Annotated in this window: 52 protein-coding genes and 1 riboswitch; of the genes, 16 read left to right on the forward strand and 36 right to left on the reverse strand. The window is 54.0% G+C overall.

The annotated features are described in order from the left end of the window. Positions 1–587: 587 nt before the first annotated feature. The 5 genes from HRQ63_RS14725 to HRQ63_RS14745 form a co-directional block, all read right to left on the reverse strand. Positions 588–1,979 (reverse strand): NCS2 family permease, encoded by a 1,392-nt coding sequence (locus tag HRQ63_RS14725; protein ID WP_037292240.1) that lies wholly within the window; start codon positions 1,977–1,979, stop codon positions 588–590. Between the two features lie 157 nt (positions 1,980–2,136). Further along, positions 2,137–2,236, reverse strand: a riboswitch (purine riboswitch). 279 nt (positions 2,237–2,515) lie between these two features. After that, a complete protein-coding gene (locus tag HRQ63_RS14730) occupies positions 2,516–2,893 on the reverse strand; it encodes an MmcQ/YjbR family DNA-binding protein (protein WP_172245116.1) in 378 nt (125 codons plus the stop codon). A 14-nt stretch (positions 2,894–2,907) separates the two neighbouring features. Then, positions 2,908–3,957, reverse strand: a complete 1,050-nt coding sequence (locus HRQ63_RS14735) for a leucine-rich repeat domain-containing protein (protein ID WP_172245118.1) — start codon at positions 3,955–3,957, stop codon at positions 2,908–2,910. Next, positions 3,954–4,565 (reverse strand): DUF1349 domain-containing protein, encoded by a 612-nt coding sequence (locus tag HRQ63_RS14740; RefSeq protein ID WP_172245120.1) that lies wholly within the window; start codon positions 4,563–4,565, stop codon positions 3,954–3,956. Before HRQ63_RS14740 ends, HRQ63_RS14735 begins: the two co-directional genes overlap by 4 nt. A 147-nt stretch (positions 4,566–4,712) precedes the next feature. Next, positions 4,713–4,889: a hypothetical protein gene (locus HRQ63_RS14745; RefSeq protein WP_172245122.1), complete on the reverse strand. Its 177-nt coding sequence runs from the start codon at positions 4,887–4,889 to the stop codon at positions 4,713–4,715. Positions 4,890–5,136: 247 nt separating this feature from the next. Here HRQ63_RS14745 and HRQ63_RS14750 point away from each other — a divergent pair, with 247 nt between their 5' ends. From HRQ63_RS14750 to HRQ63_RS14770, 5 genes are read left to right on the forward strand one after another with little or no spacing between them, the layout of a single operon-like run. Then, positions 5,137–6,177, forward strand: coding sequence for a LacI family DNA-binding transcriptional regulator (locus HRQ63_RS14750; protein WP_172245124.1), 1,041 nt, complete (start codon positions 5,137–5,139; stop codon positions 6,175–6,177). Positions 6,178–6,225: 48 nt separating this feature from the next. Beyond that, entirely contained in the window at positions 6,226–7,320 is a 1,095-nt protein-coding gene (locus HRQ63_RS14755) for a sulfate ABC transporter substrate-binding protein (protein ID WP_229714247.1), read from the forward strand. Between the two features lie 55 nt (positions 7,321–7,375). Then, entirely contained in the window at positions 7,376–8,239 is an 864-nt protein-coding gene (cysT, locus tag HRQ63_RS14760) for a sulfate ABC transporter permease subunit CysT (protein WP_172245126.1), read from the forward strand. A gap of 3 nt (positions 8,240–8,242) precedes the next feature. Next, the gene (gene cysW, locus HRQ63_RS14765; protein WP_172245128.1) at positions 8,243–9,118 is read left to right on the forward strand and encodes a sulfate ABC transporter permease subunit CysW; all 876 of its coding nucleotides are present in this window, start codon (positions 8,243–8,245) and stop codon (positions 9,116–9,118) included. Then, positions 9,108–10,166: a sulfate/molybdate ABC transporter ATP-binding protein gene (locus HRQ63_RS14770; RefSeq protein WP_172245130.1), complete on the forward strand. Its 1,059-nt coding sequence runs from the start codon at positions 9,108–9,110 to the stop codon at positions 10,164–10,166. Before cysW ends, HRQ63_RS14770 begins: the two co-directional genes overlap by 11 nt. A 288-nt stretch (positions 10,167–10,454) precedes the next feature. Here the strand turns inward: HRQ63_RS14770 and HRQ63_RS14775 are convergent, their stop codons facing one another. The 3 genes from HRQ63_RS14775 to guaA form a co-directional block, all read right to left on the reverse strand. Further along, entirely contained in the window at positions 10,455–11,651 is a 1,197-nt protein-coding gene (locus tag HRQ63_RS14775) for a Bcr/CflA family multidrug efflux MFS transporter (protein ID WP_172245132.1), read from the reverse strand. 133 nt (positions 11,652–11,784) lie between these two features. Then, the gene (locus tag HRQ63_RS14780; RefSeq protein ID WP_229714248.1) at positions 11,785–12,246 is read right to left on the reverse strand and encodes an SMI1/KNR4 family protein; all 462 of its coding nucleotides are present in this window, start codon (positions 12,244–12,246) and stop codon (positions 11,785–11,787) included. A gap of 491 nt (positions 12,247–12,737) precedes the next feature. Beyond that, positions 12,738–14,276 (reverse strand): glutamine-hydrolyzing GMP synthase, encoded by a 1,539-nt coding sequence (gene guaA / locus HRQ63_RS14785; RefSeq protein ID WP_172245136.1) that lies wholly within the window; start codon positions 14,274–14,276, stop codon positions 12,738–12,740. A 194-nt stretch (positions 14,277–14,470) separates the two neighbouring features. Here guaA and HRQ63_RS14790 point away from each other — a divergent pair, with 194 nt between their 5' ends. Next, complete coding sequence (locus tag HRQ63_RS14790; RefSeq protein WP_172245138.1) at positions 14,471–15,280, forward strand: DedA family protein; 810 nt, start codon at positions 14,471–14,473, stop codon at positions 15,278–15,280. Positions 15,281–15,403: 123 nt separating this feature from the next. Here the strand turns inward: HRQ63_RS14790 and HRQ63_RS14795 are convergent, their stop codons facing one another. From HRQ63_RS14795 to HRQ63_RS14815, 5 genes are all read right to left on the reverse strand, one after another. After that, the gene (locus HRQ63_RS14795; RefSeq protein ID WP_172245140.1) at positions 15,404–15,640 is read right to left on the reverse strand and encodes a hypothetical protein; all 237 of its coding nucleotides are present in this window, start codon (positions 15,638–15,640) and stop codon (positions 15,404–15,406) included. A 375-nt stretch (positions 15,641–16,015) separates the two neighbouring features. Then, positions 16,016–16,474 carry a thioredoxin-dependent thiol peroxidase gene (bcp, locus tag HRQ63_RS14800; protein WP_172245142.1) on the reverse strand — a complete coding sequence of 153 codons (459 nt, stop codon included), beginning with the start codon at positions 16,472–16,474 and terminating at the stop codon, positions 16,016–16,018. Between the two features lie 569 nt (positions 16,475–17,043). After that, positions 17,044–17,829, reverse strand: a complete 786-nt coding sequence (locus tag HRQ63_RS14805) for an ABC transporter permease (protein ID WP_172245144.1) — start codon at positions 17,827–17,829, stop codon at positions 17,044–17,046. A gap of 4 nt (positions 17,830–17,833) precedes the next feature. Next, positions 17,834–18,628: an ABC transporter permease gene (locus HRQ63_RS14810; protein ID WP_037284853.1), complete on the reverse strand. Its 795-nt coding sequence runs from the start codon at positions 18,626–18,628 to the stop codon at positions 17,834–17,836. Next, positions 18,621–19,661, reverse strand: coding sequence for an ABC transporter ATP-binding protein (locus HRQ63_RS14815; protein ID WP_172245146.1), 1,041 nt, complete (start codon positions 19,659–19,661; stop codon positions 18,621–18,623). Before HRQ63_RS14815 ends, HRQ63_RS14810 begins: the two co-directional genes overlap by 8 nt. A gap of 285 nt (positions 19,662–19,946) precedes the next feature. Here HRQ63_RS14815 and HRQ63_RS14820 point away from each other — a divergent pair, with 285 nt between their 5' ends. Continuing rightward, positions 19,947–21,005: an LCP family protein gene (locus HRQ63_RS14820; protein WP_172245148.1), complete on the forward strand. Its 1,059-nt coding sequence runs from the start codon at positions 19,947–19,949 to the stop codon at positions 21,003–21,005. Between the two features lie 153 nt (positions 21,006–21,158). Continuing rightward, complete coding sequence (locus HRQ63_RS14825; protein WP_172245150.1) at positions 21,159–22,466, forward strand: glutamate-1-semialdehyde 2,1-aminomutase; 1,308 nt, start codon at positions 21,159–21,161, stop codon at positions 22,464–22,466. Positions 22,467–22,695: 229 nt separating this feature from the next. Here HRQ63_RS14825 and HRQ63_RS14830 read toward each other — a convergent pair whose 3' ends face one another. After that, entirely contained in the window at positions 22,696–23,241 is a 546-nt protein-coding gene (locus HRQ63_RS14830) for a hypothetical protein (RefSeq protein ID WP_172245152.1), read from the reverse strand. A gap of 209 nt (positions 23,242–23,450) precedes the next feature. Between HRQ63_RS14830 and HRQ63_RS14835 the strand changes: the two genes are divergently transcribed. Both HRQ63_RS14835 and HRQ63_RS14840 read left to right on the forward strand, forming a co-directional pair. Further along, positions 23,451–24,398: an ATP-binding protein gene (locus HRQ63_RS14835; protein ID WP_172245154.1), complete on the forward strand. Its 948-nt coding sequence runs from the start codon at positions 23,451–23,453 to the stop codon at positions 24,396–24,398. A gap of 34 nt (positions 24,399–24,432) precedes the next feature. Next, entirely contained in the window at positions 24,433–25,329 is an 897-nt protein-coding gene (locus tag HRQ63_RS14840) for a tetratricopeptide repeat protein (RefSeq protein ID WP_172245156.1), read from the forward strand. 46 nt (positions 25,330–25,375) lie between these two features. Here the strand turns inward: HRQ63_RS14840 and HRQ63_RS14845 are convergent, their stop codons facing one another. The 6 genes from HRQ63_RS14845 to HRQ63_RS14870 all read right to left on the reverse strand — a co-directional run bounded on the left by HRQ63_RS14845 (position 25,376) and on the right by HRQ63_RS14870 (position 32,383). Next, on the reverse strand, positions 25,376–27,760 hold the full coding sequence (locus HRQ63_RS14845; RefSeq protein ID WP_172245158.1) for a PAS domain-containing hybrid sensor histidine kinase/response regulator: 2,385 nt from the start codon (positions 27,758–27,760) through the stop codon (positions 25,376–25,378). 286 nt (positions 27,761–28,046) lie between these two features. Beyond that, positions 28,047–29,288, reverse strand: coding sequence for a stalk domain-containing protein (locus HRQ63_RS14850; RefSeq protein WP_172245160.1), 1,242 nt, complete (start codon positions 29,286–29,288; stop codon positions 28,047–28,049). Between the two features lie 143 nt (positions 29,289–29,431). After that, entirely contained in the window at positions 29,432–29,713 is a 282-nt protein-coding gene (locus HRQ63_RS14855) for a hypothetical protein (protein WP_229714207.1), read from the reverse strand. Between the two features lie 42 nt (positions 29,714–29,755). Then, a complete protein-coding gene (locus tag HRQ63_RS14860; protein WP_172245162.1) occupies positions 29,756–30,616 on the reverse strand; it encodes an inositol monophosphatase family protein in 861 nt (286 codons plus the stop codon). Between the two features lie 57 nt (positions 30,617–30,673). Then, positions 30,674–31,003, reverse strand: a complete 330-nt coding sequence (locus tag HRQ63_RS14865; protein WP_172245164.1) for a hypothetical protein — start codon at positions 31,001–31,003, stop codon at positions 30,674–30,676. 291 nt (positions 31,004–31,294) lie between these two features. Further along, positions 31,295–32,383 (reverse strand): D-alanine--D-alanine ligase, encoded by a 1,089-nt coding sequence (locus tag HRQ63_RS14870; protein WP_172245166.1) that lies wholly within the window; start codon positions 32,381–32,383, stop codon positions 31,295–31,297. A 252-nt stretch (positions 32,384–32,635) separates the two neighbouring features. On the opposite strand from HRQ63_RS14870, the gene acnA reads away from it, so the two are divergent. Next, positions 32,636–35,356 (forward strand): aconitate hydratase AcnA, encoded by a 2,721-nt coding sequence (gene acnA / locus HRQ63_RS14875; RefSeq protein WP_172245168.1) that lies wholly within the window; start codon positions 32,636–32,638, stop codon positions 35,354–35,356. Between the two features lie 363 nt (positions 35,357–35,719). After that, on the forward strand, positions 35,720–36,133 hold the full coding sequence (locus HRQ63_RS14880; protein WP_172246093.1) for a GNAT family N-acetyltransferase: 414 nt from the start codon (positions 35,720–35,722) through the stop codon (positions 36,131–36,133). Positions 36,134–36,137: 4 nt separating this feature from the next. Here the strand turns inward: HRQ63_RS14880 and HRQ63_RS14885 are convergent, their stop codons facing one another. From HRQ63_RS14885 to HRQ63_RS14905, 5 genes are all read right to left on the reverse strand, one after another. Then, entirely contained in the window at positions 36,138–36,650 is a 513-nt protein-coding gene (locus HRQ63_RS14885) for a GNAT family N-acetyltransferase (protein ID WP_172245170.1), read from the reverse strand. A gap of 392 nt (positions 36,651–37,042) precedes the next feature. Beyond that, entirely contained in the window at positions 37,043–37,783 is a 741-nt protein-coding gene (locus tag HRQ63_RS14890) for a metallophosphoesterase (RefSeq protein ID WP_172245172.1), read from the reverse strand. 170 nt (positions 37,784–37,953) lie between these two features. Next, positions 37,954–39,213: an ABC transporter ATP-binding protein gene (locus HRQ63_RS14895; protein ID WP_172245174.1), complete on the reverse strand. Its 1,260-nt coding sequence runs from the start codon at positions 39,211–39,213 to the stop codon at positions 37,954–37,956. Further along, positions 39,210–40,895: an ABC transporter permease gene (locus HRQ63_RS14900; RefSeq protein WP_172245176.1), complete on the reverse strand. Its 1,686-nt coding sequence runs from the start codon at positions 40,893–40,895 to the stop codon at positions 39,210–39,212. The genes HRQ63_RS14895 and HRQ63_RS14900 overlap by 4 nt, the downstream gene beginning before the upstream one ends. 9 nt (positions 40,896–40,904) lie before the next feature. Next, the gene (locus tag HRQ63_RS14905) at positions 40,905–42,014 is read right to left on the reverse strand and encodes an extracellular solute-binding protein (RefSeq protein ID WP_172245178.1); all 1,110 of its coding nucleotides are present in this window, start codon (positions 42,012–42,014) and stop codon (positions 40,905–40,907) included. 182 nt (positions 42,015–42,196) lie between these two features. Here HRQ63_RS14905 and HRQ63_RS14910 point away from each other — a divergent pair, with 182 nt between their 5' ends. Continuing rightward, entirely contained in the window at positions 42,197–43,087 is an 891-nt protein-coding gene (locus tag HRQ63_RS14910) for a LysR family transcriptional regulator (protein ID WP_172245180.1), read from the forward strand. 669 nt (positions 43,088–43,756) lie between these two features. On the opposite strand, the gene HRQ63_RS14915 is transcribed toward HRQ63_RS14910, so the two are convergent. Next, a complete protein-coding gene (locus tag HRQ63_RS14915; protein WP_172245182.1) occupies positions 43,757–44,503 on the reverse strand; it encodes an IclR family transcriptional regulator in 747 nt (248 codons plus the stop codon). Between the two features lie 624 nt (positions 44,504–45,127). Here HRQ63_RS14915 and HRQ63_RS14920 point away from each other — a divergent pair. Next, positions 45,128–46,180, forward strand: coding sequence for an alpha/beta hydrolase (locus HRQ63_RS14920; RefSeq protein WP_172245184.1), 1,053 nt, complete (start codon positions 45,128–45,130; stop codon positions 46,178–46,180). A 119-nt stretch (positions 46,181–46,299) separates the two neighbouring features. On the opposite strand, the gene HRQ63_RS14925 is transcribed toward HRQ63_RS14920, so the two are convergent. The 6 genes from HRQ63_RS14925 to HRQ63_RS14950 all read right to left on the reverse strand — a co-directional run bounded on the left by HRQ63_RS14925 (position 46,300) and on the right by HRQ63_RS14950 (position 52,065). Beyond that, positions 46,300–47,232, reverse strand: a complete 933-nt coding sequence (locus tag HRQ63_RS14925; RefSeq protein ID WP_229714208.1) for a lipoate--protein ligase family protein — start codon at positions 47,230–47,232, stop codon at positions 46,300–46,302. Between the two features lie 330 nt (positions 47,233–47,562). Beyond that, positions 47,563–48,090: a hypothetical protein gene (locus HRQ63_RS14930; RefSeq protein ID WP_172245186.1), complete on the reverse strand. Its 528-nt coding sequence runs from the start codon at positions 48,088–48,090 to the stop codon at positions 47,563–47,565. Between the two features lie 142 nt (positions 48,091–48,232). Beyond that, positions 48,233–48,826: a GTP cyclohydrolase I FolE gene (gene folE, locus HRQ63_RS14935; protein WP_172245188.1), complete on the reverse strand. Its 594-nt coding sequence runs from the start codon at positions 48,824–48,826 to the stop codon at positions 48,233–48,235. Positions 48,827–48,922: 96 nt separating this feature from the next. Continuing rightward, positions 48,923–49,207, reverse strand: coding sequence for a YneF family protein (locus HRQ63_RS14940; protein ID WP_037284892.1), 285 nt, complete (start codon positions 49,205–49,207; stop codon positions 48,923–48,925). Positions 49,208–49,311: 104 nt separating this feature from the next. Continuing rightward, positions 49,312–51,288, reverse strand: coding sequence for a tRNA epoxyqueuosine(34) reductase QueG (gene queG, locus HRQ63_RS14945; protein ID WP_172245190.1), 1,977 nt, complete (start codon positions 51,286–51,288; stop codon positions 49,312–49,314). A gap of 351 nt (positions 51,289–51,639) precedes the next feature. After that, complete coding sequence (locus tag HRQ63_RS14950) at positions 51,640–52,065, reverse strand: GNAT family N-acetyltransferase (RefSeq protein WP_172245192.1); 426 nt, start codon at positions 52,063–52,065, stop codon at positions 51,640–51,642. A gap of 581 nt (positions 52,066–52,646) precedes the next feature. Between HRQ63_RS14950 and HRQ63_RS14955 the strand changes: the two genes are divergently transcribed. Further along, positions 52,647–53,258, forward strand: a complete 612-nt coding sequence (locus tag HRQ63_RS14955) for a superoxide dismutase (RefSeq protein WP_216673961.1) — start codon at positions 52,647–52,649, stop codon at positions 53,256–53,258. A gap of 99 nt (positions 53,259–53,357) precedes the next feature. On the opposite strand, the gene mutY is transcribed toward HRQ63_RS14955, so the two are convergent. Beyond that, positions 53,358–54,548, reverse strand: coding sequence for an A/G-specific adenine glycosylase (gene mutY / locus HRQ63_RS14960; RefSeq protein ID WP_371873230.1), 1,191 nt, complete (start codon positions 54,546–54,548; stop codon positions 53,358–53,360). A gap of 86 nt (positions 54,549–54,634) precedes the next feature. Further along, positions 54,635–55,033 (reverse strand): holo-ACP synthase, encoded by a 399-nt coding sequence (gene acpS / locus HRQ63_RS14965; RefSeq protein ID WP_172245194.1) that lies wholly within the window; start codon positions 55,031–55,033, stop codon positions 54,635–54,637. A 193-nt stretch (positions 55,034–55,226) separates the two neighbouring features. On the opposite strand from acpS, the gene HRQ63_RS14970 reads away from it, so the two are divergent. Continuing rightward, the gene (locus HRQ63_RS14970) at positions 55,227–55,844 is read left to right on the forward strand and encodes a PH domain-containing protein (RefSeq protein WP_172245196.1); all 618 of its coding nucleotides are present in this window, start codon (positions 55,227–55,229) and stop codon (positions 55,842–55,844) included. Between the two features lie 302 nt (positions 55,845–56,146). On the opposite strand, the gene nadE is transcribed toward HRQ63_RS14970, so the two are convergent. Continuing rightward, a complete protein-coding gene (gene nadE, locus HRQ63_RS14975) occupies positions 56,147–56,962 on the reverse strand; it encodes an ammonia-dependent NAD(+) synthetase (protein WP_172245206.1) in 816 nt (271 codons plus the stop codon). Between the two features lie 181 nt (positions 56,963–57,143). Beyond that, positions 57,144–57,578, reverse strand: a complete 435-nt coding sequence (locus HRQ63_RS14980; protein ID WP_172245208.1) for a BrxA/BrxB family bacilliredoxin — start codon at positions 57,576–57,578, stop codon at positions 57,144–57,146. Positions 57,579–57,671 lie beyond the last annotated feature (93 nt).

Here is a 57,671-nt window from a genome sequence, read left to right on the forward strand (position 1 = left end):
GATGATCTTCATCATCGCGACTCACTTACTGTTCAGTTTTCAAGGAGCAAACTGTGTTTCTCGTTTCTGCCGCTCAGCGTTTTGCTCGCAGCAGCAACTCTTATATATTAGCATGTTCGTTTTCGTTTTGCAAGTCTTTTTTGAAATCTTTTTTTCAGCTTCGTTCGAAGCTTCTTTTCCGATCTCATCTGGACCCGCTCACTTCTTCGAACCGCATCGGCGCTCTCTCAAGGCCGTTCCTAGACTATAGCACGCGCTTTAAAGCAAAGCAAGCTTTTTATTTAAACCTTTTATATCGTTAATTAAGCTTGTTTATATGTACGAACTGAGTATTTCCCAGCCTCATTAGGCGGACTTTTGCTTCCGTATCTCTCAGCTACGCTAAGTCGGCGACTCACCTCTTAAACTTTGTATCCCATTCGCACGCGTATCTACTATATAAACGTGATGAATAAATAGAGTAAACATAAAAGTAGCTTGTCTCAAGTTTGAGACAAGCTACTAGATCCGATTGTTTTCCCCTTTGATGATTTCTCTCTATAATAATGCTCTCTTTTTATAAGTTGCTGCGTGATTCGAACGTACGATTATTCTCCGCCGAGGAATACATACCGTGCGAGTACCAGAACGGCCAGTACCCACATCAACCAGTGAATCTTCACTTTGCGGCTCGTGAACAAGCTGCTCACTCCGCCCAGTACCACGTAGGAAAGAATACCGATCGAGATCCCGTTAGCGATACCGTTCGTGAAAGGCATGAAGATGATCGTCAGGAAAGCAGGAATCGCGTGCATCATATCGTCCCATTCGATGCTGCGAACTTGCGAGATCATCAGAACGCCGACCATGATCAGCGCCGGAGCCGTTGCTGCCGAAGGCACAACCAATGCCAGCGGAGCGATGAACATCGCCAGTAAGAACAGTACGCCTGTCGTTACGGAAGTCAAACCCGTACGTCCGCCTTCCGCGATACCTGCCGTACTTTCTACATAAGAAGTGATTGTGCTCGTACCCAGAACCGCACCTGTGCTGACGCCGACCGCATCGACCAGCATCGCTTTGCCGATCTTCTTCTCGCCTTCTTCTTTGTTCTTCATCAGTCCGGCACGTTCGGCCGTACCGACCAGCGTACCGAATGTATCGAACAATTCAACAAAGGTGAAGACGAACACGATCTCGAACAGGCCAAGTTGCAAGGCTCCCATGATATCCAGCTGACCGACAGCCAGATCGCCGAGCGACGGCAGCCAACTTCCGGTAGTCAGGCCGCTCAGGTTCGTTACGCCCATCGGAATGCCGATCAGCGTGATCAACACGATACCGATCAGCAGCGCGCCGCGAACGCGCATCACCATCAGAATGCCGATAATGAAAATCCCGATCAGGGATAGCAGCGTATCTTTCTGATGCATGAAGTCGCCGAGGGCCAGTTGGAAATTGGAGCCTAGCACTGTTACCGGAGCTTGCAGCTGCGCGACATCCGTGATCCCCGTAACCGTTGCGGAAGCGGAAATGATGTTGCCGAGCTTCATCCCGATGATGGTAACGAATAAACCGATACCCACGGTGATTGCCGCCTTGATCGAGGACGGCACCGCCACAATTAACATTTGTCTGACCTTGGTTACCGTCAAGATAATGAAAATGATACCGGAGATGAAGACCGCGCCGAGTGCGGCCTGCCATGTAATCGCGCCGTTCGAACTCAAAACGACGGTCATAAAGTACGCGTTAAGCCCCATGCCCGGAGCCAGCGCGACCGGAATGTTGGCGAACAGACCCATCAGGATCGTTACGAGGCCCGCGCCGACTGCTGTTGCGAAGAATACGCCGGAAGCCGGAATGCCCGCGCCGTCCGGACCGAGGAACGAAATGTTCACGATCAGGATGTAAGCCATCGTGATGAACGTAGTCAGACCGGCAATGATTTCCGTTCTGAATGTCGTGCCGTGTTCTTTGAGTTTAAAGAACTTTTCCATGTTACCCATGTTGCCCGTTTGCCCCCTCTGAATATGAATGCGTCAGATCTTGTGGAACGACAAAAGAGACCGGATTCGATTAGATCGCCCCCGGTACTCCTTAGAACTGAGAAAACGCGAACGCGATGCGCCGGACGCTGAAACGTCATGGCCGCAAGGTCGCTTTTTCCCGTTTCGTAGAGAGATCATTTCGGTGATCACGTAGAGACTTCCGAGCCTATCCCCGGAATTATACGAACACTATTTCAATTGTCGATTACCTTATCCGCCTTTCGAGCACTTTAGCGTTGACAAAGCACTAGTCGGCTTCACAGGTTACATTCTAGGACAGCAACAAAATCTTGTCAACAAAAAAACGAATGATTGAAAGAGGGTTTTATTTAAACGTTCGTTAATTATCCAAAAATCCGCCAATAAAAAAACGTTTTATCCGAGAATCACCTGCTTGTCGTCTTTTTTCCTTAACGACATTCATGCAAAATCTCAGAAAAAACGTTAATGCCAAGCTCTATGTTCGAAGAAAGAATGTTCGGTTTTTAGTTCTCGTTTTCTAAAGGCGGAAGTTCGTCTCGAACTTTCTTAGGCAGCCCACGCCGTACCAACTCATACGAGTGACGAATCATGCCTGCGACAAAATCGGCTTCCAATCCTTCTTCCTCCAGCAATATGCTGTTCCAATGCGACTTATTCGAATAATAGCCCGAAACAATTTGCGCATATCGTTCACGATATTCTTCCGCCAACCGAGGATCGCACTTCAGCGTCAAAATCTCTCGCCCCTCGCTGTTTTGCCCCCGCATCCCGAAGTACTTCCCTCCGACCCGATACAGCAGGCTTCCCCATTCCTCTTTGAAAAAAGCTTCGGTTCCCGGCAGCGCCAAACTTGTTTCTCGAATCCATTCATCCGTAAGCATCGATCCATCCTCCTTCAAAATCCGGATTTGATCCACCAAGCCTGCCGCTCGAACAAACCTTCCCGTTCCAAAATAGCCTGTACCTCTTTATGCTTGCTTCCTTTCGCCATCGCAACCGACAATTTATCAGGGCGACGCGCGGCAATCAATTGCTCGAAGGCGCTCGGTTCCAATGTCTTCACTTCCCGGAAAGCCAACTGATTGAGCTTCGGAGCCGTCAATATCCAGTCCAAATCCTCCAGGCCCACATTGTTGCAGACTACCAGTTGGAGCGCTTGAAGATTTTTGAGATCTGGCAGCGTCTTTAAAAGAGGTTGATCGATGATTTCAAGCCGCTCAAGTTGTTTCAAATGCGTCAGCACATGAAGTTCGACAAGCTTTTTGGCCGATAAAATTCTGAGCTTTTTCAGACCCGGCAGTCCGTCCAGCCATTCCAGACTCTCTGCTTTGCCTTGGCCGATCGATAATGAAGCAAGCCCAGGCAATTCGCTCAGGAAACCCAGCTCTTCCAAAGGAATACCGTGCACGTACAACTCTTCAAGAGATTGCAGCTCCCGAATCGTCTCGATCCCTTTTTTATGACCGTGCAATTCAAGTCTTTTCAAACCATGGAACCGCCGCAGTACCGACAAATCGGGTTTCTTGGAACGGGTTTTTCCCAAACCTATTCGCGTTAAGCGGCTTGTGACCCCATGGAACGCATCAAACGAATCCAATTCGAATACGTCCAATACCAGCTCATGCAAATTTTCCAAACGGCCCAGATGCTCCAATCCTTCTACCTTTGACGAGCAATCCACAGACAGTTTCTCCACAAAAGGCAAGGCGGTTAACACGGATAGCTTAGCGTTTTGTCCATGAAATCCGTAAATTCGCAGCTTAACGTCCGGGCGTACTGCAAACAATTCTTCGTTAAGAAGCTTTAACAGCCGTGCGCCCGGCACCTCCGATTCGCTATACTGCACGATGCGCAGCGACGGCTCGGCCGCAAGATTGCGCAGGTCATCCGCCGTCCAATTTTTTTGCAATTGAACGCGTCCGCCCATCCCGATCTGCTCGATCAAGAATGTTCCTCTGCCTTCCGGCTGTGCGCGTTAATCTCAAAGCTGTGGAACGCCGTCTCGAAACCGCCTTCCGTACCCGGACTTGCCGCATATAGGCCGACTTTGAGCGCCTGACCTTCCGGGCAGCGCAAATGCGCGATCCGAAGCTGCTCCCATTCCTCGCCGACCGTCCGCGCATAGATAAGGAAATCATTCCCTTCGCGCACGACTTTGAATTGCAGGCGCTGCTTGAACAGGTCGGATGCGGCGTTGCGCGTCGACCAATCCGAATATCCGTCGCGCGTCACTACGGCTCCCAGATGCGACGGCGCGTTCGGAATGTACTCCACGGACGTTTTCAACCAGTTGTCCCGATCGACTTCGACGAACAGTCCGGCTTGATCGAACGTGTAGCGCGGGTCCATCTCCAGTTCGGTTACCGCTTCGAAATCTCCGGCGATCTCGTCGTACAGCACATGTCCGTTGTAGCGCTCGAAGCCGTAGTGGGTTTTCAGCCAAAAGTCGGTGTCCGGCAGGGTATGCAGCTTTAAGCTTTCCTCTGTCGGCTCCAGCTTTTGCGGCTGCGTCATGATTTGAAGCTTGTCGATCCGTTGCGGTATGTATTGCATGTCGTTTCCCCTTTCGATGTACGAGATACGAGAACAAACAGGTTCCTGCGAATATCTCGATTATATCCGATTTTCTCGATGCGCATCCAAATAAAACGGCCTTTCCCATATTGACGCGAGAAAAGCCGTTCGAATCATCATGCTCGCTTACTCAAAAGTCGGATTCGTCAAACGAACATTGGAAACCGTTCCGCAGCCCGCGCAGAAAGTCAACAGCACTTCCGAGCCTTTGAGCGCCATTTTGTTTTGATCGGCAGGTTTGACTTTCATGTATTGAATCGCTTCTTTAAACTCGGTACCGCCACAGTTTGAACAAGTTTGCATAGGTATCACTCCTTCAATGATTGAATTTAATATGTACCATTTTCCTTTTTTTTCATTTCTCCTATTTTACAGTCATTTATATGAATAAGCAAAAGGGCAGGAAGCACTCAGCAGCGGCAATTTCACTTTTCCGCAAACGTTATACTTATTTCCCGTTGAAGTTTCTCTGCAGGCCGGATTATAATAACGCATATTAAACCAATGAAATTAGTATGATTTATAACTCGCTGCCGAGAGGAGCGCGAATATGACTTTGAAGGAGATTGCCGAGCTGGCCGGAGTGTCGACGTCTACCGTTTCGCGGATCATCAATTCTCCCGACGACAGCTTCGCCCGCAAAACGGTGCGCGATCGGGTATGGAAGATCATTCACGAAACCGGTTACGTACCGAACCAATCCGCGCGCGAGCTGAAGCAGGGGAAAAAGGAAGAGGCGGTACATCGATGTACCACCATCTCCTGCATTCTGGGGCGCACCCGGGATCTGGAGGACAATCCGTTTTTTGCCCAGACCGCCAGAGCGATCGAACAGCAGGCGTTGGAAAAAGGCTGTACCGTATCCGCCTACTATTCCATTTTCGATCTGCAAAACGACCCGTTCGGCAGACGCACCGAAATTCCGCGAGCGGACGGCGCGATCGTACTGGGACGCCTGAACGACAAGACCCGCGCGCTCCTCGACAAGCATTACAAAAACATCGTGTACGTCGGACGCAACGTGATCGATGCCGAATGGGATCAGATCGTGTGCGACGGCTATGAAGCGGCGAGGACGGCCTTAAAGCATCTGATCGAATTGGGACATCGGCGCATCGCCTATATCGGGGAAACGCACAGCGAAATCCGCTACCGCGCGTTCGCCGATACGGTACGCGAATACGGACTGGACACTGACCCGTCGCTGATCGCTTCGGTAACGCAGGACGGTCCGGGCGGTTACGAAGGCGCGGAATATCTGCTGCGCGGAGCCAAGCCGCTGCCGACCGCGATCTTTTGCGCGACCGATGTCACGGCGATCGCGGCAATCAAACGCTTCGTCGAAGCCGGCATCAAAGTGCCCGAGCAGCTCTCGATTATCGGCATGGACGATATCGAGATCGCGCAGTACCTGACCCCCGTGCTTACGACAGTGAGCATTCCGAAGGTAGAGATGGGCAAGGTGGCGGTTCGCACGCTGCTCGATCGCATCCATAAAGAACACCGTTTGCCGATGAAAATCTTTTTGCCGCACAAATTGCTCGTTCGAGAAAGTACCGCAAAACCGGAAAAGAAAAAGCAAATCCGCTGATCCAAGTCCGGCAAATCACCTACACATATTGTTAAGGAGGAAACAATGATGGGTTTTACATGGGCTCAAATGAATGCTTGGCGAAAAAAGACGGTGCTCGGTTTGACCCTTCTGGTGGCGGCGGCGCCTCTCGCGGCTTGCGGTTCGAACGCGGCGAACAACGGAAACACGGCGGAAGCGCAAGGAGCATCCGGCGAAACGTCGGCTCCGGCTGCCGTGGAAATCACCAACGTCTCGTACGATCCGACGCGGGAATTGTACGATGCCTACAACAAACTATTCCAAGCACATTGGAAAGAAAAAAGCGGGCAGGACGTCGGCATCATCCAGTCGCACGGCGGCTCCGGCAAACAAGCCCGTTCGGTGCTGGAAGGCAACGAAGCCGACGTGGTGACGCTGGCGCTGGAACAAGACGTGGCGGAACTGGAAAAAGGCGGCCTGATCGAACCCGGCTGGGTCGGCGAATTCGACAAGCAAAGTTCGCCGTACACCTCGACCATCGTGTTTCTGGTACGCAAAGGCAATCCGAAAGGCATCAAAGACTGGGACGATATCGTGAAAAACGGCGTCGAGATCATCACTCCGAATCCGAAAACGTCCGGCGGCGCGCGTTGGAACTTCCTCGCGGCATGGGCTTACGCCCAAGCGCACGACGGGGCCGACGAAGCCAAATCGACCGAGTTCATCAAAAGCTTGTACAACAACGTAACGGTACTGGACACCGGAGCGCGCGGCGCGACGACGACGTTCGTGGAAAACAATCAGGGCGACGTGCTGCTGGCTTGGGAAAACGAAGCGTTCCTGTCAATCAAAGAGCATCCGGACGACTACGAGATCGTAACGCCGAGCATCAGTATCCTGGCGCAGCCTTCAGTCGCGGTGGTGGATGAAATCGCCAAAAAGCGCGGTACCGAAAAAGTTTCTACCGAGTACCTGCAATACCTCTACTCCGACGAAGCGCAAAAGCTGGCGGGCGAAAACTACTACCGTCCGTCCAACCCCGATATCCTGGCGCAGTTCTCGGACACGTTCAATCTGGATCTGAAGCTGGTCACGATTGACGACGATTTCGGCGGATGGGAAGCGGCAACGGAGAAGTTCTTCGCGGACGGCGCGATCTTCGATCAGATTTACCGAAAATGAGGACGGCTTCTTGCTTGAGTAAGGAAGCCGAATCGCGGGAAAAGGAGGTCGGCGCATGGGACAAGCCAAGTGGGTAAGCAGCAGGCATTCGCGTAAAAAAAACCGGGTCATCCCCGGTTTCGGCCTATCGATGGGCATCACCATTTCCATGCTCAGCTTGATCGTCCTGATCCCGCTGCTCTCCATCTTCGTCGTATTGTCCGGCGTCGGACCCGCGGATTTCTGGAAAGCGATCTCCGATCCGCAAGCAATCGCCGCGTACCGGGTCAGCCTGATCTGCGCCTTGGCGGCCGCGCTCGTCAACGCATTGTTCGGCACGATCCTGGCCTGGATCCTGGTACGCTATCGGTTTCCGGGCAGACGGATACTCGACGGACTGATCGAACTGCCTTTCGCGCTGCCGACCGCCGTTGCGGGAATTGCGCTGACGACGCTCTACTCGGACAACGGCTGGATCGGAAAGCTGCTGGCGGGCATCGGCATCAAAGTCGCGTACACGCCGATCGGGATTACGATCGCGTTGATTTTTATCGGCATTCCGTTCGTGGTGCGCGCGATTCAGCCGGTACTCGAAAAACTCGACGGCCAGTATGAAGAAGCGGCGACGATGCTCGGAGCAAGCGGCTGGCAAACGTTTCGCCGAGTGGTGTTTCCCGAGATCCGTCCCGCTCTCCTCACCGGCTTCGGCCTGGCATTCGCGCGGGGATTGGGCGAATACGGCAGCGTTATTTTTATCGCGGGCAATATCCCTTACGAGACGCAAATCGTGCCGCTGATCATTATGAGCAAACTCGAACAGTTCAATTACGGCGCGGCAACCTCGATCGCGCTGATCATGATCGTCTTCTCGTTCCTCACGCTTTTCGCGATCAACTTTATCCAATCCAGACTCAATCATGCGGCAAAGGGGGCGGAATGACCGATGAATCTTGCGAATCCGGCCGAAACCGCCAACCGTGTCCAAGAAAAACCGCGCGATCCGGGTAAAGCTGCCAAATATACTCTGATCGGTCTGGGCGTCGCTTTTATCCTGATCATGTTGGTGCTTCCGTTGATTACGGTCTGCGTGTACGCGCTCAAGCAAGGTTGGGACGTTTTTTCCCAGGCGATCACCGATCCGTACGCGATCAAAGCGCTTCGGCTCACCCTGCTCGCGACCGTCGTCGCCGTGGTATGCAATACGTTCTTCGGCTTGTTCGCTTCCTGGGCGATCAGCAAGTTCCATTTCCGCGGCAAACAGTTTCTCACGACGCTGATCGATATCCCGTTCGCCATCTCTCCGATCATCGCGGGTCTGGTATTCATTCTCGTGTTCGGCCGGATCGGTTGGGCGTACGACTTCCTGCAAACGTACGACATTAAAGTGGTGTTCGCGGTGCCGGGAATCATTCTCGCGACCATTTTTGTCACCTTCCCGTTCGTGGCGCGCGAGCTGATTCCGCTGATGCAGGCGCAGGGCAACGACGAAGAAGAAGCGGCGGCGCTGATGGGCGCGAAATGGTGGACCATCTACCGCAAAGTGACGCTGCCGCATATCAAGTGGGGACTGCTGTACGGAGTCATCTTGTGTACGGCGCGGGCGTTGGGCGAGTTCGGAGCGGTCTCCGTCGTCTCGGGACATCTGCGCGGCAAAACGAACACTCTTCCGCTGCATATCGAGATTCTGTTTAACGAGTTCCAACTGACCGCGGCATTCGCCGTATCGTCTATCTTGGTCGTGACCGCGATCATCATTCTGATTTTGCGCAATATCGTCGAATTCAAAGGCCGCAAGGAGGAAGGCGAACATGTACGTTGAACTGAAGGACGTAAACAAAAAGTTCAAAGGATTCCGGGCGCTGGACGACGTATCTTTTTCTATCGACAAAGGCAAGTTGGTCGGTCTGCTCGGCCCTTCCGGCAGCGGCAAAACGACAATTCTGCGCACGCTGGCGGGATTGGTGCATCCGGACTCCGGAGATATTTTTATCGACGGCAAAAGGGTCAACGACGTGCCGGCCAGCAAACGCGGGATCGGCTTCGTTTTTCAAAACTATGCGCTGTTCCGCTATATGACGGTATTCGACAACGTGGCATTCGGTTTGACGGTGGAAAAAAAGGACAAGAAATTCATCAAGCAGCGCGTCAACGAACTGATCGGCTTGGTCGGACTGGAAGGTTTGCAGGATCGTTATCCGCATCAACTATCCGGCGGGCAAAGACAGCGCGTAGCATTCGCCCGGGCGCTCGCGCCTAACCCGCATCTGCTGCTGCTCGACGAACCTTTCGCCGCGATCGACGCCAAAATTCGCAAAGAACTGCGGCTGTGGCTGCGCGAAACGATCAACTCGCTCGGCATCACCAGCATCTTCGTCACGCACGACCAGGACGAAGCGGTCGAAGTAGCCGACGAGATCGTGATCGTGAACGGCGGCCGCATCGAGCAAAAAGGCAATCCGGCCGATATCTACAAATCCCCCGCGACGCCTTTCGCTGCTAGATTTATCGGCGAATCGCTGGTGTTGGACCGCCACGAGACGCTGCACGGGTTCGAGACCTACAGCGGCTACGACCGAGCCGTGATCCGCCCCGAGCTGATCCAAATCGCCAAACACGGCAAACAACCGATCCTGCACGCCAGCGAAGACGGCATCGTGGAAGACGTCTTTTTCCGCGGCAGCCTGATCGAAGTCCACGTGAACGTCAAAGGCATGCGCCTGATCGGCCACCGTTCCCCGGAAGAAGACCCTCTGCTGCCAGGCGAAAAAGTGAGCGTGCTGATTTATCGGCTGTATCTCTATAATGAAGATAAAGTTCATTTGGCGGAGAACGTACGGTTAAAGGATGAGAATACGGTATTTATTTGATGAAAAAGAACAGCTGCTTCATTTAATTTGATGCGACTGTCCGGATACGTCAGGAAAGTCCTGTTCGTTGGAAAAGCGGACCGCTGCGGGAGAAATTCGTTCAAGGCGCTGTCTCACTCGGGAATCGAGATTATATTTTTATAGGAAGATTCCCGAGTTCAAAGGCGTCTTTCACTGAATTTCTCCCTCCGCTTGCGGCTGATCAACAAAAGAATTTTCTCGACAAAAAAGACAGTCGCCCTATGCAGCGACTGTCTTTTTTAGTTTAGGCTTAGACTGAGATTAAGTTTACTCAGCTTTTCTTACAAGCATAACATAAGCGAGAATCGCAAGGAGACTCGTGCCCATCAAAGTAAAACCAAGCGGAACAGCCGTATCTTCGCCCGCGATTCCGACGATAGGCGCGACCAATCCTCCCAGCGCGAACGGCACAAGGCCGAGCAGCGCAGCGGCGCTGCCTGCATTTTTGGACTGGCTCTCCATGGCAAGCGGGAAAGCCGCCGTGGAAGTGATGCTGATCGAACATACGAAAAAGAATAAAGGAATAACCAAAGCAAGCAGCGGTCCTTCGACAATCGTAACCCCTGCCACGACGATACTCGATACGAGAGCCATCCATAAGCCGATAACCATAAGCCTCTGCTCGGGAACCCGATGCGAGATCCGCCCGACGATTTGAGAACCGATCATTAAGCTGATTCCGTTGGAGGCAAACAACACGGAGAACATTGTCGGTGAAACGCCGTAAATATTTTGGTAAACGAAAGGTGTAGCCGCCACGTAGGCAAATACCCCTCCCGTCAGGATGCCCTGTGCCAACATGTAGCCCAAAAACTTCCGATCGCGCAGCATCGCGCCGTAATTGCGAAGCTGGGACTTGAAATTCGGCGATACGCGTCGTTCGGAAGGAAGACTCTCCTTCAAACGAAATTGCGTCATGAGGTACAGGAAAACGCCCAGAATCGACAAGGAAAGAAATACGCCCGGCCATGTCGTGAATTTAAGTACTCCGCTTCCGGCAATAGGAGCGACTAACGGTCCCAGGTTGCCTACAAGCAGCAGCAGAGAGAAAAATTTGGTCAGTTCATGACCGCTGTACAGATCGCGGGCAATCGCGCGCGAAATGACGATTCCTGCAGAGGCCGCAAATCCTTGTGCAAACCGGAGTACGATCAACGTGCCGATATTCGGAGAATACGCGCACGCCAACGAAACGATGACGTAGGCAATGATGCCGATCAGCAAAGGTCTGCGTCTGCCGTAAGCATCGCTCAAAGGACCGACGACAAGCTGTCCGATGCCGAGTCCCAACAAACAAGCCGTCAGACTGAATTGAACCAACGAAGCGTTCGTATCGAAGTCTTTGGCGATCTGCGGAAACGCGGGCAAATACATGTCGATCGTAAAGGGGCCCAACGTCGAAAACACGCCTAACAACAAAGCGAGACCGATAACACTCCACCGACTACCTGTACTCTTATCCATAATGACTTAACTCTCCAACCCCTCTTGATCCTATCTTTTTGTTCGGGTCGCGGATCACGTAGCAACCTGATTGCAGATTATACATGACCCCGGTTACTAAGTGAATACTATTTATTTTTAATTTTATACTTTATTATTTTCCATGTATTGCATGGTAGGCATCCATCGCGAACTTCGACAATTCCGCCAGCAAACTCGCAAAGTCCTCGGCAATCAGTTCCAACGGCGATTCGTCGTATCCGTCGTGATACAGCCGGTATACTGCGCCGTCCGTTTGCAGAACCAACAAGTCCCCATCACCGAACCCGCCGATCGGGAACAACTCCGCTGCTGGCTGAATTGCATCCTGACTCCGATACTCCGCAATGAGCTCCATCGCCGCAGGATAAGCCCATTCTTGCTCTTTGAGCCCGTGCAATTCCGGTTCGGCAAAACGAAATGCGCCGAACTTCGCTAACAACAAACGATATTCTTGGGGCAAAGAAATGCCGTGAAGTTGTTCGAATGCTTCTAGTTCTTTTTCCGGCTCCGGCTGCACACCGTCTTGTCCCCAAGCTTCGTAGGTTTCCGCCAATAACTCCTCGATCTCTTCCATCTTCAAAGGAATGTCTCCTCTTCTGCTGCCAATTTCCATTTTTCGGTGCCCTGCCTGCCATATGTACAAATGCCGCTCTGGCTGGTCGGAGCCGCTTTTCTCGCGCACCTCGGGTACGACTCCATTTGAAATGCGGATCACGACATCACGCCTGCCGACGCATGCTGAACCGCACCGCCATTAAGTAGATATCGGTCGCGGCGGGTCTTCTGTTGATCGGTTTTGCCGGGTATTTCGTGCATGAGTTTATTACGGATTTGATGGCGTACATCAAGGCTTAAGCCTACTAATATTCTCCCTTTTCCAACGAACGGCTCTGATTTTTTGCATGTTACCGCAACGTCGGATATACCGGTAATTACCAATGAGGCTGTGGCGTCTTCTTGTTGCGGACTTTTGTTTGGCACACTCATGGTTTGCTTTTTAAGAAACAAAAAAACGACCTCAAGGCGTCTAGCATTTGAGGTCGTTTCTTCTTATCTATTAAAAACCTATTCCCACTCGATCGTAGCCGGCGGTTTCGAAGTCACGTCGTACACGATGCGGTTGACGTTATCCACTTCGTTGACGATGCGGACCGAAATTTTCTCCAGGACGTCCCACGGGATGCGTGCCCAGTCGGCGGTCATGCCGTCGATGGACGTTACGGCGCGGATGCCGACGGTGTACGAATACGTACGCGCGTCGCCCATGACGCCGACGCTCTTCATGTTCGGGAGCGCCGTGAAGTACTGCCAGATTTCGCTTTCCAGACCGGCTTTCGCGATTTCTTCGCGCAGGATCAGGTCGGAGTCGCGGACGATGGTCAGCTTCTCTTCCGTGACTTCGCCGAGAACGCGGATCGCCAGACCCGGACCCGGGAAAGGCTGACGCCAAACGATCGCGTGCGGCAGGCCCAGCTCTTCGCCGACTTTGCGCACTTCGTCTTTGAACAACGTGTTCAAAGGCTCGATCAATTTGAACTTCATATCTTCCGGCAATCCGCCGACATTATGGTGAGACTTGATCGTCTGCGCCGTCGCCGTGCCGCTTTCCACGATGTCCGTGTACAGCGTGCCTTGTGCCAGGAACGCGAAATCGCCGAGTTTGGCCGATTCTTCGTCGAAGCAGTAGATGAACTCGTTACCGATGATTTTGCGTTTTTGCTCGGGATCGTCCACGCCTGCGAGCTTGCTCAGGAAGCGCTCTTGCGCGTCGATCTTGATGACATTAATATCGAACTTGCCCACGAAAGTCTCCATAACGCTCTCGGCTTCGCCTTTGCGCAGAAGTCCGTGGTCGATGAACATGCAAGTGAGCTGATCGCCGATCGCTTTGTGGATCAGCATCGCCACGACGGACGAATCGACGCCGCCGCTCAGCGCGCACAATACTTTTTTATCGCCGACTTGCTCGCGAATTTCCTGGATCGACTGCTCCACGAACGATTCCATCGTCCACTCGCCGCTGCATTTGCAGACTTCGTAGAGGAAGTTCTTGATCATTTCGTTGCCGTATACGGAGTGGCGTACTTCCGGGTGGAACTGCACCGCGTGCAGATTGCGAGTCGGATGGCTCATTGCCGCGATCGGCGCCGATTCCGTGCCCGCTTCCAGCACGAAGCCTTCCGGCAGCGTCACGACATGGTCGCCGTGGCTCATCCAAACGGTTTGCTTGCTGTCGAGGCCTTTGGTCAGGATGCTGTTGTGCAGGAAATCGACGTCGGCTTTGCCGTATTCGCGTTTGCCGGCGCGCTCTACCTTGCCGCCGAGCTGCTGTGCCATCAACTGCATGCCGTAGCAGATGCCGAAGATCGGCAGACCCAGATCATAGATCGCAGGATCGACGTGAGGAGCTCCTTCTTCATATACGCTAAGCGGTCCGCCCGAGAAGACGATACCCGCCGGATTCAATTCCCGAATACGCTCGACCGGAGTATTGTACGGCATTAGCTCGCTAAATACGCCCAAATCGCGAATTCTTCTGGCAATCAGTTGGTTATATTGTCCCCCGAAGTCGAGTACGACAATCAGTTCGTTCGGTTTATTCATGTCACGCCTCCCTTAATTACTGTCGCTAATTATACCGATGGACCTGACATACCGCAAGAAAAAAAGGCGAGGTAAGGGCTTACTTCCGCAAGTCGTTCGGCTTTGGCGGGCGAAGTTGGATTTTCCTATCCCAAATATCGTAAAATTGAGAAAAATGTTCGCCGCACTCATCGTTCAAAGGAGCTTGAAGCCCTATGGAAATATTCAAAATGGTTCAACAGTTGTTCGAGCAGTACGGCTATCTGGTCATGTTCCTCGGATTGTTTCTGGAATTCATCGCTCTGCCGTTTCCCGGAGAAACCACGATGGCCTACGCCGGCTATCTCTCCTACATGGGATCGCTGAGGTTCGATATTTTGCTGATCGTCGCTTTCCTCGGCACCACGATCGGAATGACCGCCACCTACTTTATCGGTAAAAAAGCGGGGCTGCCTTTCCTTCGACGCTTCGGCGGCTGGTTTTTCAAAGAAAGCAAACTGCTCAAAACGCAAACCTTCTTCGATAAATACGGCCCCGGCCTGATCTTCTTCGGCTATTTCATTCCGGGCGTGCGTCACTTCACCGGGTATTTGGCGGGGATCATGAATATCTCTTTTAAAAAATTTGCCGCTTACGCCTACACGGGTGCCTTGTTCTGGACGCTGCTCTTTCTCGGTCTAGGAAAAATCTTCGGGCCGCAGTGGTCGGTCGCATTCAAATTGGCTGAGCACTACGCGGTGTGGATCGTGTCCGTGATCGTGCTGCTCGTGCTTGTTTTCATCATTTTCCGCTATCGGGCAATGACCGCCTCAGTGCTGGCTTCTCTTCCGCGAGCGTTCAAAGGCCGTAAACAACAAAAAACGAATCAACCGTCAAAAACTCCGCAGCCGATCAAAGGATTGGTTTTGGCTCAAACTGCACAAATGCGTATCCGTTTAAAACACGGCCACATCGTACGCATGCAACCTGGACGTTTTCCCGCAAGGATTATATTGAAGTCGCGTTCCAGGGCGGTAAAACGATAATTCGCGAACTTCAGTACGCGTTGTCCGCATGCAAAAAAATTCCCGGGTCGTCACGACCCGGGAATTTTTTTGATTTCATTGTCATGTGATTTCCGCAAAAATAAGTTCAGTGAATCCGTGGCTTTAAACGCCGATTCCGGCAGTTTGACGTTCACGTTCCGACTTCTCGCCTGCCACAACTTCTTGATCAGGCGTTTCGATTCCTCGAATCTCCATATCTTCAAGCAAATCCATATACAAACGCTTGGCTTGTTCGCAGGCTGCCGTGATGTCGTTCTCCCGTACGTTTTTGTAGATTCCCCGAAGTTTCGCGTTGTAAGAATTGTGATCCACTTTCACCCATGCCGGAATGATTTGCATAACAAATTCCCCTCTCCCCAAAAAATCGATCCAGTCCCGGCCATTCGACCCCCGCCGACTCCCGGACTGCTTGCGGTACGTACCTCGAATCAAGAATGTTTCTCATATCATGATCGAGATACGACAGAATCTTGCCCATCAGATTGATTTGCGCACGGCGTTCCCGTTTCCGAGATCGAAACCGGGAATCCCCCGCCGTCCGACTTTATTTATGAATTCCCCCCTGTTCTAAGGTCAGACTTTGAAAATTTAATGGGATTTTCATTTCCTAACATAAATTTAAACGTTTTTCCGAATTTTCTCAAACGATTTTTCATCTTTCAAGCGCATATATACAGAAAATTGCAAAAAACGGTACTTTCGTAGGTGAAACAATTAACTTTCAAGCGCTTGCAGTACCTCGTCCACATGCCCGGCTACTTTCACTTTCCGCCACTCGCGGACAAGCGTTCCTTCTTCGTCTATCAAAAACGTCGAGCGCACGATGCCTTCGTACTCTTTTCCGAAGTTCTTTTTTACCTGCCATACGCCGAATTGTTCGCTGACCGCGTGCTCCGTATCCGACAGCAGCGGGAACGGCAATTCGTATTTGGCTCCGAACTTTTCATGCGATTTCACGTCGTCCGCGCTGATGCCGATCACGGCCGCATTTTTCGTCGTGAAGTAACTTTCCGAATCCCGGAAGTCGCAAGCCTGCTGCGTGCACCCTGGCGTCATGTCTTTCGGATAAAAGTAAATAACGAGCTTTTTGCCTTTGTAGTCGCTGAGGCTGATGGATTGTCCTCCTACTGCCGGGAGAGTGAAATCTTGGACTTTTTCGTTGAGTTGTACCATGCTGAATCGCTCCTTTTTGGTGGTGTGGAGGCGCTGCGGGGGAAGGGGCTTTCGGATCGCTGTCTCCATTCGATTTCTTGATTATATTTTTTATAGGTTGGAATCGAATGTCAAAGGCGAGCACTTCGTTTCCTTCAGTCCCCTTCCCCCTCCGCTTACCTCGGCGTACTAGGTTTTTTAGGGATAGAGAAGAGCCGGCATGGCTAGCCGACTCTTCCGCGCATTACGCGCTTTTAAATGATGTGTCTCTTACTTTATCACTTATTTTGTTGCAGCTTCGATTCTATATTCCCTATCTTATCATTTATCGCCTTCCACGCCGAGGTTCGGATCTATCGAACCGCCGGCGTCCGAGATTGTCGCTACCTTGAAGGCATGGTTCAAAGCGCAACGCGCGCCTTTGATCATTAACCGCGAGTCTATATCCTAAGACTCGCTTCTTTCTATCCCTAGCAAGAAAAACGATCGGGCAGCAGGGCGGAGCGGAGGGAGAAGGGAGAGCCTGAAGATCGCCTTTGAGGCTGGCCGAGACAGCGAGCGGAAGGCTCTCCCTTCTCCCGGAGCGTCTCCTACGACCCCGCACCCCGGTACTTTTTCACGCCCACGTTCCAACTGGTCAGACCGATGGTCAGGAAGATCGCCGCCATGACCGGAGTCAGCCATGCCATATGCGTCATCTCTTCCCTGCCCAAGAACAACGAAGCCGGATAAATCCCGACGAACGCGAACGGCAGGATCCATGTTAACAGGAATTGGATCGCCCGGTTGTAGATCGTCACCGGGTAGCGGCCGTAGTTCTGGATGTTGTACATCAGCGGAATGATGCCGGTCGGCGAGTCGGAGTAGAACGACAGCGACGTCAGCGCGATATAGATTCCGGTGTAGATCAAGGTCGCGCTGATCGCGAACAGGATCATGACGGGCAGATGCCACCAGACCAGATCCAGGCCGAGTTGGCCGCCGCTGATGATCATGATGACGATGCCGATCAACGAACCGATTAGACCCGGCGGGTCGATGTTTTCCAAAAAGATCTGGAACAGATTATATGCGGGACGGGTCAAGATACGGTCCATCTCGCCTTTGACGATATAGCGGTCGCTGAAATTCCACAGGTTGACGAAGCAGCTGAACAGTCCGAACGGAACCATGAAGAATCCGTACACGAACACCACTTCCGCTTCGCTCCAACCGCCGAGCGAGTTGGTATGTCCGAACACGACGAAGATGAAGATCAGGTTACTCGCCTGCATCAGCAGGTCGGAGACCACCTCGACCCAGAAGTCCGCGCGGTAAGTCAGCCTTGTTTTCATATAATTCTTCAGATATTCGAATACGAGTCCGATATAATACATTCGCTTAACCCCCTTGCACGAACAGCCGCTTGCGCGCCGCCCGCCACATGAAGAAGATCGGAATCAGCAGAGCGACGAACCAAACGACCTGAATACCGAACACTTCGAGAATTCCCGTGCCCTGCGTGCGTCCCGTGAATACGGAGCCGGGCAAATACGTGATCGCTTGGAACGGCAGCCACTGCATGATCGCGCTCAGCCAACCGGGGAACAAGCTGATCGGGATGACCAAGCCGGAAAACAGGTCCACGATGACCCGCTTCATGCGCATGATTCCTTCGTTGTTTTCCACGAAGAAAGCCATCAGCCCGGTCAAAATGTTCAGCTGCGAATTAATGAGGAAGCTGAAGAACAGCATCACCAGGAAGCCGACCCAGGCGATCGGATCGCTCGGCAGCCGCACCGGGAACAGCAGCAGCGCCAGCAGCATACCCGGAATCATGAACAGGGTGAAGCGGAACAAACCCTCGCCGAACCCCTGCATCATTTTAACGAACAAATAATTGTAGGGACGAATAAACTGGATCGCGATCGAGCCGTCCCGGATATCCGTCGCGATCTCGCGGTCCAGATTGTTGAAGTAAAAGGCGCGCGCCATCCACGACACCGCGATATAGGTAGTCATCTGGGACGCGGTGAAACCGCCGATCTCGCCCCGGTCTCCGTAGATCGCCTGCCAAGTAAAGTAGTAGACGCCGATGTTCAGCATATAGATCAGAATGCCCGAGTAGTAATTGACCCGGTAAGCCAGCATGGTCAGGAAACGGATGCGTATAAAATCGGTATAAGCACTAAGCATGGCTGACGGTCCCGCCTTGCGTTTCCTTCGTGGCCGATCCGGTCTGATAAATCTGGCGCACGATCTCGTCGGTCGTCGTCTCGGTGATTTTGATATCCGTGATCGCGATGTCCGGTTGGCCGACGATCTTCGCCAGCACATCCGACACATTCAGCTCTGCCGGAACCAATACCTCGGCGTGCAGATCGTTGTCGGCCGTCCAGCTTACATACAGCTCCGACGTCAGCGACTGCAATCTGCCCAGCGGACAAGCCGTGCCGAACTGGAACGTCACGCGCGTCCCCTGTCCCCAGCGCGTCTTGAGCGTATCGAGACCGCCGTCATAGATGATGCGACCTTCGTCCAGCATGATGACGCGGGAGCAGAGCGCTTCGATATCCTGCAAATCGTGCGTCGTAAGCAGAATGGTCGTGCCGTGCTGGCGGTTCATGTCTTTTAAAAACTCGCGGATTTCCGTCTTGACGATGATATCGAGCCCGATCGTCGGTTCGTCCAGGAATACGATCGACGGATTGTGCAGAAGCGCGGCGACCAGCTCGCAGCGCATGCGCTGTCCGAGACTGAGCTTGCGCACGGGACGGCTGAGCAGATCGCCCAGATCCAGACGCTGCACCAACTCGTCGAGCCGCTTTTTATAATCCTGCTCCGATACGCCGTACACTTTGCGCAGCAGGCCGAACGACTCGATCACGCCGATGTCCCACCAGAGCTGGCTCCGCTGACCGAACACGACCCCGATATTGCGGACGAACTTTTCGCGTTCTTCGTGCGGCACGTAACCTCCGACGTTCAGCTTGCCCGCGGTCGGAACGAGGATGCCGGTAAGCATTTTGATCGTGGTCGACTTGCCTGCGCCGTTCTCGCCGATGTAACCGCAAATTTCGCCTGCGGGGATCGAGAACGAGATATCATTGACCGCTGCAACCTCGTTATACTGACGGGAAAATAAATCCTGCAGCGCGCCTTTAAGGCCGCCTCGACTTTTCTGTACTTTGAAAATCTTGCTCAGATGTTCGACTTCGATGGCTTTCATATGTGTTCCTTTCTGTGGGTCCACTTCGGGTGGATTCCCATATTTTGCATCAAGGACGCTTCCGTGCGGTTCGCGCCGAAAACAAGGGGGTATTCTGCCTGTAGGACGCTGTTTCCCGATGGGGCAGCGCATTCCTTATGCATCGACGTCCTTAACCATACACCAAGAATGCGGATAAAAAACGGTCAATTGCTTGCGGCTCCGAAAAAAATTATAATGTAGGGATGCAACAATGGCAATCGGCGTTCGGACACTCTCATTTTTAAAACGGAAAGGAAGAATCGAATGACAAGGAATCAAAAACGCGCGATCATTTGGGCGTTCGCCCTTATTGTACTTTCGGCAGGAGGTTACGCCGCTTATTACTTCTCTAATTTATATAATCAAGTGGCGAGCCTGCAAAAGGTCGGCGACAGTTCTCCGTTCCGCAGTCTTCCGGTCACCGAGACGACGGTAGCCCAGGAACCGCCGAAATGGGAAGGCAGCGAACCCGTCAACATTCTTTTGATGGGCGTGGACGGCCGGGATTCCATGGGAGACGATATTCCGCGTTCGGATACCATGCTGGTCGCCTCGATCGACCCCGTACAAAAAACTATTAATATTTTCTCCATCATGCGCGATACTTACCTTGACGTTCCGGGCTTCGGCAAACAACGCATCAACGCCGCCATTACGCACGGACCGAACACGGCCATGGAAACCGTAGGCAACCTGCTGGGCATCCCGATCCAATACTACGTCTATACGGATTTCGAAGGATTCATCAAACTGGTCGATTCCGTGGGCGGAGTCGATTTCCACGTCGAAAAAGACATGAAATACCTGAGCGCGGCCGACGGGCCTCAATACGATATCGACCTCAAAGAAGGCATGCAGCACCTGGACGGAAGAACGGCGCTCCAATACGTTCGTTTCCGGCATGACCGGTTGTCGGATTTCAGCCGGACGGGCAGACAGCGCGAATTCCTTCAAGCGGTCGCGGAAAAGCTGAAATCGTCCACCTCGATCATGAATCTGCCGGACATTCTGGAGCAGGTCAACCCTTATATCGACACCAACTTGAGCGTCGGAGATATGTGGAAGCTCGCGACCGTAGCCTACGACAGCAAAATGGGCGGCAGCGAGCAGATCCCTCCGAACAGCCTGCTGCGCGAAGAAAAGATCGGCGGCGCGGCGGTACTGACCGTCAGAAACGACGACAAGCTCAAAGAATTCGTCCAAGAGACGCTCAACGCCGGGCCGGAAGAGGAAGAAAACGCGCCGATGCCCGATCGATCCGTGCCCGCTCCTTCGGGAACCAAAAACGAAGCGCTGGGCGAAGGCACCGGAGAACCGCAATAAAATCGTCGAAACTTAACCAAATCGTCCCTGTACGCGGGACGCAAAATTCGTTACCCTTAAAGGGCGCCTTTATTCGAAAGGCGCCCTTTGACTTGAGCCGGCCTGCGGCCGTAGCCATACATTCGATCCCCTATCCCGAAAGGAACGTGAACCATGAATCGTCCAAATTCCGAAAAACTTTACGCCGAAGCGCTTGAACATATCGTCGGCGGCGTCAACAGCCCTTCCCGCTCGTTCAAAGCGGTCGGCGGCGGCGCTCCCGTCTTCATGAAAAAGGGACAAGGCTCCCATTTCTGGGACGTCGACGGCAATGAATACATCGATTATCTGGCCGCTTACGGCCCGATCATTACGGGCCATGCGCATCCGCATATTACCGAAGCGATCGTTCGCGCCGCGCAAAACGGCACGCTGTACGGCACGCCGACCGAACTGGAAATCCAACTTGCCAAAATGCTGAAAGACGCGATTCCTTCGATGGACAAAGTTCGCTTCGTCAACTCCGGCACCGAAGCCGTCATGTCGACGATACGCGTCGCGCGTGCCTATACGGATCGTTCGAAGATCATCAAGTTCGCGGGCTGCTACCACGGTCACTCCGACCTGGTGCTGGTTGCCGCAGGCTCCGGTCCTTCCACGCTCGGCACGCCGGACAGCGCAGGCGTACCGGCCAGCATCGCGCAGGAAGTCATCACCGTACCGTTCAACGACCTCGAAGCTTTGGAGCAGGCGCTGAACCACTGGGAAGGCCAGATCGCGGCCGTCATGGTCGAACCGATCGTCGGCAACTTCGGAATGGTCATGCCGGAAAAAGGCTTCCTCGAAGGCTTATGCAAGCTGACCCACGACCACGGCGCGCTCGTGATCTACGACGAAGTCATCACGGCGTTCCGCTTCCATTACGGTTCGGCGCAGACTTTCGCCGAGCTGGATAACCACCACGCCATCACGCCGGATTTGACCGCACTGGGCAAAATTCTCGGCGGCGGCCTGCCGATCGGCGCTTACGGCGGCCGCAAGCATATCATGGAGCAAGTTGCTCCGCTAGGCCCTGCTTACCAAGCGGGCACGATGGCGGGCAACCCGATCTCCGTATCGGCAGGCATCGCCTGCCTGGAAGTGCTGCAAGGCGAAGGCGTATACGACGAAATGAACCGCCTGGCGATCCGTCTGACCGACGGGATCGGCGAAGCCGCGAAGCGGCACGGCGTACCGATGACGATCAACCGTATCCGCGGTTCGTTCTCGACGCATTTCTGCGATCATCCGGTGACGAACTACGATCAGGCGCAGGATACCGACGGCGAGGCGTTCGCGGCGTTCTTCCGCGGCATGCTGAACCGCGGCGTATGCCTGGCGCCTTCGAAATACGAGGCGTGGTTCTTGACGACCGCGCATACGGATACGGACATCGACCGGACGCTGGAAGCGGCGGACGCGGCACTGAAAGAGATGCGCTAGTAACTCTGTCCCCTCAATCCCCCAATTTCGGGCGCTAAGCGTCATGCCGATCCGTTACATGCCACTGCCTCCCGATTGACCCTGCTCGATATGCAGCGAGTTTTGTTCGTAATCGGCAATAGCCAAAAAAGCCTCGGACTTTTTATGAAGTTCGGGGCTTTCTTGCTTTTCGGCGCGTAAACAACTTTCCAACCGCGATAATGGCGGCAAAAGATTGTTTTACGATTGCTTATCCCAACCCGTTTTCCCGCAGCAGCTTCGCCAGATCGATGTCGCGATGCAAACCATGACCCCAGCTCACGCGCACCGCTGCTGCTTTTTCTCCGCTCAAAAGCTGCTCGTAACGTTTCCGTTCAATCGTCAGTTGAAGTCCGTATCGGCCGGTTTTCTTTCGCGGCACGTCGATCAGCACCGCTTCGCCGACGGCGGAAATCCCTTCTTGCACGCCGCCCGGCAGCACCTCGGCCTCGACGTTTTGCATCGATTTCAGCGGATTGCGGTTATCGATGTCCAGTTTCAGCGAAAGCGTCATAACGGTATCGCCCGCGCCTGCTTGTTCGGCGCGCTGCCCGGATTGCGGGGATGATTGCGAGGATTGAAGCACTTTCATGACCGTAAAATCACCCGATTCGTTTCGCAGCTGCTGCATGGCGCTTGCTCCGTCTGCCTGTACCCGAGGCGAAAACAGCGCGAACGACCCGAAGCCGAATACCGTTTCTTCAAACGCCAACACGAACCCCAGACTCAGCAGCCAAGCATTTTTCCGTTTTCCCATATGTCATCACGCTCTCCGATCTGTAAGGTGAAAATATCGCGTATCGCGGGTTCCCGAATCTTCCTGCCGCGAGGGGCAGAAAGTTCGTTTCTCCTTCTCGAACGTATAGACGCGCCGCCGAAACAAAAGTTATGAAGCTGCGCGTTTGTGGTGGAACTCCCTGCATATCGGTTATGATAAAAGAAAACGGCTTGCGCAAAGGAGAGCGTATGGACGACGACAAAGAGCTTCGACGGAAAAACCTGAAAGTCATTCAATTCGACAAAAACGCCGAGGACCTGATCGAAAGCGAAAAACCGACGGTCACGTTCGCGGACGTCGGCGGTATGGAAGAGATCAAAAAGAAAATCCGCATGAACTTTATTCTGCCGCTCAAACAACCCGAGCTTTTTGCGGCGTACGGCCGTCAAGCGGGCGGCTCGCTGCTGCTGTACGGCCCGCCGGGATGCGGCAAAACGTTTCTCGCGCGCGCAGTGGCCGGAGAGATCGACGCGACCTTTTTGCATCTGGAGCTTCAAGCGATTCTGTCGATGTATATCGGAGGCAGCGAAAACAATTTGCACAGCATTTTCGAAACAGCCCGGGCCGAAGCGCCTTGCGTGCTGTTTATCGACGAATTGGACGCGCTGGGCGGCAGCCGCCACGGCATGCGCCAGCACCACGATCGCATGCTGGTCAACCAACTGCTGATCGAGCTGGACGGACTGGCGAGTTTCAACGAGAACGTATTTATCATCGGAGCGACGAACACGCCGTGGTATCTGGATTCCGCGCTGCGCCGTCCGGGACGTTTTAACAATCTGTTATTCGTTACGCCGCCCGAGGAAGACGAGCGTCATACCATTCTGGACATGAAATTGGCCGACAAACCGATCAACGAAGTCAACGTGCGCAAGCTTGCCGAAAGCACGCCTCTGTTCTCCGGTGCCGATCTCGATCAAATCGTGCGCGACGCGACGGAAATGGCGCTCGAACGGGCGATGGAAACCGGCGAGATCCAACCGTTGGCGGATACCGATTTCCGGCGCGCGCTCAAAAACCGTCAAGCGTCCACGTTGGATTGGTTCGCGACCGCGCGCAATTACGCCACCTTCAGCGATACGAACGGCGAATACGCGCAGGTGCTCGATTACATCAAAAAGCATAAAATCCGCTGAATCCGCCGACAAAAAAACCGGGGAGGTCAAGGGTATGGACGAACCAAGCGGCGGCCCGGTTCCTCCCGGTCTTCGCGCCGAACGCTTTCAACGCTTGTTGGAGTGGGGACGAAACAAGGAAGCTTTGGCCGAGGCCGGCGAATGGCTGCGCGAAGAACCGGAGACGCCGCCGCCTTATCGGGCGCTGGCGCTTGCCTATATCAATCTGAACGACGGAGAAAAAGCATTGGAATGTACCGCTCAGGCGCTGCGAATCGACCCGAACGACGAAGACGCCTGGTTTTTGCGCGCGGTGATTTATTACGGCACAAAACAATGGACGCGGATGGAAGAAGCCGCCAATACGGGCCTGCGCCTGAATCCTTACCGGGCGCATATCCACTACCTGCTTGCCAACATGCACAACAAGAACGGCAAATTCGATCGTGCCCGGCAAAGTATCGAACAAGCTTTAAGCCTCGATCCGGAAAACGGTTTGTATTACGCTTTGTACAGCTATGTGTTGGCGAATTTGCGGCTGTTCGAAGCTTCGATCGAGAACGAGGAAACCGCCCTGCGCAAAGACGTCGAAAATTCGCAAACGTTTCTGTATCTCGGCTGGGCGGCGGATCGGCGCGGCGACGCGAAAAAAGCCAAAACGATGATGGAACAAGCGATTCGGCTTGATCCCGACGACGAGCAGACGCGGAACGAATACATGGAGGCGCTGCAAAAAAACTATTGGTTTTACCGTATTTTTACGCTGCCCGTGTTTTTGCGCCGGTTCAAACGTTGGCAGTTGATCACGTTTTGGGTTATTGCTTCGATCGTGCTGCGTCCGCTTGTCATCCTGCTCGTTTTTTTGTACATGTTCAGCTTCATGATCAGCAAAGCGTTCGTGCATGTCCAGGTGTACGGCTGGCGGCGCGCGCCGAAAAGGCGGAAGAAATAATCTTCCGCCTTTTTGTCATGCTGCCCGCCTAGCGTTCGGTACATCTTCAAATCGCCGTTTTCCGCCCGTTCAAAAAATTGCGCAAACGGCTTTCGGGGTCGAGAAGGATGCGGCGGATATCGGCTTCGGATATCGGTTTGGCGATATATTCCTGCATGCCGCTGCCGAGACATTCCTGTTCAAAGCCGGGTTTGACGAAAGCGGTGACGGCAACGAGATACGGAACATGCTCTTCGGGAAGCATCTGACGGATCAGCCGCGCGGCGGTCAATCCGTCCATCTCGGGCATTTGCACGTCCATGAATACGAGATCGTATCGATTTTTGGAAATCGACTCGTAAGCTTCGATCCCGTTTTCCGCCATATCTGCGGAATAACCGAGCTTCAACAGCAATTCTTGCAGCAAACGGCGGTTGACCGGATGATCCTCCGCGATCAGTATACGAATCGGACCCAATGGCGGAACCGAAGGCTGTTTGGAATCAAGCATAATCAGGTCCGCGTTCGAGCGGTTTTCATGTGCTTGCAGCGTTTTGGAGGAGTCCGTGCACGGCAGCGTGAAACGGAAGATTGAACCTTCGTTTTCGCGGCTGTCTACCCGAATGGTGCCGTCCATCAGTTCCACGAGTTTTTTGCAAATCGACAATCCCAGACCGGTTCCGCCGTATTTCCGATTCAATTCCGGATGAAGCTGCGAAAACGATAAAAATAACCGATCCAGCTTTTCCGACGCGATCCCGACGCCCGTATCTTCAACCTTGAACTCCAGCACCGGATTGCGGGAGGCCGACTCCGAAAAGAGATTTACGGAAACGGTGACTGACCCCTGCTCGGTAAACTTGATGGCATTGCCGATCAGATTCGTGAGTACCTGTCTCAATCGGACCGGATCGGTCACGATCTTCTCCGGCACGTCGGAAGCGATATGCCAGCTAAGGTCGATCCCGTGCTGCTCCGCATGCGACAAAAACAAATCCGTCGTGCTGCCGACCAGCGGCGCAAGCAAAACGCTTTCGGGTTCCAGTACGAGACTTCCGGCGTCGATTTTACTAAAGTCCAATACATCGTTCAAAATACGCATCAACGAACGCCCGCTATTGCTGACGATCTCGACGAATTCGCGCTGCTGCTCATCCAGATCGGTATCGAGCAGCAGATCGGTCATGCCGAGTACGCCGTTCATCGGCGTACGGATCTCGTGGCTCATCATGGCAAGAAATTCCGATTTCGCCGAAGCCGCTTGTTCCGCCAATTCTTTTTGACGCCATATTTCCCGCTCGTTCGTGATGTCGCGGAAAACGACGACGGTCCCTTGCACTTCGCCTTTATCGATAATCGGATTGACGGTATACTCTGCCAAAAGGCTTGATCCGTCTTTTCTCCATAAAACGCCTTCGTTGACCGATCGGGATACGCCGTCGCATACGGTGGCGCAGATCGGGCACTCGTCGACGGAATAGGGAATGCCTCCGTTGCTCGAATGGGACAGCAATCCGTGATTGTCGCTGCCGATAAATTCGTCTTGGTCGTAACCGAGCAGCCGTAAAGCCCGCGGATTGGCAAACATGGCGCGTCCGTCTTTTCCGATCCCGAAGATGCCTTCCGAAACGGCGTTCAAAATCAAAGTATACTCATAGCCAAGCTGTTCGATCCGGCGAACATACTGCTTGCGCTCGGTAATATCGCTGGCGATACCGTAAACCCCTACCACTCGGCCGTCCACGACGATCGGGATATTGATGATATTCAAATCCGCAGGCTGTCCGTCTTTGCGGATGATCGAAGCTTCGTAATTTTGCGGAATTCCTTGGCAGGCGGCTGCGAAATGCCGATTGGTTCGCTCCAAATTTTCGTCTTCGATCGCGCTGCGGTAAGAAATGCCGATCAAATCTTCTCTGCGGCAGCCCAACAGCGTAGCCATGCTATCGTTGCAAGACATGTAAACTCCTTCCAAACTCAGCGAATACACGCCCGAAGGATTATAGTCAAACAGCGATTTGTAGCGTTCTTCGCTTTCCTGAAGACGACGCTCGGCAAGTATGCGTTCAGTCTTATCGCGGCAAACGACGTAAATGCCGAGCTGCTGCGATTCGTGCACCAACGGAACAAATTCGAGATGCAGCTGAAGTTCGGATCCGTTTTTGTGGCGCATTCCGAATTCGATTCGGGTCACGCGTCCCTCGGACGCTTGGATAAATAAATTCCGGAGATCGCCGAACGCTCCATCCGGAACGCCGTTGGCGGCGCGAGCCATATCGGCCAGTTCGTCGGGCGTGTATCCGGTGATTTTTTGTACCGCCAAATTGGAGTCGACGATCGCACCGGCTTCATCCAGCACGACGATTCCATCAGGATGATTGGCAAGCAGAGAATGGTAGATGCCGACCTTCGATACCAAATCTCTGAGTTTTGTTCTCCGCTTTTGCTCCACGGCTAAATGTCCCCTTACTCGAAATGAATCGAAAGATGATGAACGCTGTCTTGTCGCACATTCATAACTACCTGTTCATTACCCCTTCGACAAAAGAAAAAAACGATTCGACAACGACAATAAGTTAAAGTCGATAAATTTGGACCGGCTTGTCGCCCTGCTTTTCGCTCGTTCTTTCGGAATCAAAAAAGAGAAACGGAAAAGTCCGTTTCTCGGGCTATGAAGAAAGTTACGGTTTCGGGAGAAGTCGTCAAGCCCCGAAATCGGCCGGCATCTCTTATGAAATTCAAGGATTCACGAAAACAGTGCGCAGGCGAGGCGTGTATTGCACGTCAAAACCGAGTCCGTCCGCCAAAACGGCCAGAGGCACATAGGTTTTCGACACTCCGTTCACCTTTTCGGTAAATGCCGGAATTTTGATCGCGGTACTTGTTCCGTTTACGGTAATCGACTTCTTATCGACCGGAATCGCGACGTTGCGACCGCCGAAATCGATGCTGGCCGTAGACGTTTTGTTATCCCACTTGAGGTTGGCTCCCAAAGCATCGGTAATATCACGCAGCACGACGAAGGTCGTTCCGTTTTTCAGAATCGGCTTGAAGCCGGTGTTCAGTTCTTTGCCGGATACAACGACGGCTACCGTACTGGAGGCCGGCGTTTTGCTCAGCGTGCGATACTCGCCCCAAATCTTTTCGGAAAAAACTTTGGCGAGAGCTTCATAACCGACTTGGTTGGGATGAATATCCTGGCGGGCGATATGCGTCAGCTGCATTTCGCGTCCGACGAACAGCGGAGCCACGTTAACAGCTTCGACATGGCCGCCTGCCGCGTTTTGCGCGGTCACTACGCCGTTCAAAGTCGTCGTGTACGCAGTTGCCGCTTGGTTGAGCGTCGCGTACAGCGTTTTGGCCGCGACTGCCGGAACAGGCTGGTATTGATCGGCGACCACGATGCGCGCATCCGGGTTGATCTCGCGCAGATCGGTCAACACTTCGCTAAGGTTGACCGCGTACGTTTGCAGCAGCGCTTCGACTTTCGGCGTCAGTTCGGCCGCCGTAGGAAGAGTACCGGTAATCAACGGCAGCAGATCGTTGCCGCCGATCGTGATCGCGATGACGTCGGCTTCCGCCACGTCTGCTCGAACGGCGGCCACGCCGGAAGCGAATACGCCAGCGTTCGGATCGCGCAGCCCGCTTTGAATAGCGTCGGCCGTCGTGTTCGTTCCGGCACGAACCGCTTCGATATAATGCTCGAGCCCGGACGAGTTCAAACCGGAAATCCCGTAGTTCGCCACTTCCGTGCGTCCGTGAAAACGTCCTTGTTCCGCTAAACGAGGAACGAATCCGTAATAGTCGGCGGGTGCTTTTTCCGGCTCGTAACCGGCTGTGAGCGAATCGCCGAATGTCACAATCTTATAACTCTCTTCCGCTGCAAAAGTGTCGCGAATGCCCGCCAGTCCGAATGCCGGTAGAACGAGTGCCGCGCATACGAGCACCTTCCAGCTTTTTTTCCATGTCGTCGTTGTCATTGTTGTCTCCTTCTGGTCCTCCCGGACCGCTTCGAATAGGGGCGACATCCGGTCTGCAAGCATGCAGCCGCATAATCAAAAAACTGCCGTCGCATCGGAAAGCACTCCCGAATGCGGCGGCCAGCTTTGTCTACCTTTGTTAGTTACTTCGATTCGTCCGGCTCGATTTCCTGCGAGTCCGGACGCGTTTTTTTCAAATAATCGTCATACCGACCGTCAATCTCTTCCGCCATTTGACGATAAAGACGAGTTTCCTCGACGATCGGATCGAGCGACGTCTGAATCCGGATCTCGTACCTCGGCGAAATCTGCTCGCGCTCTTTGCGCTCGCGGTCCTCGTCCTTCAGTTCGCCTTCCGTCAACAGCTCGCTCAGCTCTTCTTCCAACTCTTCCATTCCGGGTCTGCGGTCTTGCGTATCGCTCATGGCGATTCCTCCTCGGGAAGTCGATATTGAACAGTCGAATAATTAAACGCCCGTGGCGTCGGCTTCTTTCAGCACAGTCAACAATTCAGCGTGCAATACGCCGTTCGTCGCCACGATGTTGCGTACGCCGAGATGGTACGCGTCTCCCAACGTATCGCTGACGCGGCCGCCGGATTCGGCAACCAGCAAAGCGCCCGCCGCGATATCCCAAGCATTCAGGCCGGCTTCCCAATAACCGCTCAGTCGGCCGGCGGCCACATGCGCAAGATGCAGGGCTGCCGATCCTCCGGCGCGCAAGCTGCGTGCGCGAGGCGCAAGCGCTTCGATGCCGCGCAGGTTAATCGGAAGCTTCACGACCGGATCGGCCGGGAAACCTACCGCGATCAACCCTTCGGCCAAACGCTCTTCCTTCGATACCGTCATGCGAACGCCGTGCACGTAAGCGCCTTTGCCTTTTTCCGCCACGAACATCTCGTCGCGCGACGGATCGTAAATAACGCCCAGAATCACTTCGCCGTTGTGAGCCAGCGCGATCGAGACCGAGTAGAACGGGAAACCGTGCACGAAATTGGTCGTTCCGTCGATCGGATCGATGATCCACAGATATTCTTCATCGCGGGCTTCGGATAACGCGCGAATCGAAGCTTCTTCGCCCGGTTCGACGCTTTCTTCGCCCAAAATGCCATGGTCGGGAAAATGAGTCAGGATCAAACGGCGGATCATCTGCTCGGCGCCTTTGTCGATCTCGGTGACCAGGTCCTGTCCGGATGTTTTCGTGGACAATTGACCGTGCGTTCCCTGTCTGCTTCTAATCCATTCGCCTGCTTTGGCCGCCGCATTGACCGCAACGGCCGTATAGCTTTTTCCTGTTAGTACATAAGGGATCTTGTCGTTCGATTCCACTGGTTTACCGCCTTTCTTGAACTGCTCGTTGAATTGGGTCGTTTCGTTAAAAACGTCCTAGCTGCTCTTCGATTCCTGCTCGCCGAAATACATCTCGTGCGCCAACGCCGTCAGCACCCGGGATTCCTCGTCCGTCAGCTTGCGCACCAGGTCCAGTTCAACCTGCGTGATTTCTTTGTCCTGAAAATTGATTTCCGCGATCGAGGCCGTGACCAACACGATGGCGACGGCTTTATTGTCCGGCGTATACGCGATGGCTTTTTGTCCGGTCGGGAAAATGCGGAACCCGTCTTTGCGCATTTTGCCTTTTCCGTATTCGAGCACCTCGTACAGTTCCTGTTCGTTCTTGAACTTGCAGATTGAATTGAACTCGGCTTGAAAACCCATGACCGTAACCTCCTATTTATAGTTCTCTTCATCTTCAACCCCTTCGGGCAAGAAGATGAAGAACACGCGCGTTAAGCGATAGATTTTTCGGCAAACCTTCGGTTGGTTTGCCGATTTTAAAAGATTTGATGTCGTTGGTAACCAGGACATCGTTGAACTGGAAAAAGCTCGCTTGGCGCGGGTTCACGAATCTTCTTGGCCTTAGGCTTAGAAGATTCATTTCTCCTAAAGACTTCGCTTGGCGCGGGCTCACGAATCTTCTTGGCCTTAGGCTTAGAAGATTCATTTCTCCTATCTTCCGTATTGAAGTTGCGTTCTCGCCTCATGTCTCTCCAACGCCAGCTCAATCAACTTGTCGAGCAGTGCCTGATACGACGTTCCCGTCTCGCGCCACAGCAGCGGATACATGCTGAACGGCGTAAAGCCGGGCATCGTATTCACTTCGTTGATCAGAATTTTGTTATCCGAACGGCGCACGAAAAAGTCGGCGCGGCACAATCCGCTGCCTTCGACGGCTTTGAACGCCCGAATCGCCAGTTCGCGCAGCGAATCGGCCAGATCCGCATCGACCGGAGCCGGAATCATCATCTCGGACTTGCCGTCGATATACTTCGCGTTATAGTCGTAGTAATCGCCGGAAGATACGATCTCGCCCGGCACGGAAGCTTGCGGTTCGTCGTTGCCGAGCACGCCTACTTCGAGTTCGCGCCCGTCGATGAACGTCTCGATCAGCACCTTGCGGTCGTAACGAAGCGCCAGCTCGACCGCGTCGATCAGGGCTTCCTGGTCGGCGGCTTTGGAAATGCCTACGCTGGAACCGAGGTTCGCCGGCTTGACGAAGCACGGATAGCCGAGCTTGTTTTCCGCTTCCTGCAGCAGTTCATGACGATTTACGCGCCAATCGCGCTCGCCGAAAGCGATATACTCTCCCTGCTCCAAACCTGCGGCGGCAAACAACTTTTTCATGACATCTTTGTCCATGCCCGCGGAAGACGAAAGCACGCCCGCGCCCACATAAGGAAGTCCCGCCATTTCGAACAGTCCCTGAATCGTGCCGTCCTCGCCGAACGTGCCGTGCAGCAGCGGGAACATCACGTCAATGCTGCTCGCCTGTCCGCTCAGTGCGGCGAACATGGCGCCTGCCGCTTCCGCCGTACCGCCTGCCGCGGCTTCCAACTTCATGTCTTCCACCGAGTTCATCGGTCCGTCAAGAACGGATCCCATTCGCCACTCGCCGCGGAGGGTAATATAAAAAGGAACGATCTCGTATTTGCCGTAATCGAATGCATTCATTACCGCAAAACCGGTCTGCAACGAAATCTCGTGTTCGCCCGATTTGCCGCCATATACCAGTCCTACGGTTACTTTGTTTGCTGTCATGTCCGAACCCCCGTCAATTCATTAAAATCCCTTTCACCAGTATAGTGGATCGGCGGCCTGCCTGCAAAGAAAAGACGCATACCGCCAGGCTTCCAAATTCGATGCGGCGCGGCGATTTCGGGGTAAAAAGGACTTTACGCGCCGGATTGTAAACGTTATAATTAAAACAGATATTTTTGAAATTTGGTTTCACCCAATGAAACAAACGACATTTAAAGTTGCTTCATCCCATTTTCCGAGGAGGTACACCCCATGGCTTTGTCCGATCGATTCTCCACCGCCAGCACTCTCGAGTCCGGTGGCAAGACTTACCGTTATTACAGCCTGAAGGCACTCGAAGAACAAGGACACGGCAGCATTTCCAAGCTTCCGTTCTCCATTCGCGTTCTGCTCGAAGCCGCCGTGCGCCAATTCGACGGCCGCGCGATCACCGAGGAACACGTCAAGCAAATCGCGCGTTGGAACGAAGACCGCGACGCGAATAAAGAAATTCCGTTTATCCCGGCACGCATCGTTCTGCAAGACTTCACCGGCGTTCCGGTCGTCGTCGATCTGGCAGCGATGCGCGACACGGTTAAGCTTGCCGGCGGCGATCCGAAGCAGATCAACCCGCTCGTGCCTGTCGACCTCGTTATCGACCACTCGGTCATGGTCGACGCTTTCGGTACGGCAGACGCGCTGGATTACAACATCAACGTCGAATTCGAGCGCAACGAAGAACGTTACCGCTTCCTGCGTTGGGCGCAAACGGCATTCGATAACTTCCGCGCCGTACCGCCGTCAACGGGCATCGTGCACCAGGTCAACCTGGAGTACCTCGCTTCCGTAGCGGCAACGAAGGTGATCGACGGAGAGACTTACGTCTTCCCGGATTCCCTCGTCGGCACGGACTCTCATACCACCATGATCAACGGTCTGGGCGTTGTCGGTTGGGGCGTCGGCGGCATCGAGGCGGAAGCCGGCATGCTGGGTCAACCTCTGTACTTCGTTACCCCTGACGTCGTCGGTTTCAAGCTGACGGGCAGCCTGGCCGAAGGCGCGACCGCGACCGACCTGGCGCTGACGGTTACCGAAATCCTGCGCAAAAAAGGCGTTGTCGGCAAATTCGTCGAGTTCTACGGTCCCGGCCTGAGCAACATCAGCCTGGCGGACCGCGCGACCGTTGCCAACATGGCACCGGAATACGGCGCGACGGTCGGTTTCTTCCCGGTCGACTCCGAAACGCTTAACTACCTGCGCAGCACGGGACGCGAAGACGAACAGATCGAACTCGTGGAAAAATATTACCGCGCGCAAGGCATGTTCCGTACCGACGACATGGCCGATCCGGAGTTCAGCGAAGTGCTGGAACTCGATCTGGCTTCCGTGGTACCGAGCCTTGCGGGACCGAAGCGTCCGCAGGACCGCATCGAGCTGACCAACATGAAGAAAAACTTCGAAGACATCGTGCGTACTCCGGTCGACAAAGGCGGTTACGGCCTGAGCGACGAGAAAATCGCGCAAAAAGTCACGGTCAACCATAAAAACGGCAAAACCAGCGAAATGGGAGCCGGTGCTGTCGCGATCGCGGCGATTACAAGCTGCACCAACACGTCCAACCCGAGCGTTATGCTGGGTGCGGGCCTGCTGGCGAAAAAAGCGGTGGAACGCGGTCTGGTTCGTCCGGAATACGTCAAAACCAGCTTGACCCCGGGCTCCCTGATCGTAACCGACTACCTGTTCAAAGCCGGTTTGCTCGAGCCGCTGGAAAAACTGGGCTTCTACGTTGCCGGTTACGGCTGCGCGACATGCATCGGCAACTCCGGCCCGCTGCCGGACGAAGTGGCGAAAGTCGTCGCCGATAACGATCTGACCGTTGCGGGCGTGCTGTCCGGCAACCGGAACTTCGAAGGGCGCATACACGCCCAGGTCAAAATGAACTACTTGGCTTCGCCTCCGCTCGTCGTCGCTTACGCGCTGGCAGGTACGGTCAACATCGACATGGCGACGGAACCGCTCGGCTACGACCAACAGGGCGAACCGGTCTTCCTGAAAGACATTTGGCCGACTTCCCAGGAGATCCGCGACGCGATCGCCATGGCGATCACGCCGGAAATGTTCCGTCTGAAGTACGCCAACGTCTTCACGGCCAACGAGCGTTGGAACGAGATCGAAGTGCCGGAAGGCGAACTGTACGAATGGGACGCGAAATCGACGTATATCCAAAACCCTCCGTTCTTCCGCAAGCTGAACGAAGGCATGAACGATATCGCCGACATCAAGCAATCCCGCGTGCTGGCGCTGATGGGCGATTCGGTCACGACCGACCACATTTCTCCGGCGGGAAACATCGCGCCGAGCAGCCCTGCCGGTCTGTACTTGGCCGAAAACGGCGTCGAGCGCAAAGACTTCAACTCCTACGGCTCGCGCCGCGGTAACCACGAAGTCATGATGCGCGGCACGTTCGCCAACATCCGGATTCGCAACCAGGTCGCTCCGGGCACCGAAGGCGGCGTAACCAAGTACCTGCCGACCGACGAAGTGATGTCCATCTATGACGCTTCGATGAAGTATCAAGACGAAGGTCAGAACTTGATCGTCATCGCCGGCAAAGAATACGGAACGGGCAGCTCGCGCGACTGGGCGGCAAAAGGCACGATGCTGCTCGGCGTCAAAGCCGTCATCGCGGAAAGCTTCGAACGGATTCACCGCAGCAACCTCGTCGGCATGGGCGTTCTGCCTCTCCAATTCGAAGAAGGTTCGAGCTGGAAGTCGCTGGCTCTCGACGGTACGGAAACGTACGATATCCTCGGCCTGAGCAATGACGTGAAGCCTGGCGAAAAGCTGACCGTAGCCGCAACCCGCACGGATGGCACGAAGTTCGAATTCAACGCAATTGCTCGTCTGGACAGCATGGTCGATATCGACTACTACTACAACGGAGGCATCCTGCAAACGGTACTTCGTCAAATGATGAAGGTTTCCCAGGATTAATACTTGATCAACTCTTAATCAGAGGCTTATGTTCACCTGAAACGCATACGCCTTAAGTGCATTTCAGGCGGACGTAACCTTACCTTTAATGCGGATCAGGTACTCATTCGTCTCTCTAAAAAACCCGCTCTTTCCGCCAAACGGCGGCAAGAGCGGGTTTTTGCATATGCAGGCAAGCAGATAAACGCTCACTTTGAACAACGCGTTCTCCATCGATCATCGCTTGCTTTGTGACCGCGTTTCCTTTCAGGTTACAATAGACGCGAATGTCCACTTTTAGCCTGAGACTTCTTTAGGGAGGAATTTAAATTGTCGCTACAGCCGTTAACGATCAGACCGCTTGCGGTAGAGGAAAAGCCGCCGATGGACCTTCTGCTGCTCGCCGACCCGTCACGCCCCATCGTCGAAGACTATCTTCGTCGGGGCTTCTCTTTTGTTGCTGAAAAAGAATCTGCCGTCGTTGGCGTATACGTCCTGCTTCCTACCAGACCGGAAACGGTCGAGCTGGTCAATGTCGCAGTCGATGAATCCTTGCATGGACAGGGCATCGGGAAAAAGCTGGTTCAGCACGCAATCTCGACGGCTCGTGCAGCCCGTTACCGTACGATCGAGGTCGGAACCGGCAATTCCGGAATCGGCCAGCTTGCGCTTTATCAGAAATGCGGTTTTCGGATCATCGGCGTGGATTTGGATTTCTTCACCCGACACTACGACGAAGAAATTTTCGAGAACGGAATCCAATGCCGCGATATGATTCGGATGTCGATAGATCTGTAGGCGATCAGACGCTTTGGGGCACGAGTTCTTTTTCCATAACAAAGTCGTCCATCACGAATCCGCTACCGATGTCGGCGACTTGCTCGCGCACCTTGCGGAAGCCTTTTTTCTCGTAAACGGCAATGCTGGAACGGTTGTCGCGATTGACGGTCAACCAGATGCGGCTTAAGCCGGACTCTGCGCAGAGCTGTTCGAGAAAAGCGTCCGCTTTGCTTGCATAGCCTTTGCCGCGATGCTCTTGAGCGACGTAAAACTTGCTCAAAAACATTTTGCCGTCTTCCTGCTTGAATGCCAGATAGCCGACCGGAGTCGATCCGTTTTGCATCAGATAATAGGTATAGCCTTCGCTTTGAATCTGTTGTTCGATGGCCGGTACCGATTGGTATTTGTCGACCATATAGGTAATTTGCTCGCGCGTGATGAGCGTTATGTAGTACTCGTGCCAGATGTCCGAGGCGAGCGCTGCTACTTGCTCGATTTGCTGCATGTCGGAAACTTGAGAAAACATGATCGTCATGATAAGCCCCCTGCCTTTCGTAAATAGTACGTTGACCGATAATGATCTATGATAGCTGAAAAAGCAGCCGAAACGCAAAGGGCGGCGAGGAAAGCAAAAAGACTGCGAGAGAAATTCGTTCCGGTCGCGTGTTGAAATCGGGAAAACCGATTGAACTTTTATTTGTATTTTCCCGATTTCAAAGGCGATCTATAGCATAGGCTTCCGAAGTTCATTTCTTCGAAATGCTTTAGCTCCTTCACTGAATTTCTCTCTCCGTCTTCTCGCTTCTAGCTACGTTGGGCTTTCTTGATAAGTTGAAGACCTTGTTTTCCGCCTGGATGGAAAACAAGGTCTTTTGCGCTGCCGTTTCGGCGAAGAAGCTTCGGTAAAACGGCAACTTCGGCTTCAGTTTACAGCACTTGAGGAGGCTCGGCGGGGACTTGAGGAGTCGCGGAGGAAGTCGGTAGTTGAATTTTACGGCGGCGGATGTCTCGGTAAAGACGTTCGGGAGCCGTCGAGCAGGAATAGGTGATAGCGTTGGTTAGATCGATCAATGTCAGACGCAGGCCGTGTTTGGCGCCGGTGTCGATCGCGATTTTGCCTGGGCGGGTCCAGACGGAACCTGGCGCTGTGCCGAGTTTGAAGGTTGGCGTGTGACCGAATACGATCGTGCGTCCGGCGATTCGGTCGTTTCCATTAAAATCTTGTTCGCTGGAGGTCCAGAAAGGTTCGCGAATTTCAATCATGTCGCGCAGCGTCTGACGTTCCAGCGGAATGCCGGGACGAAATCCTGCGTGTACGAACAGGAACCCGCTGGTTTCGGCACATGGCGGCAGGTCGCGCAGCCAGTCGAGCTTGGATTCGATCCGAAGGCGAACCGACGGTTGTAATGCCAATAGTTTTAATTCATGATTGCCGGGCAGAGCAATAGCTCCCTCGTTGGTTAATTCGATGATGCGGTCAAGGATGTTCCAGGTGTCCGGGTCGGTATCGATGTAATCGCCGCCCAGAATCAATTGATCCCGATCCGGATCATATCCGGCCTCCCGAAGCAGGAGATCTAATCCTTCGCCGTGTCCGTGAATATCGGATACGGCCAGAAGCCGTTCGAACTTCCGGGCGGGAATCGCAGGTCGATTGGAAGGGTTCATGGTGGGTGCTCCTGTGGGCGAGAGGATTTCGATAGGCGCTGCGGGTTGTTTATCCTGCGTAAAGGCTTCTATCGAACCCCCTCGCCTGGTGGTTTGGGTTAGTTCAGCTTTGAACGGCTCGTATCGTCTAGACGGACGATACAAGCGTTCAACCGATTTTAAGATAACATTCAAGCACGGTACAACAATGCGGCTTGGGCCGGGAGGGTTAACGTGACCTCTTGGCCCGGGGTTACGGGTGAAGCATGGAGCAGGTAAGCACGGTCTCCGGCTCGGGTCTCGGCCAGGGAGCGCCAGCGTGCGCCTTCGAAGGTTCCATATACGATGCGGAACGTCAGGGTTCCGGCAGGTACAGACGAATGTGGAGACGCGGCTTCGGAAAAAGCGTTGGCGGCTGTCGGATTGCTCGAGGCGAAGCTATGGACATGACTAGAACTTGCCGCAAGTTCGGCTTCGGTTTTGAGTTCTTCCGGGCGGAAGCGGAGTTCGCCGCGTTCGCCGGGCTGCGGGGCTTCGCCTGAGCCGCAATAGATGCCGGGAACCAAGCCGGCATCGGTGCGCAGGGCAAGGCCGCCGGGAACGGATTCGAACGTGCCTTCCAAGCGATTGATCGCGCCCAGTAGCGAAGCGGCTTCGCGGCTGGCCGGGCGGCGGAAGCATGCTTTCGGGGAAGCGAATTGGTCGATGGCGCCTTCGCGCATGATGAGCAAGCGGTCGGCCATGGCGAAAGCTTCTTCGGGATCATGCGTGACATGGAAAACGCTGATCCCGAGTCGGCGGAACAGGACGGCCATTTCGGTACGCATCTCGATGCGCAGGCGCATATCCAGATTGGACAGCGGCTCGTCGAGCAGCATCAAGCGAGGCTCGGTGACGATGGCGCGCGCGATCGCCACGCGCTGCTGTTGGCCGCCGGATAATTGCGGCGGCAGTCGGTCTTGCAGACCGTTCAAACGCAGTAAGTCCAACGCCTCCTCAACCTTAGCTCGAATCGCTGCACGATCCATTTTTTTCTGTTTCAACCCGTAAGCAATATTGTCGAACACGCTCATATGCGGCCAAAGGGCGTAATCCTGGAAGACCATGTTCACGCCGCGTTTCTCCGGGGGAACCATGCCCGAAGCGGAAGCGATCCGTCGGCCCGACAACAGAATCTCGCCGCCGTCCGGTTTCGCCAATCCCGCTACCAGTTGGAGAAGCGTCGATTTGCCGCAGCCCGAAGGGCCGAGCACGCTGATGATCTCGCCTTCGCGCAGGTCGAGGGATACGCCTTTGAGCGCCTGGAATTTGCCGTAATGTTTTTTCACGTCGCGGATATCCAGCAGCAGCGGAGCAGCCGAAGATGGCTCGCCTCCGTTGAAAGGTTCCAAAGCTTCGTTAGATGCCGGGTGATGGGCTTCCGGGTTGATTTTTTCGTTCAATGCACTCATGCACTCGCCTCTTTTCTGCGGAGTAATCGTTCGAGAATCATCATGATGCCGACGACGATGCCGCCGCCCGCTACGGTCGCTGCCGAAGCATAACCGAAGCGCAGATCCTCGAACGCGTCGTCGATCGCGACCGGAAGCGTTTCGAAGTTCGGCGGAAACAGGATCGAATTCACGGCCAGATCGAACACGCAAGCGCCGAACGCCGCAAGTCCTGCCGAGATCAACGCGCCGCGCACCAACGGAGCCAGGATATAGCGGATACGGCTGATCAGCGAACCTCCCTGCAGTTGGGCGGCGTCGAGCAGGCTTTCCGGCACTTTCGCCATCGCGCCGGTCATGACGCGGGTGATCACCGGAATCGCGCCCGCGATCGCCGCGAGCACGAGAATGCCCGGCTTGCCGTACAACCGGATACCCAAGTTTTCCAGCCACGGTTGGTTCCAGACGAAGATGTAGCCGATGCCGAGCACGACGCCCGGTACGGCGAACGAGATCAAAGATGCCGTTTCGATGCCGCGCTTAAACCGGAACCTCGAATACGACAGGACGAAGCTTGCGCCCAAGCCCACGATCAGGCCGATAACGGCAGCAGATCCTGCGATCAGCAGCGAACGTCCGAGACCCGGTAACAGCGAGCTGCCTTCCGACAGTAACGACGCATAGTTTTCCAAGGTCAGGTTGGAGGCGGTCAAGCCGTTCGTTTGGATTTTGAGCAGCGAAGTGACGATGCTCGAACCGATAGGAATCCCGATCACGACGAGTAAGAATAATGCGTTTCCGATCGCCAGCGCCCACGTCATGCGACGTCCGGCCGGTTTCGGCACGGAAGGTACGGCGCGTCCGCTCAAGATGTCGTAACGCGAGCGGCGCAGCACCCAGAATTGCAGCAGCATGGCTACCGCAATCAAAGCAACCAGATATAAGGACAGTACGCCCGCCATATCGAAGCGGATCGGCGACGTATAAATAGCAGAGTAAATGGAGTACGGCAAGGTCGGGAAACGATACACGGCCGCTACGGCGGACGGAAGACCGAAGTCGCCGATCGTATCCATGAATACGAGCGCCATACCCGAAAGAATTGCAGGAAGCAGCAGAGGAGCCTGAACGGTTCGCCATACTTTAAAAGGACTCGCTCCGCACAGCCGTGCTGCATCGGATAACATTTCGACTTTCCATTCCATGGCCGCTTTAACGCTTAAGTAGGCCAGCGGGAACTTGCTAAGAGTCATGATGACGATCAGGCCGGCCGGTTGGAAAACCGCTGCCGTGACCCAATGCCATCCGAATACCGAAGCTGCCAATCCGTTGCCCGTCGAGAACATGATCCAGCCTTGCGCCAGAATGAACGACGGCATGATAAACAACACCCAGACCGCGGCATCCAGCCATCTCGCTCCGGGAAACTTCCACTGCATGCGCGCCATCGCCAGCACCGTTCCGAGAAGCGTGCCGAGCACGGCGGTGCCCAGACCGAGAAGCAATGAATTTTCCAACGATTTACGCCATAACGGACGTTCAAATAATTCCAACAGCAGGCCGATCTCTCCGAAGTTGAGCGAGCCGAAGAAAATCCCGGGCAGCAGCACCTGAACGATGACTGCCGCCAGCGGGAAAAGAACCAGCACGGCCAGAACGATCGTCACGATCCAGCCGAGCCTGTTTGCGTTTAATCGAATCATCGCGGCCGCTTATTGAATCGCCTGATCGGCGAACCATTGTTTGATTTCCGCTTCATGCTCGCTGGCCCAAGCGGCATCGGCGATATTGAGTTTGGCGTCCTGTTCGCGGTCTTCCTTCGTTTCCACGCCTTCCGCGGACGGTTCGAAGTAGCTTTCGTCCCCTTCATTGATCAGCTGCTGCTGCACTTCGGGATCGAGCAGGAAGTTGACGAATTCTTTGGCTACGGCCGCGTGTTTCGTATCTTTCTGAATCGCCGCCACGCGTACCGAACCCGGCGCGCCTTCTTCCGGCCAGATGATCTCGATCGGCTCTCCGGCGTTTACGAGCGAATAAGCATTCGTTTCTTGCAGCATCGCTACGTCCACTTCTCCGGCAGTCAGCGCCTGGGCGACCTGCGGATTTTTCGGATACACGCGCATTCCGTTTTTCATCATCGTGCCGAAATAGTCCTGTCCGCCTTCCATGCCTTTGTTTTCGAAGAACCACGACACGAACGGGTAAGCCGGAGCCGCGATCGCGGGGTCTGCCGTTCCGATCAGGTCTTTGTACGTATCTTTCGTCAGATCTTCCCACGATTTCGGAGCGTCCGCTTCGGAAAGCTCGTTCGTGTTATACACCAGTACGCCCGCCGCGTGCGCGCCTGTCGGATAATACGATTTGTCGTCCGGCACTTGCGCTTCGAAGGACTCTTTGAGGTTGCCTGCGTTTTCCGGAGTCCAGTCCTGCAGCAGTTGTCCCTTTTGATCCAATCCGTATACGGAAGGCATGGAGTCGATCCAGAGAACGTCCCATTGCGGGTTGCCTTTTTCCGCTTCGACTCTCGACATGATCTCGGCACCGTTACCGACCACGACGTTCAGCTTGTAACCTGTCTTCTTCTCGAACATGTCGCCGATCACCGCATCGAAATCGTTCAGGTAGACCGTAATTTCCTCACCGGCTGCCGGTTTTGCATCTGCAGTTGCTTTAGTTTCCGTAGAAGTTGTCGCTGCCGGCGTCGCCGCAGCGTCGGTCGAAGCTTGAGCCGTCGGTTGACTTGCTCCGCTGCCGCATGCCGTCGTAAAAGTGAGAAGCAGCAGTCCGAGCGTTGCAGCCGATTTCGTTTTCCAAAGTTTCATGAATGAGTAAGCCTCCCTGTATCCGTCTGGATTTCTTTCTTGCTTTCACTTTATCAGTGCAATGTAAGAACGTCGTAAAGGGAAACGAGAAGTTTTATTAAATCTATCTATACATATTGTTTTTAATCAAGATAAATTCTATACTTCGAGCGTAATAGCAGCTTGAGGGAGGAAAAAGAAGCATGAACGTGCAGCAGTTGAAAGTGTTTCTGGAGATTTGCAGGGTCGGCACATTGAGCGCGGCGGCGGAACGTCTTGAGCTCAAACAGCCCACCGTCAGCTTCCATCTGCGAAAATTGGAGGAAGAACTCGGCGTCGAACTGTTCCGTAAACAAGCGCGCACCCTTCAGCCAACGCAAGCCGCGGAAGAGCTATTGCCTTATGCCAGACGCATCGTGACGCTTATGGATGAGGCGCAGCGCCAGATGAAATCCCGTTCGGGACGCGAACGCGCCCGCCTGCGCCTCGGAGCCAGCTATACGCCGGCCACCTACTTCATGCCGCCGTATCTCGCCGAATTTCGTCAGCTCAATCCGAACATCGAGCTGCAGCTTACCGTCAAACAAGCCGGCGATACGTTGGCGATGCTGCGCGGCTACGAGATCGACGCCGCCGTCGTATCGCTGCCGGACGGAGAAGAAAAAGGCCTGATCGTCGTTCCTCTGATCGAGGACGAGCTTCAATTAGTCATGAACCCCGCCCACCCGCTCAGCGCCGAAGCCGTGCTGTCCGTAAACAACCTGACCGACCAGACCTTCCTGCTGCACGAACCCGGCTCCACCTCCCGTCGCCTGACCGAACAGTGGGCGCAAGAAATCGGCCTGACCTTCTTCTCCGCGATGGAGCTTGGAGCGATCGAGACGATCAAAGAGACGCTGCGCTGCAACGACAGCGTAGCCGTCCTCCCTCTCCGCAGCGTGCTGAGAGAAACGGCGAACGGCGAACTGATCCGCCGCCCGCTTCCAGGCTACGTGAATCGTAGGCGAATTTGTTTGGCTTACCGCGACGAACCGATCTACTCGGCCCCGGTGCGGGAGTTTATTGGATATGTAAAAGGGTTGGCGGAGGAATAGAAGCCCTAACCAGTGTTGAAAAGTGCGAACCCGAAGCTCCCATGGAATCCCCGGTAGGTTCGCACTTTTGACCCTTGAAAGCCTTGCGGGGCAAGGGGGAAAAGTGAATGCAGTCGCTCTCCGTGCGGAGGGCGTGGATTGAAACTGTTTCCTCCCCGACAAGCTCAAAGTCACTTTCGAAGTAAAACGTGAATCGATACGTCAAACACGCCAATCTCTAACGGATCGTCATTCCTTTAGAACCCCATTTTCACCTCCCTAAAGTTTTAACGGATTCTACTGACGCTTAGACGGAAAAAAGACATTTTTAATACGTAAAAACTCGATTTTCAGCGGCTAAGCGTCACGTAGATCCGTTAGAATTTTGAAACTCCAAATTCAAGTCTCTAAGCGTCGCTACGATCCGTTACACCCCTCAACCGTGACTCTACGCGTTTAAAAAACGTCCAGCTCTGAAATCACCTGAACACTCGCACTTCTCGATCCGCTTCATACAAAAAAAGCAGGTTGATTTCCTCTCACACAAGGAAATCAACCTGCTTTTCTCAATCTCTTCAACCTACTTAACCAAGAAGCCTTATTTGCTTCCCTTAAAGTCCGCCCTTGTAAAGGCCCCAGGCCTTTACGCCGAACAGGACTTTGCCCTCAGGAAGCACCCCCGCGCTTCCCTCACCCTCGAATCATCATGCCCATCTCCCGCGCCCGCTCCATCAACAATGGCGCATAACTCTCCAGCTTCTCCACCGGAAGCCGGGCGAGCGGTCCCGACACCGACAAAGCCGCTGCCAGATTGCCTTTCAAATCAAAGATCGGAGCCGCGACCGACGTCGCCCCCTGCTCCCGCTCTTCCACGCTCATCGCATAGCCTCGCGCCCGAATCACGCGCAGCTGGTCGCGGAACGCCGTGCGGCTGACCGAATCCGGCCAGATCGGATCGCTTAAGATATGCTCCTGCTCCCGCTCGCCGGAAAAAGCAACAAGCGCCTTGCTCGAAGCGCCCACATACAGCGGCAGCCGCGCCCCGACCGGAGCCACGCGGCGAATCGCCTGATTGCTCTGCACGGCCTGAATCCGCAAGCGTTCCCGACCGTCCAATACATACAGACTGACCGTCTCGTCCAGCTCGTCTCGCAGCTTTTCCATGGACGGCAGCAGCAGCAGCGCCGGATCGTCCGTATTCGACAAATGCGCGGACAGCTCCCAAATTTTGATGCCTAACCGATATTTCTCGGTGGATGCGTCACGGCTGACGAACCCCTTTTCTTCAAGCGTGGTCATCAGTCGATGCACCGTGCTTTTATGCAGCTCCACTTCACCCGCAATCTCCGTCAGACTCAGACTTTCTTTACGGGTAAAACATAACAATATATCGAGCGCACGATCAACGGCGCGAACTTTCAGTTTGCCGTCTTCCATACAGGTATACCTTCTCTCCGGATTCTCATCGAAATTTTGAGTTTCACCGATTGCCTTCACGTTTGATATAAAAGATATGGCGCAGCCTATGAATTACGACTCCACCTTGCTTAGTATGTCTACACAACGGCTTTTCTTTTCCTTACTAATATAGCATATTTACGTTTCATTATATGAAACAAAAATATTTTTTATGAAACTCTAGTACTTGAAAGATTCTTACCAATAAAAAAACATGGCGCGAAAGTCTACGGTGACTGGAAGCGAGAAGACGGAGAGAGAAATTCAGTGTAGGAGCGCCAGCGATCGCCTTTGAAATCGGGAAAATTCAAATAAAAATTTAATCCTTTTTCCCGATTTCAACACGCGACCGGAACGAATTTCTCTCGCAGTCTTCTCGCTTCCCCCAGCGAAGTAACTTTCCCGCCATACACGAAAACCAACCTTCATCCGATAAAAGGATTAGGTTTGACTTAAGCCGCATCGGAGCATACCATAAAAACAAAGCATATCCCTTTTTTCAACAAGATTCGAGTTATCCGATCTCTTGCAGCACATGCTCTACTCGCGCTATCCGCGGACGTTTCACATTCAGACCCAAATTCCAGACAAGGAGAGACCGCGATGAATCCCGCTTCCGGAACCGTTGCTCCGTCGCCGCAGCACAATGCTTCGCAAACGGAGGAACACGTCAAGGAGATTTCGCCGGGCCGTCGTCGGTTGCGTAACATAGCAGTGGCTTTGTTCTTATCGATTCTTTTCTTTCTGATTTTCTGTTTTGTCGCGCTGCATGCTTATATTGCTTGGGTATTATCCAACCCCACCGTGGCTCCGCTCTATTCCAACCCGAAGCAGGCCGTCGGTATGGAATACCAGGATGTCACCTTCCCCGCAGTCGACGGAAGTCGCATCATGCAAGGCTGGTATATTCCGGCTGACGATGCGGATTCGAAGAAAACGATCGTGCTCAGCCACGGCTATGGAGCCAATCGCGAAGAGACCTGGATTCCGATGTACGACATCGCGCATTATGCGCACCGACTCAACTTCAACGTGATCATGTTCGACTACGGCTTTGCTTCGCAAGGAAGCAAGGAAGTGGCGACCGGCGGCAAAAAAGAAACGCAGCAGCTGCTGGGAGCCGTTCAATACGCCAAGCAAAAAGGCGCCGAGCAAGTCGTCGTATGGGGCTTTTCGATGGGGGGCGGCACTGCGCTTCAAGCGGCATTGATCAGCGACGATATCGATGCCATGATCCTGGACAGTGCTTTCCTGCTCCAACCGGATACGCTGTACCACAATATTCGTCAAAACATCGCGCTGCCGCGCCATCCGTCGCTTGAAATTTTGCAGATGATCTTCCCGGTGCTGAACGGAACGAGTCTCAACCAGATTCCGTACAAAGAAGTCGAGCAAAAGGATTATCCGATCCCGATCTTCTTTATCCACGGCACCGAAGACTCGAAAGCTCCGTACGAGATTGCCGAACAGCTTGCCGCGAACCAGACGAACCCGAACTCCAGATCCTGGATCGTGCAAGATTCGCATCACGAGCTGATCTTCCGCGAGCATCCGCGAGAGTATCTGCGCCGCGTTTCCAATTTCCTCGGGGATATCCGCCTGGCGGCCCAAGAGGAGATCGAGAACGGCGAAGTCGGAGAAGTCGGCAGCCCGTAATCAACATGCGTCTTCAAATTCCCTGTTCATGAAAAAAAGCCGTTTCCCCAGCCGATCGATCACAAGGCTTGCGGAGGCGGCTTTTTCCATGCGTCCGATCTATTTATCCGAGAATCCGATCAATCCCGGTCATACCTTGCTTTAAGCTCCGCAGACAAGCGATCCAACTCGTCAAGCGGCAGCTCCGGCCCTGCGCTCAACACCGAAGCCCCCGCCTGGTCGATCATCCATTCCACTAACGATGCCATGTAAGCTTCAGCCGAAGGCACGCCCGCCAGCTCGTCCAGACTACCCATGGAGCCTTCGCGGACATCCGGGTAAGCTTGTCCGGGACTCAAAATTCCGGAAGCTTCGTCATAAAATTCACGGGCCAATCGGCGCCGCTCTTCGCCGCCGCCTTCCGCAATCACGAAAGCCGTCAAAATATAAGCCTTCGTCTGCCGCCGCTGCGCGATTCCGCAAAATTTGCGTCCGTTGACGCTGACATCGTAATCGCCCGGACAAAAAGCTCCCGCGATCTCCCCCGCCTTCGCCTCGCTTGTCCATGGCGATGCGGCTCCCGCAATCAGCGACACCATCCGTTCGAAGTCTCCATGCAGTTCAAGCTTACGATCGGGGTTCGGCAAAATGATCGACACATTCACCACGCCTTCGTCCAGCGGAACCGCCGCACCGCCGGATACCCGTACAGCGACCGAACAGCCTTCACGCCGGAGCTTGTCCATTGCCTGCGGGGCTCTCGGCAGCCGACGGTCCCGCATCCCGATCGTCAACGCGTACGGGTGCCTCCAGATATGCATGATCGGCGCTTCGCCTTCGCCTACGCGGCGGCACATCATCTCTTCCCAAGCCAGCGGGAACATGACGTCTTCCGGCATGCTTTCCAGCGGCGGCGTCCAGATTCGAATGCCGGCAGGCCATGCTGATCCCCGTCCGTTTTCGCTCTGCGCCTCCTTGTCGATCGTCTCGAATGATTCAGCCGTATCTGACGCATGTCCACCTTTTTTTCCGTCCATGTCCCCTGTACCCTCGATCAATCGATCCTTTTCCATGCCGCCAGCCCCCTTATCCGATTTTTCGATTCCCGTCCTAGGGCGTGTACGCAAACTTAACGACGTGCATCTTTAGCCGCCTTTTCGCCCTCTGCTTCGTCAGTGTTCCTTGACGTGCCCCAGCACGCCTTCGGAACCCTTCCTTGCAAAGAACGAAAATTCGCCTAAATCTGCCTCCTTCGAAGTTTGCGTACACGTCCTAAATAACGCGCAAACTTCCTTCTTTTTTTATTTTCGCACACTTCAGGCACTCCCGTCGCTATCGATTCAAATAAAAAAGCAAGCCGCAAAATTCCCGGCCTGCTTTTGACATATTCCTTGCAAGATGTTTTATTCAACGGTCCGAAGACTTTTCGCCATATCGATCAGCAGCGGCAGGGCTTTGGCCTTGTCGAGGTAGGTGAACGATACGACATACGTCTCTCCGTCCTGCTCGACTTGGAAAAAGTCCGCGATGCGCCCGTCATTGATCGATCCCCGATATTCCTTATAAGCCATCAGCTCTTCCGTACGATCCCGCATCAACGAAGCATCGATCATCGAATTTTTCGTAACGGTCATGAAGATCTGTTGACTTTCAAAGCCCCACGCTGTATCGTTGCTCATTTTGAACGCTGTCGCGCCTTCCGGTATGTACGCGCCGACAAGGAGTTCCGGATGACGTTCGAACGTTCCCGCTACCTGCTGTCCGTCCCAAGTCAACTCTACCTTTTCATCGGGATCATAAGCCTTGAGGTCGAACAGTTGCTCCGTGCCTTCCAGCGGCTCCGATTCCTGATGTCCCACCCAAGCGGGTTTGCCGCACGCAGTCAGCACCAGCAACATGAGCAAAGCCAGACCTATCGCTGTTTTTTTCATCTTGATCACTCCTTTTATTTACCCGTGAAAAAAGAACCTGCCGAGCCGATGCGCGTTTTTTCGATCATCGTCTTTTTCCAAAGACAATAACGCGAAACCGCGCCCGGCAACGGACAGGTTCATCTTGCTTCACCAATCAACTTCAGTTCTTAATCAGTCCGAGACACTCGGCGCGCTGCGCGGCATCGTTGCGAAGAACGCCGCGAACAGCCGTCGTCACCGTCTTGCTGCCCGGTTTCTTGACGCCGCGGGCGCACATGCACAGGTGCTCGCCTTCCACGACCACCATAACGCCTTTCGGCTGAAGAACTTCGACCAAAATATCGGCGATCTGCGTGGTAATCCGTTCCTGCACTTGCAGGCGACGCGTAACGGCCTCAGCCAGACGGGCAAATTTGCTCAAGCCCGCGATGCGGCCGTTCGGGATATAGCCCACATGAATTTTGCCGAAAAACGGCGCCATATGATGCTCGCACTGGCTATAGTAGACAATATCCTTGACGATAACCAATTCTTCATGATGCTCGTCGAACGTCACGCCCAGCGCTTCGCGCGGGTCCACGTCGTATCCGGCAAAAATCTCCTCGTACATCCGCGTTACGCGCGCCGGAGTATCCAAAAGCCCTTCCCGCTGCGGATCTTCGCCGATCAGCTCCAGGATTTGGGCGACATGATACTCGATCTGTTCACGGTTGTCGCCAACCTTCTTGTTTGTATAATCGTTAACGCCGGCCATGCCTCGCTCCTCCTTACCTGATGCACGGACCGGACCCGCAAAAAAAGCCCGGTCGATGCAAGGCCCGGAACATCCATATCGTCCCGGACTGCGCTCTTATTTTCTCCGCTTGTTGTTTGGAGGAAACGCGTTGCCTTTCGGCGCTTTGCCGCCAGGCATTCCGCCCGGCATATTGCCACCGTTTTTCTTCATCATCTGCTGCGCCTGCTGCATTTGCTTGCCATTCAGATTGTAACCCATCTGTTTAGCCATTTTTTGCAGCATTTGCGGATCGTTCTGCATGGTCGTCAACTGACGGCGCAGATAATACACACCGATAAAGAATCCGCCGACCAAACCGACGATCAGTGTGACGATCGGTATCACGTAATTCCACCACATCGTTGATGTCACCCCACGTTTTTGGCTATATAAGTGCGCAAGGACGCACGAGTTAAGTGTAGCACGAGGCGGCAGTTGCCGCAATTTATAATTCCGGCTTGTAACTAGGATTCGGAGCGGCCTTTCCCGCTGTCGGCGTGCAGCCCGCGGTGCTCGATAGCGAGCAATTTCTTTTTCGCGTCCAGTCCTCCGGCATAACCGACCAGCTTGCCGTTGGCGCCTACGACGCGGTGACAAGGCAGAACAAGCGGAAGGGGATTGCGGTTATTCGCACCGCCTACGGCTCGTACGGCAGTCGGACGCCCAACCGCTTCCGCTATCCGTTTATACGAAACAGTCTCTCCGTATCCGATCTGCTCTAGCGCGCGCCAGACCTCTATCTGGAACGGAGTTCCCTGCAGGTCAAGCTCCAGATCGAACGTCTGGCGACGCCCCGTCAAATACTCGAACAGCTGCTTTTTATACGGCTTGATCGCATCCGGCTTGCGAACAAGCTCGATCACGCCGAACCACCGCTTAGCCCAAAGTTCCAACGATGCAGCATGGGATTCGAACGTACCGAAGTCGATGCGGCATAACCCTTTTCGGCTGGTTGTCAGCACCAATGGGCCGATCGGAGACTGCATTTCGTCGTAGAAAAGCGTCTCGGTCGAGGAGCGTGGGACAGAAACCGCGGCAGGCTCGACGGGAATAACCGAAACATCCGTACGGTTCGCAAAATCACCTTCTGCTTCATGCCCGCTTCGAGATTCGCTGCTCTCGCTCGGCTTCACGGTTTCAACTACCGAAGCCGCTGAGCCAGATGCTTGAGATGCCGCAGCGTCTTGCGCTTCGCTGCCCAACCGCGCATCCGGCTCGCCTGCCTGTCCGCGTCTCGAAGGGTCGCCTTTTGCCGGACGCGGCTTGCGACCTTCCCGCGCTTCGCTCAGCGCAAGGCCGATCCGCTCCAGCACTTCCTCATCCTGCTCCAGCGGCTGCGCGGCCAAAAGTGCCTCCTCGGCCGCCGATCCGCCGATTCGCCCGATCGACCATGCGGCCGTGCCGCGCATGACCGGACGCGGATCGCTGACCAGTACCTCGGCCAGCTTCGGCAGCGCCGTCTCGTCCTTGAAGTTCCCCAGCGCGATCACCGCGTTGCGCTGGATCGGTCCCCGTCCGCGCCAAGCCGCCGCCGTATCCCCGAACTGCTCTTTGAACTGCCGATTGCTCAGATCGAGTATCGGCAGCAGCAGAGGCTTCGCCTTTTCCGGGTCCGGCTGAAGCTGGGCATGATGCGGCCAGTGCTTGCCTTTATTTTTCGGGCATACGATCTGGCAGGTATCGCAGCCGTACAGCCGATTGCCGATCTTCATCATGAATTCCTCGCTGAGCAGTCCCTTCGTTTGCGTCAGGAACGATACGCAGCGCTGAGCATTCAACTCTCCCGGACCGACCAACGCTCCCGTCGGACAAGCGTCGATGCAGCGCGTGCAGTCTCCGCAATCGTCCTGAACTTCCTCGTCGGCGGAGAACGGAATATTCGTAATCAGCTCGCCCAGATAAATCCATGATCCGTATTTCGGAGAAATAATCATGCAGTTTTTCCCCTGAAAACCGATTCCGGCCCGGTGCGCGACAGCCCGATCCGACAAAACGCCCGTATCGACCATGTTTACGACGCTTGCCCACGGAACCTTTTCTTTGATGAAAGCCACCAACCGCTCCATCGCTTCCCGCAATACAAAGTGATAATCGCGCCCCCACGCCGAACGCGCCATCATGCCCCGCGTGCGCCCCGGTTCGGACTTCGGCGCGTTTTCCAGCTTCGACGGATACGCGACCGCAATCGCGATCAACGACTGCGGGTCCTCGTGACTCAGCGCCGGATAGGTTCTTTTGTCCAGATCCGGCTCCTCGAAGCCCGATTCGAATCCTTTCGCCCGATGCTGCTCCAATCTGACTCGTAACGACAAAAAAGGATCGGCCGAAGCGAATCCGATGTCGTCGATCCCGAATGACGGCGCAGCCTCGATAATTTCACGCTTCAGCATTTCCCACGAGGCCGTTTGCACCCCGACGCCGCTCTTTTCCCGTTCGTTCATCCCGATGCCTCCTTTCTTTCCTATCTCATCTATATCCGCAAAAAAAGGCGCTAGATCCGGATCGCAAGCTTGTTCCGGAAGCGCTTTTCGATTTCGTTCGTATCCGACTGTGAGACTTCTTCCATTTTACCGCGAATCCGCCTGAAAATCGAGTCGCCAAAAAATAAAAGCATCCCCGTGCTCTCCAGCGTCCGTACCGACGATCTCGTCGTACAGACGCCCGAGGGAACGGGCATGCCTATGCAAGTTCAAGCGGTTCCTTTCCGGGGACCCGCATATTTGTATACGTTTCGGCTGATCAGCCGCATCCGAATGCTCCCCGCTGCCGGATGAATTTTTGTGCTTTGCCTGTTAGTGTACGGCCAAAATACTCAGCTTCTGGAACGCGTTCAGGATGCGGTTCGCTCCATATCCCATCGCTTCGTACAAAGGCAGCGCCGGCGAATTGTGCTCGTCGCCCGATACGAAAATACTGTTGACTTTGCGCTGTTGGAAGCGTCCTTCGAGCTTGGCAACCAATGCTTTGCCGATTCCCTGCCGACGATAATCCGGATGCACGGCAATACGGTAGTAGCAACCCATATCGCGCTCGATCGTACCGATCATCACGCCGACGAGTTCATCTCCGTCTTCCGCTACCAGAATCAGTTCCGAATCCCAGGACAGCTGCCGGGAAAAAGGACCAATCGTCTTTTCATAACACTCTTCGGATAAAGCGACCTGCAGAAGTTCCGTGACACGACTGGAATCACTCAATTGAAAAGAACGAACGTTCATGCTTAAATCCCCTTCTTCTTTGGAAATGGCAGCTCATGCAAAAAAGCGGCTGTCGACGTCCCATAACTTAAAACGGCAATCGAATGCGCCTGCCGTCAGACGACCCAGCTATGAAAATCATCGGTATAAGCTTTTCGCAAACGCTTACTTGAATCAGGTATTTACAGAAAGTAAGACGCGAGTTTACAAAAAAGGCATAAAAAATACGAGGTTTCTAGTGGATTTACTTTCCTCACACGATTATTAAACCATAAGTGACACGAAAAAACATTATTTTTATTTGAAGAATATCGCATTTCGAGTTTTTTCGCGATTATGCAAAGGCTTTCCGCGCATTTTCGGCACTGCCGGCACCGCTCCATCATAAACGAAGACCGTTTTACATCGTTATGATCTTTTTAACAATTAAGAGGCTCTTTTTGCCCTCCAAAAAAGTCACGGAGAAAAAATGACCTATTGATTTAAAGAAAGTGATCCTGTTTAATAAAGAGTAAGGACGTCCCTATGTACATCCTATGTAAACTACATCATTCGGCCGGGCAACGTCGTTAAATCCAACTTAAGCAGGAGGTAATCTTATCATGGCTTTTGAATTGCCAGCATTGCCGTACTCGAACGACGCGCTTGAACCTCATATCGACGCACAGACGATGGAAATCCACCACGATCGCCATCACAACACATACGTAACAAACCTGAACGCTGCTCTGGAAAGCGCTCCGGAACTGCAAAGCAAGAGCCTGGAAGAGCTGATCGGCGATATCGACAGCGTACCGGAAAGCATCCGTACCGCTGTTCGCAACAACGGCGGCGGACACCATAACCACAGCCTGTTCTGGACCGTTATCGGACCGAACGGCGGCGGCGCTCCGTCCGGCGACCTGGCTGCGGCAATCGACAGCGACCTCGGCGGTTTCGATAAATTCAAAGAAGACTTCGCCAAAGCGGCTACGACTCGTTTCGGCAGCGGCTGGGCATGGTTGGTTGTCGGCAAAGACGGCAAATTGGCCGTAACAAGCACTCCGAACCAAGACAGCCCGATCATGGAAGGCCAAACGCCGATCCTGGGTCTGGACGTTTGGGAGCACGCTTACTACCTGAAATTCCAAAACAAACGTCCGGACTACATCTCGACGTTCTGGAACGTAGTCAACTGGGATGAAGTGTCGAAGCGTTTTGCGGCAGCAAAATAAGTTTCGATCCCTATCGCGATAAACGGTTGCCCGTCAAGCCGGAACAACCGATACGCAAAAACGCCGATCCTCCGGGATCGGCGTTTTTTTGCATTTCGCTTATTTGGCCCGCGTTTCTTCATCCGCGAAGTACGTATTCAAAATATGAGAAAACAAGTTCGGAAACGCAATCTCCCGCATGTCTTCTCGCGACACCCAACGCCATTCTTCGCCCGAATCTTCCGCGTCGAAACGCAGCTCCGGTTCCAGCGCCGATTCCGGTACCGCTACTTTATAAGGAACACCGCTCTCGGCCGCTAATTGCGCTAACACTTCGGGCTGCTCGCGAGCGATCAGCACTTTCATCGTCCAATGAATATGGCTGAACGTATGCTCGGCGGTCATGTAAGCCGTCATCGGCGACCAGACCAGCCCGCGATCCTCCAACAGTTCTTCAAGCTGAGCCACATCGACGCCAAGATCTTCGCCTGCTGCGGCTACATGCGGGATTTCCCACATGCTTGCCAGCAACCCCGTTTTGGGACGGCGACGAACGAGCACGCGCCCTTCATGTTCACCCGAGCCTTCCAGCAAAATAGCCAACCGCTGCTCCGGCCGAGGCTTCTTGGCTTTTGTTTTGATCGGCAGCTCGCGCTCCATGCCTTCGATCCGGCCCCGGCAGTGCTCCATGACCGGACAGATCAGGCAGTGCGGAGACTTCGGCGTGCAGATCAGCGCTCCGAGTTCCATCAGCGCCTGATTGAAGTCCGACGCCCGCCCTTCGGGAATCAAGCCCGGAATGATCTTCTCCATGCCGATTCGCGTCTTGGGCTTGGCAATATCGTCCTCGATCAGGAAGTAGCGCGACAGCACGCGCATCACGTTGCCGTCGACCGCAGGCTCCGGCTGATTGAAAGCAATGCTGAGAATAGCGCCTGCCGTATACGGCCCGACCCCTTTTAACGCAAAAACATGCTCCCGCTCCGAAGGCATCTCTCCATCATGCAGTTCGACAATCTGCTGCGCAGCCGCTTGAAGATTCCGTGCCCGCGAGTAATAGCCAAGACCTTCCCACATTTTTACCACGTCTTCCTGCAGCGCTTCCGCCAGATCGCGAATCGTAGGGAACCGCTCGATAAAACGATGAAAGTACGGAATGACCGTATCTACCCGCGTCTGCTGAAGCATGATTTCCGACACCCAGATAAAATACGGATCGCGATGCCTGCGCCACGGCAAATCCCGCTTGCTGCGATCGTACCAGACCAGCAGTTCCCGGCTGAAATACTCCCGACTCTCCGCGGCTTCGATACTGACGATCCGCTCCCATACGCTGACCGACGCTTGATTCGCCTGATCTGTTTTTCCCGTTTCTGCGTCCATTTTCGGTTTGCTGCTCATGATGTCGTCCTTTCCACTACGGCGAAGGCCGAAGCCATCCCCGGTTGATGCGTAATGCTCAAATGTATGGCATAATCGTTCCCTCCCGGCAGGCTCAGCCTGTTCCAGGCTTCCTCCGACAGCGTAACGCCGGGCTTGCCCAGCTTATCCGGAACGATCTCGATATCTTCAAACCCGACCATATGGCCGATTCCGCAGCCTAATGCCTTAACGATCGCTTCCTTGGCAGCAAAACGCCCGGAAACGAATTCCGCTAATCTCGGTCCTCGTTCTCTCGCGATCCCGAGTTCCGCCGGTGTCAACACCCGCCGTAAAAACCGTTCTCCTTGCCGCCCGTCCAACACCCGAACGACACGGCCGATTTCCAATAGATCGTGACCGATTCCGTAAATCATTCCGTCGTTCCTCCGCTTCGTGCCGTTATGCTCCATCGCCCTATATTGTATCAGGAGACACAATCGAACTCCAGTTCCTCTTTCTGTTCCATTATTTTGTTTCCGACCTTTGATTCTCGATTCGCATCGGTTAAAATAGGTTCCAACAAGATACATAGATTGACCCTACTCGATATCGAAAGGTGGAATCTTTTTGTCCCGTAACATTTTCTCCCGCGTCACTTCCGACCTTACCGGCATGTCCGATAAGTGCAAAGTCATTCCTCCGTCCGAATTTGCGAATACCCAAGCTCAAGCTTACATTTTCACTGAGATGAACGAGAAGCTCTACTTCCTGCTCAAATCCGCAAAAGACGAATATGCCTTCACCAACATCGGCATGATCCACGTCGACGGAGAGAAAGCGATTAGCAGCAAACGGCAGATTCTGCGCTACAATTATTTCGAACACACGCCGACGAACGTTATCTTGGAAACGGCGGGCACAGCGGATCTGGACGTCGAAATCAAGTTCACGATGGGTCAGTCTTTCTCGATCGACGTGGTCAAGGCCCATCTGGAACCGCTCACCGCACTCTATAAAATCCTGACTTTGATCGGCATGACAAAAGCCGAATACGCGCGTCACTGGGCATTGGTCGAACGCAGCTTCGAACATAGCCGCGATGCGGTAGGCCGCCTTTCGAGCGGCGGCAGCGCCAGCGCCGAATATAAAGCCATCCTTCAACACGCCCAAACCGAACTCCTGGCCGCCCATGAGAAATACCATCCTCAAGAGTACGACGCGGCTTTCGAATTGTATCTTTCCTGAGTTCAAAAAGAGAATTATTCTGAAACGAATATTCCTTATCCAAAAGAGGACCCGGCCTTGTAGGCCAGGTCCTCTTAACATACCACTAACCCCCAACTAACCCCCAACGTAGCTGGAAGCGAGAAGACGGAGAGAGAAATTCAGTGAAAGACGCCTTTGAACTTGGAAAACCTACAACTAAAATTCCAATCCAGTTTTCCAAGTGAGACAGCGTCTTGTGAAGCATTTCGAAGAAATGCACTTCGGAAGCCTATGCTGGCAATTTCTCTCGCAGCCTTCTCGCTTCCCCCCGCCTACGTAACTTAAATCCCCGGAATCGGATTCCGCTTATGCGCCGTTCTCTTATAGAAGTTCTCCAGCAGCGATTGCACGTTCGGCGACACTTCTTTGCCTTCGAGATAATCGCTGTTCTCGTCATACGTAATCCCGAGCTCGGTCTCGTCGGTCTGCCCGACCCACAGTCCGGCCGTCGGCGCTTTGGTCACGATCTCGTCCGGCACGCCGATCGCGGCAGCCACCTGGCGCACTTGGCGCTTGTTCAACGTGGACAGCGGCGTGATGTCGACCGCTCCGTCGCCCCACTTCGTATAAAAACCGGTAATCGCTTCGGAAGCATGGTCGGTACCGACGACGATCAGGTTCATCTCGAACGACAGGGCATACTGCACGACCATGCGCGTTCTCGCTTTGATATTGCCTTTGCCTTTGTCGGTCATCTTCTTCGGATTGTTGATATCCAGCTTCTCGAAACTCTTTTCGACGGTAGAAGCGACATGGTCGACGGCGTCTTGAATATTCGTCTCGACCGTATGCGTCAAGCCGAAAGCTTTCGCCGTCGCGTAGCTGTGCTCGATATCCGACTGCTCGCCGTAAGGCTGGAATACGCCCAGCGTGATGAACTCTTTGCCGTTTTCTTCGGTCAATTCGTCTGTTGCGCGTTTACAAAGTCCTGTCGCGACCGCACTGTCTACGCCGCCGCTGATTGCGATCAAAAGGCCGTTCGCGCCCGCCGCAAGCACGTACTGTTTCAGGAAGTCGACCCGTTTGCGGATCTCCGCTTCCGGATCGATCGTAGGCTGCACGCCCAACTCGGCGATAATTTGTTGTTGCAAACTCATCGTGAATCCTCTCCTTTGAATAGCCGGAATAATATTGCTCTCCTCACCATTATACCCGCAACGGCCTGACATCGAACTTACGCCGTATTTTTTTCACATTCATTCACGTCGAGCCAGTTGATTTTTATGCAAAAAAGCCCCGGCGGACAACAATCGTCCTGCCGGAGCTTCTTCCGCGCTATTAGCCGCAGAATTCATCGAAAGCGCGCGTCAGATCGTCGGCGATATCGCCGGCGGAACGGTCTTCGATCGAATGACGCTCGATAAAGTGAACCAGCTCTCCATCCTTGAACAACGCGATCGAAGGCGAAGAAGGCGGGTACGGCGCGAAGTATTCGCGAGCCTGTGCCGTTGCTTCCTTATCCTGTCCGGCGAATACCGTAAACAGGTTGTTCGGCGTTTTCTCGTGCTGAAGCGCTTGAGCCACGCCCGGGCGGCATTGGCCGGCGGCGCATCCGCAGACCGAGTTGATGACGACAAGCGTCGTGCCTGTCGCGTTCGGAAGGTTCTCTTCCACTTCCTCGGGCGTCCGCAGTTCGCGGATTCCCAATGTCGTCAGTTCGTCGCGCATCGGTTGGATCATATCACGCATATATTGATCGAAAGACATAGCCATGTTCGATTCACTCCTCCAAGTCGTTGATGTGCCTCCATTATACCGTGAGCCCTAACCAAAGGAAAGCCGTTTCCCAATAACGGGTCTCGAATC

Origin of the sequence: Saccharibacillus endophyticus, from assembly GCF_013185185.1 — a bacterium.
Lineage (GTDB): Bacteria > Bacillota > Bacilli > Paenibacillales > Paenibacillaceae > Saccharibacillus > Saccharibacillus endophyticus.

What these genes read in the sequence shown, in the direction of transcription:
- HRQ63_RS14980 (WP_172245208.1), bottom strand. Translation starts at nt 57,578, where the DNA reads ATGGCTATGTCTTTCGATCAATATATGCGTGATATGATCCAACCGATG.
- HRQ63_RS14900 (WP_172245176.1), bottom strand. Translation starts at nt 40,895, where the DNA reads ATGATTCGATTAAACGCAAACAGGCTCGGCTGGATCGTGACGATCGTT.
- HRQ63_RS14885 (WP_172245170.1), bottom strand. Translation starts at nt 36,650, where the DNA reads ATGACGATCATGTTTTCTCAAGTTTCCGACATGCAGCAAATCGAGCAA.
- HRQ63_RS14880 (WP_172246093.1), top strand. Translation starts at nt 35,720, where the DNA reads ATGGACCTTCTGCTGCTCGCCGACCCGTCACGCCCCATCGTCGAAGAC.
- HRQ63_RS14755 (WP_229714247.1), top strand. Translation starts at nt 6,226, where the DNA reads ATGGGTTTTACATGGGCTCAAATGAATGCTTGGCGAAAAAAGACGGTG.
- HRQ63_RS14905 (WP_172245178.1), bottom strand. Translation starts at nt 42,014, where the DNA reads ATGAAACTTTGGAAAACGAAATCGGCTGCAACGCTCGGACTGCTGCTT.
- cysT (WP_172245126.1), top strand. Translation starts at nt 7,376, where the DNA reads ATGGGACAAGCCAAGTGGGTAAGCAGCAGGCATTCGCGTAAAAAAAAC.
- HRQ63_RS14825 (WP_172245150.1), top strand. Translation starts at nt 21,159, where the DNA reads ATGAATCGTCCAAATTCCGAAAAACTTTACGCCGAAGCGCTTGAACAT.
- HRQ63_RS14855 (WP_229714207.1), bottom strand. Translation starts at nt 29,713, where the DNA reads ATGAGCGATACGCAAGACCGCAGACCCGGAATGGAAGAGTTGGAAGAA.
- HRQ63_RS14810 (WP_037284853.1), bottom strand. Translation starts at nt 18,628, where the DNA reads ATGCTTAGTGCTTATACCGATTTTATACGCATCCGTTTCCTGACCATG.
- HRQ63_RS14930 (WP_172245186.1), bottom strand. Translation starts at nt 48,090, where the DNA reads ATGAAAAAAACAGCGATAGGTCTGGCTTTGCTCATGTTGCTGGTGCTG.
- HRQ63_RS14815 (WP_172245146.1), bottom strand. Translation starts at nt 19,661, where the DNA reads ATGAAAGCCATCGAAGTCGAACATCTGAGCAAGATTTTCAAAGTACAG.
- HRQ63_RS14920 (WP_172245184.1), top strand. Translation starts at nt 45,128, where the DNA reads ATGAATCCCGCTTCCGGAACCGTTGCTCCGTCGCCGCAGCACAATGCT.
- acpS (WP_172245194.1), bottom strand. Translation starts at nt 55,033, where the DNA reads ATGATTTACGGAATCGGTCACGATCTATTGGAAATCGGCCGTGTCGTT.
- HRQ63_RS14750 (WP_172245124.1), top strand. Translation starts at nt 5,137, where the DNA reads ATGACTTTGAAGGAGATTGCCGAGCTGGCCGGAGTGTCGACGTCTACC.
- HRQ63_RS14870 (WP_172245166.1), bottom strand. Translation starts at nt 32,383, where the DNA reads ATGACAGCAAACAAAGTAACCGTAGGACTGGTATATGGCGGCAAATCG.
- HRQ63_RS14950 (WP_172245192.1), bottom strand. Translation starts at nt 52,065, where the DNA reads ATGAACGTTCGTTCTTTTCAATTGAGTGATTCCAGTCGTGTCACGGAA.
- HRQ63_RS14795 (WP_172245140.1), bottom strand. Translation starts at nt 15,640, where the DNA reads ATGCAAATCATTCCGGCATGGGTGAAAGTGGATCACAATTCTTACAAC.
- HRQ63_RS14915 (WP_172245182.1), bottom strand. Translation starts at nt 44,503, where the DNA reads ATGGAAGACGGCAAACTGAAAGTTCGCGCCGTTGATCGTGCGCTCGAT.
- HRQ63_RS14770 (WP_172245130.1), top strand. Translation starts at nt 9,108, where the DNA reads ATGTACGTTGAACTGAAGGACGTAAACAAAAAGTTCAAAGGATTCCGG.
- HRQ63_RS14745 (WP_172245122.1), bottom strand. Translation starts at nt 4,889, where the DNA reads ATGCAAACTTGTTCAAACTGTGGCGGTACCGAGTTTAAAGAAGCGATT.
- guaA (WP_172245136.1), bottom strand. Translation starts at nt 14,276, where the DNA reads ATGAATAAACCGAACGAACTGATTGTCGTACTCGACTTCGGGGGACAA.
- cysW (WP_172245128.1), top strand. Translation starts at nt 8,243, where the DNA reads ATGAATCTTGCGAATCCGGCCGAAACCGCCAACCGTGTCCAAGAAAAA.
- HRQ63_RS14890 (WP_172245172.1), bottom strand. Translation starts at nt 37,783, where the DNA reads ATGAACCCTTCCAATCGACCTGCGATTCCCGCCCGGAAGTTCGAACGG.
- HRQ63_RS14725 (WP_037292240.1), bottom strand. Translation starts at nt 1,979, where the DNA reads ATGGAAAAGTTCTTTAAACTCAAAGAACACGGCACGACATTCAGAACG.
- HRQ63_RS14910 (WP_172245180.1), top strand. Translation starts at nt 42,197, where the DNA reads ATGAACGTGCAGCAGTTGAAAGTGTTTCTGGAGATTTGCAGGGTCGGC.
- HRQ63_RS14730 (WP_172245116.1), bottom strand. Translation starts at nt 2,893, where the DNA reads ATGCTTACGGATGAATGGATTCGAGAAACAAGTTTGGCGCTGCCGGGA.
- nadE (WP_172245206.1), bottom strand. Translation starts at nt 56,962, where the DNA reads ATGAGTTTGCAACAACAAATTATCGCCGAGTTGGGCGTGCAGCCTACG.
- acnA (WP_172245168.1), top strand. Translation starts at nt 32,636, where the DNA reads ATGGCTTTGTCCGATCGATTCTCCACCGCCAGCACTCTCGAGTCCGGT.
- HRQ63_RS14820 (WP_172245148.1), top strand. Translation starts at nt 19,947, where the DNA reads ATGACAAGGAATCAAAAACGCGCGATCATTTGGGCGTTCGCCCTTATT.
- HRQ63_RS14780 (WP_229714248.1), bottom strand. Translation starts at nt 12,246, where the DNA reads ATGGAAGAGATCGAGGAGTTATTGGCGGAAACCTACGAAGCTTGGGGA.
- HRQ63_RS14835 (WP_172245154.1), top strand. Translation starts at nt 23,451, where the DNA reads ATGGACGACGACAAAGAGCTTCGACGGAAAAACCTGAAAGTCATTCAA.
- HRQ63_RS14830 (WP_172245152.1), bottom strand. Translation starts at nt 23,241, where the DNA reads ATGGGAAAACGGAAAAATGCTTGGCTGCTGAGTCTGGGGTTCGTGTTG.
- HRQ63_RS14925 (WP_229714208.1), bottom strand. Translation starts at nt 47,232, where the DNA reads ATGGAAAAGGATCGATTGATCGAGGGTACAGGGGACATGGACGGAAAA.
- HRQ63_RS14775 (WP_172245132.1), bottom strand. Translation starts at nt 11,651, where the DNA reads ATGGATAAGAGTACAGGTAGTCGGTGGAGTGTTATCGGTCTCGCTTTG.
- HRQ63_RS14740 (WP_172245120.1), bottom strand. Translation starts at nt 4,565, where the DNA reads ATGCAATACATACCGCAACGGATCGACAAGCTTCAAATCATGACGCAG.
- folE (WP_172245188.1), bottom strand. Translation starts at nt 48,826, where the DNA reads ATGGCCGGCGTTAACGATTATACAAACAAGAAGGTTGGCGACAACCGT.
- queG (WP_172245190.1), bottom strand. Translation starts at nt 51,288, where the DNA reads ATGAACGAACGGGAAAAGAGCGGCGTCGGGGTGCAAACGGCCTCGTGG.
- HRQ63_RS14940 (WP_037284892.1), bottom strand. Translation starts at nt 49,207, where the DNA reads ATGTGGTGGAATTACGTGATACCGATCGTCACACTGATCGTCGGTTTG.
- HRQ63_RS14850 (WP_172245160.1), bottom strand. Translation starts at nt 29,288, where the DNA reads ATGACAACGACGACATGGAAAAAAAGCTGGAAGGTGCTCGTATGCGCG.
- HRQ63_RS14840 (WP_172245156.1), top strand. Translation starts at nt 24,433, where the DNA reads ATGGACGAACCAAGCGGCGGCCCGGTTCCTCCCGGTCTTCGCGCCGAA.
- HRQ63_RS14895 (WP_172245174.1), bottom strand. Translation starts at nt 39,213, where the DNA reads ATGAGTGCATTGAACGAAAAAATCAACCCGGAAGCCCATCACCCGGCA.
- bcp (WP_172245142.1), bottom strand. Translation starts at nt 16,474, where the DNA reads ATGGTACAACTCAACGAAAAAGTCCAAGATTTCACTCTCCCGGCAGTA.
- HRQ63_RS14955 (WP_216673961.1), top strand. Translation starts at nt 52,647, where the DNA reads ATGGCTTTTGAATTGCCAGCATTGCCGTACTCGAACGACGCGCTTGAA.
- HRQ63_RS14805 (WP_172245144.1), bottom strand. Translation starts at nt 17,829, where the DNA reads ATGTATTATATCGGACTCGTATTCGAATATCTGAAGAATTATATGAAA.
- HRQ63_RS14790 (WP_172245138.1), top strand. Translation starts at nt 14,471, where the DNA reads ATGGAAATATTCAAAATGGTTCAACAGTTGTTCGAGCAGTACGGCTAT.
- HRQ63_RS14865 (WP_172245164.1), bottom strand. Translation starts at nt 31,003, where the DNA reads ATGGGTTTTCAAGCCGAGTTCAATTCAATCTGCAAGTTCAAGAACGAA.